This window comes from Streptomyces sp. NPDC030143 (assembly GCF_055573695.1).
Map to the genome: position 1 here is coordinate 1 of NZ_JBVIAY010000036.1, position 42304 is coordinate 42304.

The 42304-nt window shown below is 70.4% G+C and carries 39 protein-coding genes and 7 pseudogenes; 22 read left to right on the top strand and 24 right to left on the bottom strand.

The genetic code is table 11. The features are described 5' to 3' along the window. The first annotated feature begins 183 nt into the window (after positions 1-183). Both ACZ4YY_RS34915 and ACZ4YY_RS34920 read left to right on the top strand, forming a co-directional pair. Positions 184-753 carry a GNAT family N-acetyltransferase gene (locus tag ACZ4YY_RS34915; RefSeq protein ID WP_468299074.1) on the top strand — a complete coding sequence of 190 codons (570 nt, stop codon included), beginning with the start codon at positions 184-186 and terminating at the stop codon, positions 751-753. A 79-nt stretch (positions 754-832) separates the two neighbouring features. Further along, a pseudogene (locus ACZ4YY_RS34920) lies at positions 833-1967 on the top strand (IS1380 family transposase); the annotation flags it as partial. Positions 1968-2236: 269 nt separating this feature from the next. Here ACZ4YY_RS34920 and ACZ4YY_RS34925 read toward each other — a convergent pair. Together ACZ4YY_RS34925 and ACZ4YY_RS34930 are read right to left on the bottom strand one after the other, a co-directional pair. Then, positions 2237-2626: a hypothetical protein gene (locus ACZ4YY_RS34925; protein ID WP_468299076.1), complete on the bottom strand. Its 390-nt coding sequence runs from the start codon at positions 2624-2626 to the stop codon at positions 2237-2239. 228 nt (positions 2627-2854) lie between these two features. Further along, positions 2855-2947, bottom strand: a pseudogene (locus ACZ4YY_RS34930) (nitroreductase family protein); the annotation flags it as partial. A 109-nt stretch (positions 2948-3056) separates the two neighbouring features. Between ACZ4YY_RS34930 and ACZ4YY_RS34935 the strand changes: the two are divergent. Beyond that, entirely contained in the window at positions 3057-4049 is a 993-nt protein-coding gene (locus tag ACZ4YY_RS34935; protein ID WP_468299078.1) for a phosphotransferase family protein, read from the top strand. Between the two features lie 117 nt (positions 4050-4166). Here ACZ4YY_RS34935 and ACZ4YY_RS34940 read toward each other — a convergent pair whose 3' ends face one another. From ACZ4YY_RS34940 to ACZ4YY_RS34995, 12 genes are all read right to left on the bottom strand, one after another. Continuing rightward, positions 4167-4388, bottom strand: coding sequence for an IS3 family transposase (locus ACZ4YY_RS34940; protein WP_468299080.1), 222 nt, complete (start codon positions 4386-4388; stop codon positions 4167-4169). A 343-nt stretch (positions 4389-4731) separates the two neighbouring features. After that, the gene (locus ACZ4YY_RS34945) at positions 4732-6489 is read right to left on the bottom strand and encodes an ABC transporter ATP-binding protein (RefSeq protein WP_468299081.1); all 1758 of its coding nucleotides are present in this window, start codon (positions 6487-6489) and stop codon (positions 4732-4734) included. Continuing rightward, positions 6486-8225 carry an ABC transporter ATP-binding protein/permease gene (locus ACZ4YY_RS34950; RefSeq protein ID WP_468299083.1) on the bottom strand — a complete coding sequence of 580 codons (1740 nt, stop codon included), beginning with the start codon at positions 8223-8225 and terminating at the stop codon, positions 6486-6488. The genes ACZ4YY_RS34945 and ACZ4YY_RS34950 overlap by 4 nt, the downstream gene beginning before the upstream one ends. Next, positions 8222-9421 (bottom strand): nitroreductase family protein, encoded by a 1200-nt coding sequence (locus ACZ4YY_RS34955; protein ID WP_468299085.1) that lies wholly within the window; start codon positions 9419-9421, stop codon positions 8222-8224. Before ACZ4YY_RS34955 ends, ACZ4YY_RS34950 begins: the two co-directional genes overlap by 4 nt. Positions 9422-9459: 38 nt before the next feature. After that, positions 9460-10839: a YcaO-like family protein gene (locus tag ACZ4YY_RS34960; protein WP_468299087.1), complete on the bottom strand. Its 1380-nt coding sequence runs from the start codon at positions 10837-10839 to the stop codon at positions 9460-9462. Further along, positions 10836-12317 (bottom strand): CocE/NonD family hydrolase, encoded by a 1482-nt coding sequence (locus ACZ4YY_RS34965; RefSeq protein ID WP_468299089.1) that lies wholly within the window; start codon positions 12315-12317, stop codon positions 10836-10838. Before ACZ4YY_RS34965 ends, ACZ4YY_RS34960 begins: the two co-directional genes overlap by 4 nt. Further along, positions 12314-13168 carry a hypothetical protein gene (locus tag ACZ4YY_RS34970; RefSeq protein WP_468299091.1) on the bottom strand — a complete coding sequence of 285 codons (855 nt, stop codon included), beginning with the start codon at positions 13166-13168 and terminating at the stop codon, positions 12314-12316. Before ACZ4YY_RS34970 ends, ACZ4YY_RS34965 begins: the two co-directional genes overlap by 4 nt. Positions 13169-13261: 93 nt before the next feature. Continuing rightward, complete coding sequence (gene amiA / locus ACZ4YY_RS34975) at positions 13262-13375, bottom strand: streptamidine family RiPP (protein ID WP_240797855.1); 114 nt, start codon at positions 13373-13375, stop codon at positions 13262-13264. 56 nt (positions 13376-13431) lie between these two features. Beyond that, entirely contained in the window at positions 13432-14253 is an 822-nt protein-coding gene (locus tag ACZ4YY_RS34980) for an ABC transporter ATP-binding protein (RefSeq protein WP_468299093.1), read from the bottom strand. A gap of 20 nt (positions 14254-14273) precedes the next feature. Further along, positions 14274-15281, bottom strand: coding sequence for a FecCD family ABC transporter permease (locus tag ACZ4YY_RS34985; RefSeq protein WP_468299095.1), 1008 nt, complete (start codon positions 15279-15281; stop codon positions 14274-14276). Then, complete coding sequence (locus tag ACZ4YY_RS34990; RefSeq protein ID WP_468299097.1) at positions 15278-16432, bottom strand: FecCD family ABC transporter permease; 1155 nt, start codon at positions 16430-16432, stop codon at positions 15278-15280. The genes ACZ4YY_RS34985 and ACZ4YY_RS34990 overlap by 4 nt, the downstream gene beginning before the upstream one ends. Before the next feature lie 89 nt (positions 16433-16521). After that, complete coding sequence (locus ACZ4YY_RS34995) at positions 16522-17499, bottom strand: ABC transporter substrate-binding protein (RefSeq protein WP_468299099.1); 978 nt, start codon at positions 17497-17499, stop codon at positions 16522-16524. A gap of 85 nt (positions 17500-17584) precedes the next feature. On the opposite strand from ACZ4YY_RS34995, the gene ACZ4YY_RS35000 reads away from it, so the two are divergent. Then, a complete protein-coding gene (locus ACZ4YY_RS35000) occupies positions 17585-18784 on the top strand; it encodes a YncE family protein (RefSeq protein ID WP_468299101.1) in 1200 nt (399 codons plus the stop codon). Positions 18785-18975: 191 nt separating this feature from the next. Beyond that, positions 18976-19175 (top strand): annotated as a pseudogene (locus ACZ4YY_RS35005) (ATP-binding protein); the annotation flags it as partial. Between the two features lie 33 nt (positions 19176-19208). Here ACZ4YY_RS35005 and ACZ4YY_RS35010 read toward each other — a convergent pair. After that, positions 19209-19985, bottom strand: coding sequence for a class I SAM-dependent methyltransferase (locus ACZ4YY_RS35010; RefSeq protein WP_468299103.1), 777 nt, complete (start codon positions 19983-19985; stop codon positions 19209-19211). Between the two features lie 315 nt (positions 19986-20300). Here ACZ4YY_RS35010 and ACZ4YY_RS35015 point away from each other — a divergent pair, with 315 nt between their 5' ends. The 3 genes and pseudogenes from ACZ4YY_RS35015 to ACZ4YY_RS35025 form a co-directional block, all read left to right on the top strand. After that, positions 20301-20849, top strand: coding sequence for a YciI family protein (locus tag ACZ4YY_RS35015; RefSeq protein ID WP_468299145.1), 549 nt, complete (start codon positions 20301-20303; stop codon positions 20847-20849). Positions 20850-20907: 58 nt separating this feature from the next. Further along, on the top strand, positions 20908-22059 hold the full coding sequence (locus tag ACZ4YY_RS35020) for a GDSL-type esterase/lipase family protein (RefSeq protein WP_468299105.1): 1152 nt from the start codon (positions 20908-20910) through the stop codon (positions 22057-22059). Positions 22060-22170: 111 nt separating this feature from the next. Then, a pseudogene (locus ACZ4YY_RS35025) lies at positions 22171-22413 on the top strand (DUF6308 family protein); the annotation flags it as partial. A gap of 16 nt (positions 22414-22429) precedes the next feature. Here ACZ4YY_RS35025 and ACZ4YY_RS35030 read toward each other — a convergent pair. From ACZ4YY_RS35030 to ACZ4YY_RS35040, 3 genes and pseudogenes are all read right to left on the bottom strand, one after another. Then, a complete protein-coding gene (locus ACZ4YY_RS35030) occupies positions 22430-23341 on the bottom strand; it encodes a helix-turn-helix domain-containing protein (RefSeq protein WP_468299107.1) in 912 nt (303 codons plus the stop codon). Positions 23342-23624: 283 nt separating this feature from the next. Beyond that, positions 23625-24132: pseudogene (locus ACZ4YY_RS35035) on the bottom strand (transposase); the annotation flags it as partial. A gap of 279 nt (positions 24133-24411) precedes the next feature. Then, on the bottom strand, positions 24412-25257 hold the full coding sequence (locus ACZ4YY_RS35040) for an NAD(P)H-binding protein (protein ID WP_468299109.1): 846 nt from the start codon (positions 25255-25257) through the stop codon (positions 24412-24414). Positions 25258-25401: 144 nt separating this feature from the next. Here ACZ4YY_RS35040 and ACZ4YY_RS35045 point away from each other — a divergent pair, with 144 nt between their 5' ends. Continuing rightward, entirely contained in the window at positions 25402-25800 is a 399-nt protein-coding gene (locus ACZ4YY_RS35045; protein ID WP_468299110.1) for a winged helix-turn-helix transcriptional regulator, read from the top strand. 677 nt (positions 25801-26477) lie between these two features. Here ACZ4YY_RS35045 and ACZ4YY_RS35050 read toward each other — a convergent pair. Further along, positions 26478-26902, bottom strand: a pseudogene (locus ACZ4YY_RS35050) (DUF6233 domain-containing protein); the annotation flags it as partial. A gap of 189 nt (positions 26903-27091) precedes the next feature. Here ACZ4YY_RS35050 and ACZ4YY_RS35055 point away from each other — a divergent pair. Then, positions 27092-27518 (top strand): annotated as a pseudogene (locus ACZ4YY_RS35055) (transposase); the annotation flags it as partial. A gap of 167 nt (positions 27519-27685) precedes the next feature. Then, positions 27686-28945, top strand: coding sequence for an MFS transporter (locus tag ACZ4YY_RS35060; protein WP_468299112.1), 1260 nt, complete (start codon positions 27686-27688; stop codon positions 28943-28945). Positions 28946-29072: 127 nt separating this feature from the next. Here ACZ4YY_RS35060 and ACZ4YY_RS35065 read toward each other — a convergent pair whose 3' ends face one another. Next, positions 29073-29438, bottom strand: coding sequence for an STAS domain-containing protein (locus ACZ4YY_RS35065; protein WP_468299114.1), 366 nt, complete (start codon positions 29436-29438; stop codon positions 29073-29075). A 212-nt stretch (positions 29439-29650) separates the two neighbouring features. On the opposite strand from ACZ4YY_RS35065, the gene ACZ4YY_RS35070 reads away from it, so the two are divergent. From ACZ4YY_RS35070 to ACZ4YY_RS35095, 6 genes are all read left to right on the top strand, one after another. Next, positions 29651-30097, top strand: a complete 447-nt coding sequence (locus ACZ4YY_RS35070; RefSeq protein ID WP_468299116.1) for an ATP-binding protein — start codon at positions 29651-29653, stop codon at positions 30095-30097. A gap of 485 nt (positions 30098-30582) precedes the next feature. After that, the gene (locus ACZ4YY_RS35075; protein ID WP_468299118.1) at positions 30583-30810 is read left to right on the top strand and encodes a hypothetical protein; all 228 of its coding nucleotides are present in this window, start codon (positions 30583-30585) and stop codon (positions 30808-30810) included. A gap of 559 nt (positions 30811-31369) precedes the next feature. Next, positions 31370-31684 (top strand): hypothetical protein, encoded by a 315-nt coding sequence (locus ACZ4YY_RS35080; RefSeq protein WP_468299120.1) that lies wholly within the window; start codon positions 31370-31372, stop codon positions 31682-31684. A 72-nt stretch (positions 31685-31756) separates the two neighbouring features. Further along, positions 31757-32590 (top strand): transposase family protein, encoded by an 834-nt coding sequence (locus ACZ4YY_RS35085; protein WP_468299122.1) that lies wholly within the window; start codon positions 31757-31759, stop codon positions 32588-32590. A gap of 227 nt (positions 32591-32817) precedes the next feature. Further along, positions 32818-34281 (top strand): MFS transporter, encoded by a 1464-nt coding sequence (locus ACZ4YY_RS35090; protein WP_468299124.1) that lies wholly within the window; start codon positions 32818-32820, stop codon positions 34279-34281. A 486-nt stretch (positions 34282-34767) separates the two neighbouring features. Beyond that, positions 34768-35160 carry a hypothetical protein gene (locus ACZ4YY_RS35095; RefSeq protein WP_468299126.1) on the top strand — a complete coding sequence of 131 codons (393 nt, stop codon included), beginning with the start codon at positions 34768-34770 and terminating at the stop codon, positions 35158-35160. Positions 35161-35234: 74 nt separating this feature from the next. Here ACZ4YY_RS35095 and ACZ4YY_RS35100 read toward each other — a convergent pair whose 3' ends face one another. From ACZ4YY_RS35100 to ACZ4YY_RS35110, 3 genes are all read right to left on the bottom strand, one after another. After that, positions 35235-35795, bottom strand: a complete 561-nt coding sequence (locus tag ACZ4YY_RS35100) for a transposase (protein ID WP_468299127.1) — start codon at positions 35793-35795, stop codon at positions 35235-35237. Positions 35796-35867: 72 nt separating this feature from the next. After that, complete coding sequence (locus ACZ4YY_RS35105) at positions 35868-36110, bottom strand: hypothetical protein (RefSeq protein WP_468299129.1); 243 nt, start codon at positions 36108-36110, stop codon at positions 35868-35870. Between the two features lie 391 nt (positions 36111-36501). Then, positions 36502-36987 carry a WapI family immunity protein gene (locus ACZ4YY_RS35110; protein ID WP_468299131.1) on the bottom strand — a complete coding sequence of 162 codons (486 nt, stop codon included), beginning with the start codon at positions 36985-36987 and terminating at the stop codon, positions 36502-36504. 587 nt (positions 36988-37574) lie between these two features. Here ACZ4YY_RS35110 and ACZ4YY_RS35115 point away from each other — a divergent pair. From ACZ4YY_RS35115 to ACZ4YY_RS35125, 3 genes are all read left to right on the top strand, one after another. After that, positions 37575-37787, top strand: coding sequence for a hypothetical protein (locus ACZ4YY_RS35115; protein WP_468299133.1), 213 nt, complete (start codon positions 37575-37577; stop codon positions 37785-37787). Between the two features lie 555 nt (positions 37788-38342). After that, positions 38343-39248 carry a replication-relaxation family protein gene (locus ACZ4YY_RS35120; protein ID WP_468299135.1) on the top strand — a complete coding sequence of 302 codons (906 nt, stop codon included), beginning with the start codon at positions 38343-38345 and terminating at the stop codon, positions 39246-39248. After that, positions 39238-40045, top strand: a protein-coding gene (locus ACZ4YY_RS35125) for an IS5 family transposase (RefSeq protein WP_468299137.1) whose coding sequence is annotated in 2 segments (ribosomal slippage) — positions 39238-39578 and positions 39577-40045 — 810 coding nt in all. Because the reading frame shifts where the segments join, the coding sequence is not laid out codon by codon here. Before ACZ4YY_RS35120 ends, ACZ4YY_RS35125 begins: the two co-directional genes overlap by 11 nt. A 4-nt stretch (positions 40046-40049) precedes the next feature. Here ACZ4YY_RS35125 and ACZ4YY_RS35130 read toward each other — a convergent pair. After that, on the bottom strand, positions 40050-40454 hold the full coding sequence (locus tag ACZ4YY_RS35130) for a DUF6896 domain-containing protein (RefSeq protein ID WP_468299139.1): 405 nt from the start codon (positions 40452-40454) through the stop codon (positions 40050-40052). Between the two features lie 196 nt (positions 40455-40650). On the opposite strand from ACZ4YY_RS35130, the gene ACZ4YY_RS35135 reads away from it, so the two are divergent. Then, on the top strand, positions 40651-41382 hold the full coding sequence (locus tag ACZ4YY_RS35135; RefSeq protein ID WP_468299141.1) for a hypothetical protein: 732 nt from the start codon (positions 40651-40653) through the stop codon (positions 41380-41382). 338 nt (positions 41383-41720) lie between these two features. Then, positions 41721-42137 carry a nuclear transport factor 2 family protein gene (locus tag ACZ4YY_RS35140; RefSeq protein ID WP_468299143.1) on the top strand — a complete coding sequence of 139 codons (417 nt, stop codon included), beginning with the start codon at positions 41721-41723 and terminating at the stop codon, positions 42135-42137. Positions 42138-42304: the final 167 nt, after the last annotated feature.

A 42304-nucleotide genomic window follows, 5' to 3' on the forward strand; every position in this document is an offset into this window, starting at 1 on the left:
GCCACCCGCTACGACAAGACCGCCGAGTCCTACCAAGCAGCCGTCACCCTCGCATCGCTGCTGATGTGGGCGTGACATTTGACGACAACACCTAGCGCTGCTCTTGAAAAGGCGTGGCTGCCGGGCAGCCGTGATGCGAAAATCAGACCGCAACTTGATCCACATCCGCCTCCGGAGGTCCGGTTGGACATCGTCCCGCTGCTGCCGTTGGCCACGTCCCGGTTGTCGCTGCGTCTGTTCACTCCTGACGACGCCGATGACCTGTACGCCTACCAGAGCCTGTCGAGCGTGGCACGCTACTTGTACCGGCCGGCGCACACGCGGGAGCGCAGCGGGCAGGTTGCCGCCGAGCGCGCGGCGCAGACGGTCTGGCGTGCCGACGGGGACAAGCTGGCGCTCGCTGTCTGCCGACGCGATGAGCCCGGCCTCCTTGGCGAGGTGAGCCTCACCCTGGCTGATGCCCGCGCGGCCCAGGCCGAGATCGGCTGGACTCTCGACCCAGGTCACCAGGGACACGGCTACGCGACCGAGGCGGCCGCAGCGCTGGCCGGGTTTGCCTTCGACACGCTGGGCGTGCACCGGCTCTACGCACGGCTGGACGTGGAGAACACCGGATCTGTGCGGGTCTGTGAGCGTCTTGGGATGCGTCGGGAGGCACACCTGGTCGAGAACGACCTCGACGGGGATCGCTGGGGCAGCGAGTACATCTACGCGGCGCTGTCCGCTGATCTTGGCCGTCGATCAGGCGGTTGAGCCCGACGCCGCCTCCTGTTCGTGATCTTCCATGAGGCGGCGGCATTACCCTCCACAGCAACCAGCCCTTGAACCCGGGGCTGACATCGCCATGCTCCGGGCCGAGCCGGCCGTCTTCGGCCACGTGGCCTCCGACCCGACCGTCTTCCGCCTCATCGGCACCCTCGCCTCCAGCAGAGAGAAGAGCTTACGGGCCATCCGGGCCGCACGATCCCAAGTCCGCTCCCGGATGTGGTCGTTGGCCGGCTCACACGCTCCCGACCAGGAGGGCCGCGTGACGATCGTTTTGGACGGAGTGCTGGTGATCGCGCATTCGGACAAGGAGGACGCCGCCCCGACCTGGAAGAAGACCTACGGCCACCACCCCCTCATGGCCTTCGTCGACCACGGACCGGGCGGCACCGGGGAACCCGTCGCGGCCCTGCTCAGACCGGGCAACGCGGGCTCGAACACCGCCGCCGACCACATCACCACCACCCGCCAGGCCCTCGCCCAACTCCCGAAGAAGTACCGGCGTGGCGCCAGACCCTCATCCGCACCGACTCCGCGGGACTTCCTCGCCTGGCTCACCCAGCGCGGCAGATGGCTGTCCTACTCCGTCGGCATGGTGATCACCGACACGATCCACCAGCACGTGCTGAAAGTCCCAGCATCCGCCTGGACACCGGCCGTCGAAGCGGACGGCGAGATCCGTGACGGGGCCTGGGTCGCCGAACTCACCGGCAACATCCTGGACGGCTGGCCGACGGGCATGCGGCTGATCGTGAGAAAGGAACGGCCGCATCCGGGAGCCCAGTTGAGGCTCACCGACGCCGACGGCATGCGGCTCACGTGTTTCGCCACCAACACCACCAGCCGGCCCATTGCCGAGCTCGAGCTGCGACACCGACTGCGAGCCCGGGCCGAGGACCGGATCCGGGCCGCCAGGGCCACCGCCTGCGCAACCTCCCTCTGCACCACACCGCCCAGAACCAGGTCTGGCTCGAGATCGTGCAGATCGCCCTCGACCTGCTGGCCTGGATGCCCATGCTCGCCTGACCGGCAAGGCCAGGTGCTGGGAGCCCCGCCGTTTGCGACTCCGCCTGTTCACCGCGGCAGGACAACTCATCACCACTGGCCGTCGACGGATCGTCCGCCTTGCCGGGCACTGGCCGTGGACCAACCACATCACGGCCGCACTCGAACGGCTCGCCCAACTGCCGAGCCCCGACTGACCAGCGGATCCCCCCGTCCCTTCGACAGCACTTCCACACCCGGACCCGTGGAACCCGGCGCCCATCCGACACGAGAGTCGGGCCATCGGCCTGTCCATCACCCCGTAAGAATGCAAAACGGTCCGCCGACTCTGTCGGCAGACCGTTACGCAAGATCGAGGCTAGATGATCAATTCCAAGGGATGCCTGCGGAGGGTGGCGGCCGAAGCCACCGCGAGGCGGTCAGGCGGCGGGCTGCCGGCCCTCGTTGTCGAGGTGGCAGCGGGTGGTCAGGCGTCAGGGGCGACTTCGGGGTGCGTGAACCGCACGGGCTTGCCCAGCGACCGGGCGTAGGCGATTTCGGCTCGGGTGCTGTCTCCGATGTAGTCGCCGACTACGAGCACCTCATCAGCGAGCCGGATCTTCGCCCGGTGCAGATCGTCGAGTCGAACCTTCAGCGCCTCGGCCTCGGCAGGATCGGACCACAGTTCGTGCGGCGACTTCATGTCAATGCCCGGTTTGACGACGATCTTTCCGGCTTTGGTCTCTCGCAGATCGGCCTCGTTCATCTCGGCATTGAAGCGGGTGGAGCCGCAGATCACGACGATACGCGGGAGGCTCAACAGCTTCTTCGCGTCGGCGAGCTTCTCCGCGGGGGTGAGCAGATGCGGGTATGACACTGGTTCCTCCTGGTGGTGTGGTCCAAGGGGTGCCTGCGGAGACGAGAACGAGGACGTCCAAGATCGTTTTCTGACAACGACGTGGACTCCCTCGCGAGGGCGTACCGCCTGGTTGCACCCTTGCACCCTTGCACCCATCAGCCCGGCCGCCCCCGGGTGCGCTCACTCCGTCTGAGATGATCCGGATGAAGGATCTCACCCGGGCCGCTCAATGATCACGACTCGGCTGGTCATGCGGGCGATGGCCTGGCCGAGGTCGTGGTCCGCAAACTCGGAGTGGAACAGCTGCGTGTCATCGACGTGCCGGCGCGTCAGCGTGACAGCTTCCGGCCGCGAATCCCTCTGGACGGAGTCGCACCTGATCGAGATTATGGGAGCGCTCCCAGCTCTCTTGCTGTCCGACTTCGGACCATCCGAAAGTGTTGCCTCCATGCAGAGTCAGACCAAGCGCCGTGTGTCCCCGGGTGAACTCGACGCCCTGCTGCGCGCATCCACCGGAATCGGCTGCCGTCTTGAGTCCGAACTGACCGACGGCTGGTTCAACACCGCCTACCGCGTCGTTCTTGACGACGGCCGACCCGCCGTTGTCAAACTCGCCCCGCCGGCTGATGTCGCGGTCCTGCGCTACGAACGCGGCATCATGGCCACGGAAGCCATGGTCTACCGGCGTATCGAGGCTCTTCCCGAAGACAGTGTGCCGACGCCCGCCCTGCTGTACGCGGGCGAGGAGTTCCTGGCCGTGTCCGTCCTGGAGGGCACCTCGTGGGACAAGGCGGCGGACTGCCTGTCGCCCGCCGCCCAGGCGGCGCTGCGCTGCGAACTCGGTGCGATCACCGCACGACTGCACACCCTGGCCCCGGGGAACGGCCGGTTCGGCTATCCGGCGGCCGAGTCCGGGCTGTCCGCAGCCGACTGGCGTACGGCCTTCACTGCCATGGTGGACGCGCTCCTCGACGACGCCGAGCGCTGGCAGTCCCCGCTCGGTGTGCCGCCCGCCGAGATACGGACCCTGGTGGCCGAAGGGGGCTATGCGCTCGACGAGGTCACCGAGCCCCGGCTGGTCCACTTCGACCTGTGGCCCGGCAACATCTTCGTCGACGTCACCAGGGACGGGGCACGGCCCCGAATCACTGGACTCATCGACCACGAGCGGGCGTTCTGGGGCGACCCGGCCGCCGAGCTGGTCTCCCTGGCCTTCGGCGGCGACGCCGGCCCGGACAGCGACCTTGTCGCTGGCTACAGCAACGCCGGCGGCAGATTCGACTTCACGCCTGCCTTCCGGCACCGGCTCGCGCTCTACCACCTCTACTTGGGCCTGTTGCTCGTCGTCGAATGCGGCCCTCGCGGATACGGTGCCGACCACCTGGCGTTCTGCGGCCACACCCTTGCCGGCGCCATCACCCGGCTCCGGGCGCTGGAGTAGGTCCGAGGGAGAGCCAAGTGCCGCCGCAACCGGAGCACCGGAGAACTCGCCTATGAAGAACAGGTGGTGGTCCGCCGGTGCCGATGTGAGGTTCCCCCGCTGCGCGGAAGTGGCTGACTAGCAGGTCAGGACGGGTTGACGTGGTTTCAGGTTCACTTGTTCGGTCGCTGCCCGGTAGGCGTAGTGCTTCTCCTCGTATGCGATCGGGCTGAGGTGGCCGAGCCGTTTCTGGATGCGGCGGGGGTTGTGGAAACCGTCGATGTACTCGAAGAGCGCGAGGTTCGCTTCGGCCCGGGTGGCGAAGAACCGGCCGCGGATGCACTCAGTCTTGATGACCATCCACAGGTTCTCCGCGAGGGCATTGCCGAACGAGTCGCCGACCGAGCCCATGGACGCCTGAATCCCGACACTCCCTTGTGAAACTCACAACACGACTGTTCAGGGCAGGGTGCCGTGGTCCGCGTGGTGGATGAGCTCCCCGGGGGTGACTTCGCGGCTGGCCAGGCCTCGGCTTCAGCGACGGCAGCCGGCAGTGGGGCATCACGGGTTACGCGATGGCGTTCGGCAGCCTGCTGCTGCTCCCCGTACCGACCGTCGTTGCGACGTTCGTCCGGGAGGAGTCCTTCCAGGTGACGCGCCCTCAAGCCTCCCCCTGCCCGGGCCCCTGGGCGACGTCCCGTGCTCAGGAGGGGGTGGAGAGTACGCGGTTGAGCGCGCTGCCGGGGCGGCTGGTGAGGTCCTCCCACGTTCCCTCTTCCGTGATGCGGCCCTTCTCCAGGACTGCGATGCGGTCGGCACGGCGGATGGTGGCCGGCCGGTGGGCGATGACGATCGTGGTGCGGCCCTCCTCCCGCAGCGCGGTGGCGAGCTGGGCGTCGCCGGTGTTGTCCAGGTGGGCGGTGGACTCGTCGAGGACGAGGACGCGCGGGCGTACCAGCAGCGCGCGGGCGAGGGCTATGCGGGCCCGCTGTCCTCCCGAGAGCGTTGCGCCGCGCTCCCCGACGAGGGTGTCCATCGCGGCGATCCGGTCGACGCCGCACCGGCGCGCTGCCGTGGCGAGCAGGTCGTCGTCCGCTTCGGGTGCGGCGAGCCGCAGGTTCTCGGCGAGAGTGCCGTGGAAGAGGGGTGTCTCCTGTCCCACGAGGACGACCGCCCGCCGCAGTTCGGGGTCGCTCACGTCCCGGATGTCCACGGCGTCGCCGTGGGCGGACACCAGCTGGACCGCTCCCTGGGAGGGGTCCCAGAACCGGGCCAGTAGGTGGGCGCAGGTCGACTTGCCGGCTCCCGAGACGCCGACCAGGGCGAGTGTCCGACCCGGAGGGACGGTCAGGTCGACGCCGTCCAGCACGGGCTGTCCACCGTAGTCGAACCGCACGCCGTGCAGCCGGACACCCAACGGACCGGGCGGCAGGGGACGGGGAGCGGAGGGCGGCGGGGCGAGAGCGGCAGCCTTGACGGCCGCGCCGACGCGGGCGGCGGCGGCGCGCAGTGCCACGGCCTGGCTCAGGGCACGGGCCGACTCCGCGACCGGACCGAGAACGGACAGGGCCAGGGCCATCGCCGCCGGGGCCCATGCGCCGTGCAGCCGCCCGGAGGTCACGGACTGCGCCGCCGCGGTGACCACGCCGAGGACGGCGGCCACGATGAGCAGGTCGCGGACCGATGCGGCGACCGCCTCCCAGGTGGCCTCGGCGCGCTGGGCGTCGCCCAGCTGCCGTCCCCGCTTCGCCAGCAGGCGGCGGCGCTCCGCGAGCCGGCCGAAGGCGAGCAGTTCGCGCAGCCCGTCGACGGTCTCCACCGTGTCGGCAGACAGCCTCGCCGCGGCCGTCCGGGTGCGGCCGCCGCGTACCGCGCGCCCGCCCGCGTCGGCGAAGGGCGCCGCGACGAGCAGGGTCGCGACCGGGAGCACGGCCGCCAGCAGCCACGGTTCCACCACGGCGAGGACCAGGGAGCCGCCGGTGAACATCGTCCCCGACGCCAGCAGTTGGGCGGTGGTGTGGGCGTAGAGGAATTCCAGCGCCTCCACGTCGGCCATGGCGGTGGCGGCGAGGTCGCCGCTGCGCCGGCCCGCGATGCGGGCGGGCGCGCTGCGGGCGAGGCCGTCGAAGACGCGCACCCGCAGTACGGCCAGCACCCGGTAGGCCAGGTCGTGCGAGAGGTCCATCTCCCGCCAGGTCGTCAGGGCGCGGACGAGGACCAGGGCGACCAGCGCGGTGACGGTGGCGGCCGAGGGGGCGCGCCCTTCGATGACGGCGGTACCCACAGTGTGCGCGGCCAGGGTGACCAGCGCGACGAGGGAGCCCTGTTCGAGGAGGGCGGCGGCGCAGGTGCGGGCCGTCATGGCGGGGTGAGCGGCGAGGGCGGGGAGGAGGGCCCGCAGTGCGCCTCGCGCGGGTACGTCCGCTTCGGAGGGGGCGGTGGCGGCGGTGGCGGTGCTCATACGGCGAGTTCTCCTCGGTGGGCGCGGCCGGCGTCGACGAGCCGCGCGTAGACGCCGCCGGCCTCGACCAGGCCGGCGTGCTCGCCGACGGCGTCCACCCGTCCTTCGTCGAGGACGACGATGCGGTCGGCGTGCCGGACGGCGGCCAGCCGGTGAGCGACCACCAGGACGGTCCGGCCGCTCGCGGCGTTCATCAGCTCCCGGAGGATGTCCGCTTCGCGGCGCTCGTCGACCGCGCTCGTGGCCTCGTCGAGCACCAGCACCGGGGCGTCCGCGAGCAGGGCGCGCGCAAGGGCGAGACGCTGGCGCTGGCCACCCGAGAGGGTGGCGCCGCGCTCACCGAGGACGGTGGCGTAGCCGTCGGGGAGGGCGGCTATCTCGTCGTGGACTCCTGCGACGCGTGCTGCCCGGGTCAGGTCGTCGTCCGTGGCGCCGGGCAGGGCCAGGCGCAGGTTGTCGGCGATGCTGGCGTGAAAGAGGTACGTCTCCTGCGACACGACGGCGATGCCCTGCCGCAGCGAGTCGAGGGTGTACTCGGTCGTGGGGCGCCCGTCGAGCGTGATCCTGCCCTCCTGCGGGTCGTGGTGCCGCAGGAGCAGAGCCAGCAGCGTGGATTTGCCCGCGCCGGAAGGGCCGACGATCGCCGTCGTCCGTCCCGCCTGCGCGCTGAAGGAGACGCCGTCGAGGGCCGGCGCCCGTGTGCCGTCGTAGGCGAACCGGACGTTGTCGAAGCGCACTTCGGGCGGGGTCGTCCAGTGAGTGGGGGCCTCTCCGGTGTCCGGGACGGCCGGCTTGGCGGTGCGCAGGGCCGCGAGGCCGTCCGCGGCCGACACGCCCAGGTATCCGGCGTGCCATTCGCGGGCCAGGTCGCGGACCGGCCGGAAGCACTCGGAGGCCAGCAGCAGCATCAGATAGGTGCCGGTCGCCGTGGTGGATCCGGTGACGGCCGACCAGCACGCCAGGAGCGCGGCCGCGGCCGTGCCGCCCTGGATGGCGAGGTCGGTGATGGCGGTGTCGACCAGGGACACCCTCAGTTTGGCGACGGTCGCCCGGTGCAGCGCGGCGGACCGCTCCTCCAGGCGTGCGCGGGTGCGCCCGACGGCGCCGGCGGCACGGAGGGCGGGCATGCCCTGGAGCGCCTCCAGGTAGTCGGCGCCGAGCCCTTCGTAGGTGTCCCAGTGCTCCTTGCCGCGGGCAGCCAGGAGCCGGTCCCAGGCGCGCGGACCGGCCAGGGCGAGCAGCAGGGCGGGGACGAGGCCGAGGAGTGCCCACGGTTCGACCACGGCCAGGGCGGCCAGCACCAGGGGCGGCACGGTGAGGGTGATCAGCAGCTGGGGCAGGTAGCGGGAGACATAGGCGTCGACGCCCTCCACCCCGTCGACGAGGGTGGTGCGGACGGCTCCGGCCCTCGCGGTGGTCAGGTGGGCGGGCCCCAGCCGGCCCAGGTGGGTGAGGAGTTCGTCCCGCAGGGCCACCCTGACCCGGGCCCCGGCACGGGTGGCGGTGCGCCGTTGCCACAGGGCGAGCCCGGCGCGGGCGGCGACGACGGCGAGCACCGCAGCCAGCAGCCACGGAAGCAGGCCGGTGTCGCCGCGGGCCAGGTGGGCGAGCGCGAGGGCCAGCAGTGCGGCCTGCGCCAGGTGGGTCAGGGTGACGGCGCCCTGCAGGAAGGTGGACGCGAGCAGGGGGCGCCGGGCGCCCCGGGCAGCGCGGAGCAGCTCGGGGTGGACGATCACGTGGTGTTCTCCTCGTCGGCGTGGCGGGTGCCGAGGGCCAGTGCGTGGACGACCCAGTCCCGGCCCGGGGCGGCGCCGAGGGCGGCGCCGAGGTCCGCCTGCTGCCACGAGCCGACGGGCCGAGCCGCCAGCCCGTGGCGCAGGGCGGTGACATGGGCCAGGTGGACGGCGAAGCCGGCCCGCAGGTGGGCGCGGCGGATGTGCACGGCGTCGGCGTCCGCGGGGCAGCCGTGGGCGAGCAGGACGGCGCCCGCGTCCGCGATCCACGCCTGGCCCGCGGCCCAGGCCGCGAGGGTCGGGCGGGCCTCTCCCGCCGCGTGCCGCCGCAGGGTCGTGCCATCGGCGGACAGCGCCATCAGGGCGGGTCGTGGCGGGCCCACCGCCGCGCACCAGCGCAGGTCGCCGCCGCCCGGCCGAGCGGCGGTCGTGAGGACCTCCCGCGGCGCGCCGGTGCCCGCCCGTTCCGCAGTGGTGAGGACCGCCAGCAGCGCGTCCTGGGACGGGGCGCCCGGCAGAGGCGGTGGGGTACTGCGGCGCGCCAGCAGTTCGGCGGGGGTGGCCGGGCCCCCCGGCGGGTCCAGGACGCGGGCGCCGCCGTCCGGGTGCGGCTGTCCCCGCCCGCCCTCCTGGTGCACGGGGCCGCCCCGCCCGCCGGGCGGCGGGACGTGCACGGCGGCCAGTGGGCTCTCGGCGAGACCGTCCAGCCGTACCTGGGGCTCGTCCGTGCCCAGCGCGCGGGCCGCGAGGAACAGGGCCGCGGCGGCGTGCCCGGTGTCCAGCAGCAGCAGCGGCCAGGCGCGGTGGCCGTAGTGGGAGACCGTGCGCCGTGCGGTGACGGAGAGTTCGGCGGTCACGCCGGGCGGTGTGCCCTCGGGTTGCCGGCCGAGGCGGTGGACGCGGTGCCGCAGCGGGTCGTAGCCGTAGCGGCCGGGCGGCAGGGAGCAGCCCGCGCCCACGTACAGTTCGGCGTCCACCGGGTGCAGTGCACCGGCGGAGGACACGGGCCTGAGGCGTCCGGAGTCGTCCGCCGCGGACAGCGAGTGGCGCAGCAGGGCCCCCAGGTCGAGGTCGGCCGGGCCGGCCGGCGGGAGGGGGCGCGGCGGTCCGGGCCAGGCCCGGACCACTGCCCCGGCGGGTGTGTCGGGTCCGGGCGGCTCCGGGGAGCGTGCGCGAGCGAGGGCGGCGACGAGGTCCACCGGGCGGTCCTCGCAAACCTTTTTCACGGGTGCGGCCCTCACATGTGCGGCGGAGGCGCCAGCGTGAAGTCCTCCGGCGCGCTCGGCGGGCTCGTGCGCCACCCTCGGGCGACGGCGGCCTCGGCGAGCCGCGGGCAGCCGAAGTAGCCGAAGGCGGCCGGGGCGTTGGGCAGCAGCCCGGAGACGAGCACCCGGGCGACGCGCAGGGGGGTCTCGGCCACGTCCTCCGTGGTGAGGTCGAAGGTCATGACACGGTGGCCGCCCGCGTGCAGCGTGCTGTCCAGCCGCTGCCGGCTGCCGCGTTCGGCCTCGTCGAGGGACACGGTCCCGAACGCCGGCTCGGTGAACCGCCTGGCCTCGGCGGCCATCCTCTCGTCCAGCCACACCTGCACGTGGGCGCCCAGGTCCCTCACGTGCTCGAACTGCTCGCCGCACACATCGAGATAGCGGCCGTCGGCCCGGTGGTCCAGGTACAGCCCGCGGGCGAGCAGCCCGGCCTCCACGGCCTGGAACACCCAGCCGCCGGAGCCGGTCAGGCCCTGGGTGAAGACCCAGGTGTGGACGGCTTCCAGGACGGCCTTGCGGGCAGCCTCGGCCGGGTCGTACTTGCAGGCGAACCCAGCTGCGTACAGGCCGAGGCGCGGGTCGTGCACGAGCGCGGCCATGCAGGGGGCGAACTCCGAGTACATCTCGACGATGTGGACGTCGAACGCGGAACCGGCGAGGTCGTCGGCGAGGCCGGGCACGCTCGCCGGGTCGATGCCGCGGGCCGGGCCGTCCAGATGCCACCACAGTTCCAGGGCGTCGCGTTCGACGATCTCCAGCAGGCCGCGTTCGACGGCGTCGTCGAGACCCTGTCCCGTGGCGATCCCGGCGTAGTTGAGGTGGTGGGTGCGGGGCAGCTCGCGCAGTTCGCCCTGGCGCCAGTTGAGGTGGGTGAGCGCGACGGGCGCCCAGACGTCCGTCGTGCGTCCGCCGGGCAGCAGTTCGGTGCCGCGCGTCCACAGGGACGGGGTGTCGGGGGTGAGGGGGCGGTAGGGGAACTTCTCCCGGGCGTACTGCCAGTCGGCGTACGCGGGCAGGTCCCCCGGGCCGTAGAGCCGCAGGCCCTTGTCGGCCAGTTCGGCGGCCGTGGCGCGCACGGGGGCGTCGGGGTGGCCGGGCGGCGGAACGCGGTTGCCGCAGTACCGCTCCACCCCTTCGGCTATCGCGGCGACTCGGGCTTGGCCGGGGTCGCCGAAGGTGGTGCCGAGGGAGACCCGGTCGGCGGGCCACAGGCCGTGTCTGCGGGCGTCGGATATCTCGGCCGTGAGCGCGGTGTAGCGGGGCGGGGCGCCCGTGGGGTGCGCGACGGGCTCGACCTTGCGGACGATGCCGCAGACGGGGTCGACGAGTGCTTCCAGCGACAGCGTCGTCATCTCAGGATCTCCTCCGCGGGGTCGACAGGGGTGGGGCGGGACGGGAGCACGGGCAGGCTCAGCACCACGCTGTCCGGATCGATCTCGCGCCGGGAGGCGTGCAGCCGGCCGGCCGTCACCGGATCCTCCCCGGTGTGCGGGTTGCGGGCGTGGGCCGGGAAGTGGTGCCCGGCGATCTCCAGGCGCAGCCGGGTGCCGGCGTTCAGCCGACGCGCGATCCGTCCGAGGCCGACGGTGAACGCGGCCTCGCGGCCTGCCCGTTCGTCACGCCGGACGATTCCGACGGCGAGTCTCTCGGCGACCCCTTCCGGTGTGAGGGCGACGAGCCGAGCGGACCAGTCGGCGGACGGTGTGTGGGCCGTGGCCCGCAGGTGCACGCTCACGGGGCCGACCACGTCGAGCGGGCGCGGGAGCGGCGGGGTGACCAGCAGGCAGCGGTCGGGCAGGCCGTCGGTGGGGACGGTCAGGTCGTCGGAGCGGACGGGTCGGCCGGGATCGGCGGTGAACGCGGCCCCGTGCAGCAGCCGCGGCCGTCGGGTGCGCGGTTCGCCCTCCGTACCCGCGGGCAGCCACAGATCGGCCCCGCCGAGCGCCTGTGAGCCACGGCGGCCGGGGGCCAGTTCGCCGGCCAGGGCGCGGCGGGTCCAGCGCACGTACAGGTCGCCGAGGTTCACCCGGTGGGCCGGGCCGGCGTCGGGGCCTGGTGTGGAACCGAGGCCGTGGCCCCAGGGGCCCAGCAGCAGCCGCGCCGAGGGTCCGCCCCAGGCGTGCCACAGTGCGACGGTGTCCTCGGTGAAGTGGTCGTGGTGGCCGCCCACCGCGAGCAGGGGCACGGCGGCGTGCGCCGCCCGCGCGATCAGGCGCCCGCGGTCGTGGTGCCGCCACAGGCCCGCCCAGGAGGGCAGCCGGCGGCCCAGCCGTTCGGGGAGGCCGGTGAGCGGCAGATGGGTGAGGAGGCCGGGGTCCGCCGCGAGGGCCTTGTCCAGCGCGCTCTCGTCCGAGTCCGGTCGGTCACCGTGGGCGGCCCACCATCCGGCGCGGGACAGCAGCCGCTCCACGCCGGACGCCTCGCGTGCCGTCTCCGCCGGGCCGAGGGCGGGTACGGCCGCGAGGACGGCGTCGGGCCGGGCGTCCTCGGGCACGTCGAGGGCGAGGACGAGGGCGCAGTGGGCCGCGTAGGAGGCGCCGACGGCCACCAGCCGGCCGTCGCTCCACGGCTGCCGCCGGATCCAGCGGACGGCCGCCGCGCCGCCGGTGGCTTCGTTCGCGTAGGGGTGCCACTCTCCCGGTGACGCGAACCGGCCGCGCACGTCCTGGACGACGGCGGCGAATCCGCGGCGGGCCCAGCCGCGCGCCTCCGCCCGGTGCCGCGTCCGGTCGTAGGGAGTGCGCACCAGGACGGCCGGGAAGGGGCCGTCGCCGGCCGGGAGGAGCACGTCGGTGGCGAGTTCCTCCACGATCGCGTCGGACGCTGTCATCCGTCCTTCTCCGGCATCGGTGCGACGTCGGGCACCGGGAGGACGGGGTGCTCGGTGACCGTCAGCGTGCGCAGGTCCACGCGGCGGAGCCGGCGACGGGCCGGGAGACCGGCCGTGTCCGGGGCGCCGGTGGCCCACCGGCCGAGATCGTCCGCGAGCAGCGCCGCGAGCAGCGTGGCCGCGGGCGGGGCGAGCTGGACCGGCGCGCCGGAGGTACGAGGTCCGCTCCAGTACGCGGCCAGTTCGCGGTGGGCGGGGGTGGCGGCGAGGCGGCGGGATCGGACGTGCGCAGAGGTGACGTCTCCGGGAGCGGCGGCCACCGGCTCGACGTACGCCTGCCAGCCCTCGCGGTGGCAGCGCAGCCACGCGACGCCGTGGTCGGGCAGGGTGTCGGCGGCGTCCCACAGTCCGTCCGGCACGGGTCCGTCGAGGCACCACACGACCGCGGAGGGGTCTGAGTCGAGCAGGTCCTCGACGCCCACCGGTGGTCCGCCCGAGGCGGTGACGGCCTCAGTCGTGAGGGGCCGGGCGCCCAGGGCGGCCAGCTGCGCGGCGAGCGGTGCGGTCAGTACCGGGTCGCCGAGGATCCGGACGTCCCGGCGAGCGGCGGGCCACTGCGAGTCCTGCGGCCCTTCCGCCAGATAGCCTGCCTCCTCGAACGCCCGCACCACATGATCGAGTCCCTCGCCCACCGGGCCCGTTGTCACGCCGGTGAGCCGGGAGAGCAGAACGTCCTCGTCGGCACTCCCTGTCCTGACGCTGTAGAACTCCCCTTCCTGGGTCCGGACGGCGAGCCCTCGCCCGGGCACGGCGACGACCTCGACACCGGGGACGAGTCGGCTGCGGGACACGGCGATCCTCCTGACGAAAGGTGGGGGATGGGCGTGGGCCCGCCCGGAAGGCAACGGGCGGGCCCACGGTCGAGGGTGGCTGGACCCCCTCGTTTACTCCTCGTTGTCGTCGAAGGGGTTCTCGACGAGCGCGTTGGAGTGGGAGGCCGAGGCGTGGGCCAGCTGACCCTGGTCGGCGATCGGCGTGAAGATCTGCTCGTTGTCCATGAACTCTCCTTGTACATCCGGGAGTTACGGCGTTCGAGTGAGCGCCGCGACACACGTTAATGAATCTGATTTTCATATTCTAGATCTGGGAGGGGGTGATCTGGGTAACACACCGGCCAGCCTCCCTCGGGGTCCCGACCGACCCGTCCCGCCACCTTCAGCACGTCCGCCAGCAATCCCGGGGTCACCACCTCGCCCGGTGCTCCGTCGGCCACCACACGGCCGTCGCGCAGGGCGACGACGCGTTCGGCGAACCGGGACGCGTGGGCCAGGTCGTGCAGCACCATCACCACGGTGAGCCCACGTTCCTGACGCAGGCGGACCACCGTCTGCAGCACGTCGAGCTGGTGGTGCAGATCCAGGTAGGTGGTCGGCTCGTCGAGCAGCAGGACGCGCGTGTCCTGGGCGAGCGCCATCGCCAGCCGGACCCGCTGCCGCTCGCCTCCGGACAGCGCGTCGACGTCACGGTCGGCCCACCCCTCCACCCCGACGTCCCGCAGCGCCCGGTGCACGACGGGGTCGTCGCCCTCGCGCAGCATGCCCAGCGGTCCGCGCGCCGCGTACCGCCCCTGGCGCACGAGGTGACGCACCGTCATGCCCGGCACGGCCGGAGCGGACTGATGCAGCAGGGCCACCCTCCGGGCCGTGGCCCGCCGGGACAGCCGGGAGAGGTCGTCCCCTCCGAGTCGAACGCGCCCTTCGTCCGGTTGCAGCAGCCCGGCGGCCAGCCGCAGCAGGGTCGACTTGCCGCAGCCGTTCAGCCCGATGAGGGCCGTCAGTTCGCCCGGCCGCACGGTCAGGTCGACGCCCCGCAGCACAGGTCGCCCGGGATAGCCGAAGTGGACCCCCTCGACGTGGATCCCCACGGACTCGGTCATGCTCTGTCCTCGATTCGACGTCAGAACGTACGGCTCGGTGTGCGGCGCACGACGACCAGCAGCAACGCGGCGCCGAGGCAGGCGGTGAGCGCACCGACCGGCAGCGTGAGCCGTCCGGCATCCAGCGCCCCCGCCAGCAGCCGCGAGGACAGCTGCGCCGCCGCGTCCGCCCCGCACACCACCACCGCACCCACCAGGGCGGCGCCGGGCAGGCTCACCCGCAGGTCCGCACCGAAGACGGCCACGGCCAGGTGTGGAACGAGCAGTCCCACGAAGCCCAGCGCCCCGACGGCGGCCACCGCGCCCGCCGTCAGCGCCACCGCGCACAGCAGGGCCAGGGTCCGGGCCGGGCGAGCCGAGAGGCCGGCGGCCAGGGCGATGTCGTCCCCGCAGCGCAGCAGGGTCAACGGTCCGGCCGACAACCAGGCCGCGACCCCCCAGACGAGGGCCCACGGCCACAGCAGGTGCCAGTGCTGCCACACCCGGCCCTCCGTGGTGCCCACGAGCCACTGGACGACGCTGCCCAGTTCGCCCGGCTCCACGAGGAGCACCATGGCGGTGAGCCCGCCGAGCACCGCCGACACCAGCACCCCGTGCACGGCGGTCTGCGCGGGGTCACCGCGCCCGCGGCCGGCCAGCAGCCACAGCAGCGCGGCTCCGGCGCACCCGCCCGCGCACGCGGCGAGGACCACGGCCAGGGGCGAGTCCCACCCGGCGAGCCCCAGGGCGGTCGCGGTGACGGCTCCGAGCACCGCCCCCGGGGTCACGCCCGTCACCTCCGGCCCGGCGAGGGGATTGCGCAGGGCGGACTGCAGGACCAGCCCCGCGACGGCGAGACAGGCACCGGCGACGAGAGCCACCAGCAGCCTGGGCAGGCGCAGTTGGAACAGGATGTGGCGCTCCGTCGCGTCACCGCCACCGATCAGGACGTCCCAGGCCACACCCGGGGACATGCCGCGCCCGGCCACCAGTTCCACACCGGCGCACACGACGGCCAGTGCCGCGAGAGCCGTGAATCGCCGGGTCACCGGACGTCCTCCGTTCTGGTCGCCCCGGAAGGGGGCGGGCAGCCGTCGTCGAGCCCGCCGTGCCCGGTCGCGTCTGCGTTGACGCCGTGCGACGCCCCGGCGCGAGGGATGTCGTCCGCGGCACCGGAAGCCGCCTTCCTCGGCCCGGGCAGCGGCTCGCGCACCGCGGCCGAGGCGGCCGGCCGGCGCCGGGACGCCCGGCCGCGGCCGCCCGACCGCATCAGCGCGACCCCGGCCGGCACCCCCACCAGGGCCGTCCACGCACCGGCCGGTGTCTCCACGGGCGCCAGCGCCAGCCGGGCCGGGAGGTCGGCGACGACCACGACGACCGCGCCCCAGGCCGCGGACCACGGGAGCCAGCGCACCGCCCCCGCCGCGGGGTCGAACCAGCGGGCCAGGTGCGGGGCGAGGAAGCCCACCCACGCGACGGGTCCGCACACGGCCGTCACCGGAGCGATCAGCACCACCGCGATGGCCAGTGCCGCCAGCCGGGCGCGCTGCGCGCGCACACCCAGCGCCGCGGCGTCCTCGTCGCCCAGCCGCATCACCGACAGCACCGGCGCGCACAGCACGAGCGCGGGAGCCGCGACGAGCAGCCACGGCCACAGACCCGCCACGTCGTCCCAGGTCCGGGCGGACAGGGAGCCGAGCAGGTAACGGTAGATGAGCTGGAGGTCCAACTGGTCGGCCATGACCATCAGGACGAGCAGCGCGGCCTGCAACGCGGCGGCGACCGCGGCGCCGGTCAGCAGCACCGCGGACGGACTACGGCCGAGCCCGGCGGCCAGGAGCGTGAGCCCGCCGCCGAGCGCGGCACCCCCGACGGCCAGCATCGGCTGGACGGCGGCGGGCAGTGACAGGCTCAGCACCAGCGGCGCGGCCACCCCCAGCGCGGCACCGGACGACACGCCCAGCATCTCCGGCACCGCCAGGGGATTGCGCAGCGCCTCCTGGAGCACCAGCCCGGCCGCACCCAGACAGGCTCCGGCGACGAGCGCCAGCACCAGCCGGGGCACGCGGAGTTCGGTGACGACGATCCCGGCGAGCGTGGTGTCCCCGTCCAGCACCGCGGCGATCAGCCGGTGCGGTGGGACGTAGGGGGTGCCGAGGCTGAGTGCGCAGACCGAGGAGACGGCCAGCAGGACGACCACCAGGAGCGGCTGCCCCCTCCGCGTGACGCGCGACGCCCGCTGTCCGCCCGCCGTGGCGGGCGCCGGGAGAAGGGCCGAGAGGGGCGTCCTCACCGCAGGGCGGCCGTGGCCTCGTCGAGGACGATGCCCAGGGAGCGGGTGCCGCGCCCCTTGGCCCACACCTCCGAGTTCACCTCGTGGACGTCGCCGTTCTTCACCGCCGGGATCTTGCCCCAGAGGGGGTTCTCGGCCAGCTTCTCCGACAGCTTGCCGTCGGCGTCGCCGAAGCTCAGGGTCTCGACGAACAGCACATCGACGTCCCGGGCGAGAATCTCTTCGAGACTGTAACTGCCCTCCACCCCACGGGACTTCCACGGGTAGTCGGCGATCTTGGGGAAGAGGCTGGCGGCCACGTCGGACTCCGGGGTCGCGACGCCGAAGTTCTCGTCACCGCCGTAGATGATGAGAGCGGTCTTGTCGCTGGGAGCCTTCTCGGCGGCGGCGAGTTTGGTCCGGAAGGTCTTCTCGGCCTTCTCGCCCTCGGCGGTGCGCCCGGTGAGCGCGGCGAGGTCACGCAGGTACCCCACACTGTCCTCCCACGTCTCGGGCTGCATGGCCCAGAACGTCGTGGCGCCCTTGAGCGCCGGGGCGAGCTTGCCGTGCGTGTCTCCCAGGCCGATCACGAGGTCGGGCTTGTGGGAGAGGATCGCCTCCACCTCCGGGGCGATGAATCCGCCGGGGATGACGTCGACCTCCTTGGCCTTCTCCTGCCCCAGGAAGTCCGGGTGGGCGAGCAACGCGCTGTTGGTGGCCGTCGGGACGATGCCCAGCTCGGTCAGGATGTCGTCGCAGAGTGCGAACAGGCAGACGATCCGCTCGGGTTCCTTCTTCAGGGAAACCTTGACGCCGTTGGTGTCGGTCAACTCCGTGGAGGCCTTGATGGGTTCGACACCGACGTCCGTCTTCGCCGTCGGCCTGGCCTTGTCGCTCGCGGGTTCTTCGGACGACGAGCCGCAGCCGACCAGAACGGAAGCCACCACCACTGCGGCGATCCAACCACGGACGAATCTCGACGGTGCGCGCAGCATCGATGCCCTCGCTCTTTCTCAGATACCGGGAACGCATCGAAGATACATGATAATCGTTTTCACCAGGCCGGTTTCTGGAGGACACATGCCCGCTGACACACCCGTTCTGCTCGTCTCCGACCACGTGGGTGGATCCGTCCATGTGCTGACCGTGCCGGACGGCACCGTCGTGGGAAGCCTGACCGGCCGTCATCTCTCCGAGCACGCCGGGTTCCTGGCGCTGCCGGGCGGGCGGGTGGCCTGCGTCGACGACCGTCGAGGGGAGCTGCTCATACTCGATCCGTTCGCCGAGAAGCTCGTGGAACGCGCGGTCCCGGTCGCCGTGCCGGCCGAGCACCTCGCCTGCGACCCGTCCGGTCGCCGGCTGGCCGTCACCACCGGACTGGGCGAGAACGCCGAACCGTGGTCGGACCTGCTGACCGTCCTCGACCTGGCCACCGGAGACACGACGCGGGTGCGCACCCGCGCCGGCGAACCGGGCGTGACGGTGCTGGGCGGCGACGATCCGCTGGTCGTGCTGCGGCACCGAGAGCCCGGGGAGCTGGCCGTCCACCGGTTCGCCGACCTCCTCGCGGCTCCACCCGGCTGCCCCCCGGTCACACCGCACGCCGTCCTGCCGCTGCCGGACGACGGACACGGGGACGCGCATGTACCCGGCACGGGAGACGTGTTCGCGGCCACGGGCGAGGGAGTGCACCGGGCCCGGAGGAAGGGCGACGCACTCACCGCCGAGGCGGTCGTCCCCTGGGGGTCGCCCGCCCGGGGCTGGTACCTCCGGCTCGACACCCACAGGCAGGCGCTGTGGAGCACGCTGCGCGGCGGCGACCCGGACCCGCTGCGCTGGCCGGAATGGACCAACCAGGCATGGCGCCACGACCTGGGAACGGGCCGGACGCTCCACACGGAACTCGGCCCCGGACTCGTCTTCCGGCTGGCCCTCGCCCGGCGTCACACCGCTTTCACCCGCATCCACCCCGACGGCGACGAACTCGTCCTCCTGGGCCCCGGCGGCACCGTCCGCCGGTTTCCCCTGCGGGCCATGGACGGCGCTCCGCGTCGCGGCGGCACCCCCTGGGAGGGCGTCCAGCGCCGGGCGGTGGCCGCCTCACCGGGCTCCGACTGGATCGCCGTCACCCGGGGCGGTCACGGCGAGGTCCACATCGTCGACGCGGAGACGGGACACGAGGCGGCCCGTCTGCGGCTCGGCACACCGCTGCACCACGGCGGCCACCTGACACTGCGCAGCCACGACGACGGTGCCGAGGGCGATCCCGTGGGCCGGTGACGGCGTGTTCTCGGCACCGTGGCGACTGCGGGTTCCACGTGCTCGTCGCGGCACCTGGTCAGCCGGACCCGCGGTGCGGGGGTACGCAGGCGTGACCCCGCCGCCGCAGCCGGAAGACCGCAGGGGCAAGGGCACGGGGAGGAGGGCGGGGGCGGCGGCGGGGCCAGTGTCCGGCGACGACGCCCGACAGCTTGCTGACCGAACGCGAGGAGAAGAACAGCGTCGCCATGGCCTCCAACGAGTCTTTCGGCGGTTGGACCTGAACCTTCACCGACCTCCGACTCTGCGCGACCGCCTCACCTTCAACGGCACCATCATCGAGACCGGCACCGACTCATACCGCCTCGCCACCACCCGAGCACGCGCCGAGGAACCCGCCAAGGCGGGCTGACACCCGCCCTCCCACGCCGAAAGACGGAGTCACCTACTCACCGGCGCGGGCCACGAGCAGCGGCTGGAAAAAGCCCGTCTCCTGCGGCATCCGCCACTCGGGGTCGACAAACCCGGCCCCGGCTGCGAGGCCGGCCAGCCGGTCCCCGCCGAGCGCCCAGTAAGTAGTTCGGCGGACCTGGACGCGCCATTCTCCGCCTGCCGGAAGGAGCTGGAAGTGCTCCAGGTCGTAGTGCTCGCCGTCGTCGTGCCAGTGCCAGAGCTGGAAGCTGACGGTTCGTTCTTCGCCGTCGCCGCAGTCGACGTTCCTGTGGACTTGTGGAGGCGTCGAGGCCGGGCGGTCGCGCAGCAGGTCGTCGTAATGGCGTGTGCTGACCAGCAGCAGGCCGTCGGGACGCAGCACGCGGCGCATCTCGGCCAGGGCTGCGTGCACATCCTGCTCAGTCAGCAGGTGAGGCAGCGAGTTGTCGGCACAGACGACCGTGTCGAACCGGCCATCAGGAAACGGGAGGCGTCGCATATCGGCAGCGGCCGTGCGCAGGCACAGGTTCCGGCGGGCGGCCTCACGGGCAGCGCGGGCGGCGGCGCGGGGGCTGAGGTCGGTCCCGGTGACCGAGTGCCCGCGCAGCGCCAGGCCGATGGCCTGCGTGCCGATGCCGCAGGAACAGTCGAGGACCGCCGCGCACTCTTGGCCGATCAGGGCGTCCAGGGCGCCCCCCTGCCGACGGATGCTCGCATCCCAGTCTGAATAGATCAGGTGGTAGTCATCAGCCAGTTCGTCGTAGAAGTGCGCCACCGATGTCTCGGGCATGGCCCGAGATTACCGTGCCTGCTTCCCCGGTGCTGCCGGTCATCCCCGTGATCGGCACGAACGCCCTCACTGACGGCAGCACCGTCATCTCCCATCTTTGGGCGGCTGTGGGCCGTCCTGAGCCGGGGATGTCGGCGCCGGATGCGGTTTTCTGTCACTCGGCTGCGGAGCAGCTGTGTTCGCAACCCACTTGGTTGCGACCGCGCGGCCGTGACGGCTACACCGTTTCACGGGATGCTGCCTGGTTCCGAGCGCTGGTCGTCGTCGCCAAAAGCCAGTTGAGTTGGTGCCTTTGATGGGGAAGGGTCTGTGGCCATGGAGTTCTTCTGCTACCACCGTGACCGGCCCGGCTCCCTCGCGTTACGCGAGGAGTTGGTGGAGGAGCACTGGTCCTACATGGACCGGTACGCGAAGGAGCTGATCGCTCGCGGCCCGACCTTCGCCGATGACGGTGAAACACCCACCGGCAGCGTGCACATCGTCGACCTGCCCGATCCCGCCGCAGCCCGCGCGTTCGCCTTCGACGAGCCCAACTACCAGGCCGGCGCCTACCGGGATGTGCTGCTGCGCAGGTGGCGGAACGTGCTGGGGCGCACCATGTGGGATTTTCCCGGTGGCCGGACCGGTGGCAACCGGTACCTGGTGCTCGGCCTCGGCGAGGGCCCGGCCGCCGACCTTGCCCTGCCGCTCGACCGGGACGAGCTGGTCGCCTACGGGCCGCTTCTGTCCGACGACGGCGACACCTGGCTGGGTACGGCGGTGCTGCTCAGGGCCCCCGATCCGGACACGGCACGAGCCGTCCTGAATCCGGACCGGTACGCGGACATCGAGGTCCACCACTGGGAGTTCGGCGGGCGTCGATGAGCCACGAATCCACCGGGTCGATGTCATCTCCGGACCACATGGACCTGGGACAGCAGCGGTGACGGTGGCGCTGCGGGCGGTTCCGCTGGTGGGCGGGCCGGTGGAGTTACGGGGTGCGTTGGACCTGGAGACCACACAGGCAGGGGTGATGCCGCGCCGGTTGCCCGCATGGACCAAGGAGCAGTACCAGGACCCGTCGGTCTACGGGGTGACCGTGATGCCTTCGGGGGTGCGGCTGGTGTTCCGCACCGATGCGCGCGCTTTGGAGTTCGAGGTACTCACCTCCACCGGCCACCTCGACTCCGACCCCCACCCTCGCCCGACCGGGATGCTGGAGCTGCTGGTGGACGGCGCCTTGGCCGGGCGTCAGCAGGCGCCGGTGGGCAACGTGCTGCGGATGGCGGGCCCCGGGGCCGTACAGCGACTCATCCCAGGCGAGCCAGGGACCGTACGATTCACCGGGCTGCCGGCCGTCATGAAGGACGTCGAGTTGTGGCTGCCACAGCAGACCCCAACGGAACTGGTGGCACTGCGCGCTGACGGCGACGTACTGGCACCGCTGCCGGACGGGCGGCGCCGCTGGGTGCACCACGGCAGTTCCATCAGCCACTGCATCGAGGCTGACGGCCCGACAGGGACCTGGCCGGTGGTGGCAGCTGCGCTCGGAGGGGTGGAGGTGATCAACCTCAGCCAGGCGGGCAACGCGCTGCTGGATCCCTATGTCGCCCGGACGATCCGCGATACGCCCGCCGACCTGATCAGTCTCAAGGTGGGCATCAACATCGTGAGCCTGTCCGCCTTCCGGCTGCGGACGTTCGGCCCGGCGGTACACGGATTCCTGGACACGATCCGGGATGGACATCCGGACACCCCGCTGCTGTTGATCTCTCCGGTGAGCTGTCCGGCCCTGGAGGAGGCCCCCGGCCCGACCGCGACCGGCCCGGACGGGAGGCTCGCTGCCCTGGGCGATCCGGCTGATGTGGCCGGCGGGGCATTGTCGCTGGCGGTGGTCCGTGCCGAACTGGCCCGGATCGCTGCGGCACGACAGGCGTCCGATCCGCACCTGCACTATCTCGACGGACGCGAGCTGCTCGGCCCGGACGAGGCAGATGACCTGGCCGACGGCCTTCACCCCACCGCCGCCGCATACCGTCGAATGGGCAAGCGCTTTGCAGCCCACGCCTTCGCGACCGACGGTCCCTTCCGCTGAGTGAGCTGGGCTCCACACCCCGCACCAGGTGTGGAGCTTCCACGCTCCTCCGGCCGGAGATGGGCGGTGGGGGATTCAGGCCACTGCTCGCCTTATGAAGGATGGGTTCGTGTGTCTCTTCCACCTAACGTCGTTGTCGCCGTTGGGGCAGCGGTTGCGCGCGCGGGGAAGGTCCTGGCGCGTAAGCGTCCCCGACTGCTCCCGGTCTACGACCGAGTCGTCCGCTGTGCCGTCGCTCGGCCACCGTCCTTCTGGCTCGCTCTCCATGCCGCGCTGCCCGAGGACGACGCCGCGTTGCACCACCAACTGCTGGAACTGAGGCAGGCCGCGGGGCTACCCGAGACGGTGAGTGCGCTGCGGGTGAGCCCGGTCAGGCTTGGTCTGCTGCGCGCAGGGCCCGCGCCAGCCACTCCAGCTCCTCCGTCGCGTCGGGCGCCGAATCCTGCCCGCGCACGCGGGCGACAAGCCTGCGGTAGCGCTCCGCCCCCGCCTCGATCCCGGCCTCCAGGCTGCGCAGCACGGCGGTCCGATCGGCGTCACCGAACAGCTCAGGCAGCACCTCGGCCGCCTCCGGTCCCTCGGGGTCGACCCCGCGTTTCCTGACCTCCGCGACGGTCTGCACGACCTGCCTGGCCCACCAGATGGACGCCCCGGGGGGACGATGCTGCCCCGGTACGGGTGTGTTGAGCTCCATCCAGGTGCGCAACCGGGCGCGAAAGCCGGGGTCCCGCACCAGTTCAGCCAGTTGGATCCAGGCGTCGACCTGCTCGGGTGTGGGATCGTCGGGCAAATCGATGCTAAGGGTGCGCAGGCGGTCACGCAGGCGCGGCTCGACGTCGAGACCGCCGAACACCTCCTCCTTGAACTCATCGATGATCTGCTTGCGTTCGGCGGCGGAAAGCCGCGCCAACCGGTTCATCAGTGCTGTCTCCTCAGCAGTCGAACCCCGTTTCGATACGGTGGACAGGACCGCCCGGCTCACCTTGAGCGAGCGGATCTGCGCGTCGAGCGCGGCCACGTGCGCGTCGGCGACCTCGGCGACCGTGGTCCGACCGCTCAGCACCCGGCACACGTCGTCGAGCCCGAGGCCCAGCTTCCGCAGAGTGCGGACCAGCTCGACGCGGGCCACGGACTCTGCGCCGTACAGCCGGTAACCGCTCGCGGAGCGTGCCACGGGCGGCACCGCTCCCTCGTCCGACCAGAAGCGCAGGGTACGCACCGAAAGTCCGGTGCGGTGCGCGAGCTGGCCGATGGTGAGCACGTCGGGGCGTTCGTCGTCCATGGGCGAGATCCTGGACCCTCCAGTCGCTGGAGACTCAAGCGCCCGGGCACTTCGAGCCGGTGGATCTTGACGTCGAAGGGTTTTCTGCCGCTTGCCGTGGCGGTCACGCAAGTCCACAGGAGCCCGTGAGGACCGGCGGCAGCCCTGGCTCACGACGATGTGCGCGAGCGAGAATGTGAAACTGCGCGGGCAACGGTTCGCCCGCCGGCGGGCCGGTCGGTGATGCGCTGAGCACGGAGACGCTGCACACGCAGTGCTGGCACCTTCGCCTCACCGGCGACCTGGCTTGTCGCCGGTAGTGACTGGTGCGTGCCCGGGCTTGATGACGTCGTCTCCACTCGGACCAGCTGAGGTGGTGGGCCACGTTGGACAGCGGCTGGACGACGAGCGTGATGACCAGGTGCTGGATTTCGTTGCAGGTCAGCGGAGTGAGGTCGTCGGAGGCCGGGCGGGTGTGTTCGACGGCGAGGAAGGCGTGGGCGAGCATGGCGAGGGTGACCCAGCGGACCCGGTGGGCCCCCTTCTTCACATCGCCGGTCTCGTCTACGACCAGCACCGCGGCGTCGTCGTGAAGGTGCTCGACGACGTACTCGCGGACGTCATCGCGGACGGCGTCGGCATCCCAGACGGCCCGGCACAGCGGAGCTGCATGCCGTGCGGACTCGCTTCCCCGGCCCACTCCACGATCGTCCAGCAGTTCTTGCATGGCAGGTCCGACAGCAGGCCCACCACCAACCTCCCAACCCGCGACGGGGTTTGTACCGGGCGAACCGGCTCGCGATCCGGCCCATGGCCACCTCGAACGCCTCCCGTCACCGGGCGGGATCTGTGCTGTGACCTGCGGCCTCCGTCTCATCGTCAGTCCACACAACTCACGATGATCGACGGTGGCCATCTTCGTCTGCCGACCTGTTGCAGTTCTTCGAGAGTGGACTCCCCACTCTGTGCTTCGGCACTTCCCCACACCTGCTCGCCGATTCCCCGCCCAAGGTGAGCGACTGTCTGAGTGCGGCGGTCGGCAGTACTGGGTGATGGATCGACCAGGATTGCCATGGCCGGGGCCGCGGGTCTTATCGGAAGGCAGCGATGTGGCGCTGAGCCCACTCGGCGAAGGTGCGGGGCGCGCGGCCGAGGACCTGCTCGACGTCAGGGCTAATGCGCTGCTCGGCAGGGGTGGGCTCGCCGAGGATGGTCAGCGTGGTCTCGATCACGGGCTCCGGCATGAACTGCTGCATCTGCGCGCTGGCCTCGTCGCGGGTCTGCTCGATGAACCGGATGGGTTCGCCGAGTGCGTCGGCAATGGCCCCGGCTCGCTGGCGGGGAGTACTGAGGGCGGGCCCGGTCAGCTCGTAGATCCGCCCGGCGTGGCCGTCCTCCCGCAGGGCCGCAGCGGCGACCTCCGCGATGTCGTCCGGGTCGATGGTCGGCAGGCCAATGTCGGCGAACGGCGCGGCGATCTCCCGTCGGGCGCGGACCGACTCGGCCCAGGCGTAGGCGTTGGAGTCGAAGCCACCGGGCCGCAGGAGCGTCCAGTCCATGCCGGACTGCCGGACGGCGTCCTCGATGGAGCGTCCCGTGCCCCCGTGAGAGGCCGACTGCGGCCGGGTCGCGACGCCTTGAGACGACAGCAGGACGACACGTCCGACGCCGCCGGCCTGGGCGACGTCGAGGATGTCCCGTGGGCTCAGCAGGTGCGCACTGGGGCCGCCGCTTTGCAGGAACAGCGCGTCGGCGCCCTCGAAAACGGGCCGAAGGCTCTCAGGATCGATCAGGTCCGCCTGCTGATGCCGGACGCCCTCCGGCACGTCCGCGTCCGAGATGCCCCGGGAGGTTGCGGTCACCTGCTCGCCGGCTGCCGCGAGGGCCTGCACGAGCGAACGGCCGACGTTACCGGTCGCCCCCGTCACTACGATCATGAACAACTCCCGTGTCGATTCAGCATGGTTGTCGTCGCCCGAGCGGGCGAGGCCGCCGCGGAGAAGGCTGCTCTCCGAGCGACACGGGGACGCTAACACCGTCGGTATAGTAGGTACCTACAGGAAAGTGACTATGCTGAAGGGATGCGTATGCCCGGCAACGCCACCTGGACGGCCCCCACTGAGATCGATCCGGAACTCGCCTGTCCGGTCGGCCCGGTCGTGGACATCGTGTTCAGCCGGTGGACCACGCCGATCCTGTGGACCCTCAACACGCACGGCCGGCAACGGTTCGTCGAGCTGGAACGGCGGATCGCCAGGATTACACCGAAGGTGCTGACCCAGCGGCTGAGGCAACTGGAACGTGATGGCCTGGTCGTGCGCACGTACCACCCAGAGGTCCCCCCTCGGGTCGAGTACGAGATCAGCGACCTCGGACGCAGCCTCGCCCCGCTCTTCGCGCATCTCGCCGAATGGGCAGCCGGCAACCTTGACAAGGTCGAGCAGGCCCGTCACGACTACGACACCGATCCGGCCCGGTAGCGCGTCGGCGAAAGGCCGATCCTTGTTGAAACTTCTGTCACCTGGTTGATCCCGCAAGCAATGGGGCGAAGAGCAGGGCAGCGAGTTCAAGAGCCTGCCCGACCCTGCTCAAGGCCGGGTTCACGCACGACGGGAGCGCCGATGGGCGTCGCAGAATCGCTCTCCTGACGGCTGCCGCTGGTGTGGCGACGATCCGGGTCACTACGGGTCTCAGTGGGTGGCGTCGGCCGGGGCGTACAGGAAATCCCGGTGATAACGATCATGGTCGGCTAGCTGGAGGCGTCGGCCATCTGCTGTTCGTGGTGGTGCTTGAGCGCGTCACGGGCCGCGAGGACGTCGGCCGGGGCGAACTCGCTCCAGTACACGTGCGTGACGATCGCCGTGGCGAGTTCGACTTCCCGCGCCCGTAGCCGGGCGATCTCCGCCGCGTCCTGGGTAGCCGGGGGAGGCGGGGCGGGATGAGCGCCGCCAGGCGTTCTCGGGTGTCTCCCACGCGTCCCAGCGGTTCGGTCGACCACAGCACCCGCCGGTAGACCGTCTGCAGATCAGCGCGGACCTGACGGAGTTCGTCCTGGGCGTCGGTCAGGTCCTGGGGGAAGTCGTACGAAGCTGCCACGAGGCAAGGGTGCTGCTGTTCGAACCGTGCTCCGGCTCGGCGCGCAGCGACATCTCCTGCATCAACTCTTGCGCCAGCCTCGCCGACGCCGACGCCGCCGCATCCGTGTACGGAGCAGAGGCGTCAGCTCCTGGCCTGCTCCGCACAGCGTGCACAGCCGGGTCCCCGGATGCTCTGCCGCGTCCAGGGCAACGGTCCACAGCGAGCAGCGGCGCACCATGTGGCGCCTCCTCGCAGTCCGGTGCGTGCAGGACAGAGCAGGCCGGGCCCGAGCCCACCGGGCCCGCCCTCCCCGCGGCCGTCGCGCACCTTCGCCAGCACCCAGCCCGAAGGCCGACGCTTCCCGAGGATCTCTGGGACCACCGCCTGTGGTAACCGTTCCAGCTTCTCGGTGAGGACCTGGTCGTAGTCGACGCCTTCGACTGGCCGGCCGTGGTCGGGGGCGCGCACCCACCCCCCGTACTCCGCTGCCTCCACCCCGCTGTCCAACTGGTGGATGGCAGTATTCGCAGCGTGTGCTATTCGCACCGCAGGTCTTTCAGCGGATCAGTTGGCCTCGCAGCCGATGCCGTCACTGTCCCGGTCAAGGCGGTGCGGGTCGTCGGGGCCGACCCAGACGGGGCCTGACAAATCCGAGCAGTCCACGTCCGGGGCGCCAGCGGGAGGCCCGTCTGGAACCATCACCCCCTGACGGTTCCTCGACCACGGACCAGGCGGAACCGGTGAACCCTTCGCTGCCCTCCTCAGGCCGGGAAACGCGGGCTCGAACACGGCAGCCGACCACATCACCGCCGCCCAACTCGCCCTGGCTCAGCTGCCAAAGCACTACCGGCGCGGGCGGCAGACCCTGATCCGCACGGACTCCGCCGGCGGCACCCACGACTTCGTGTCCTGGCTCGCCCAGCGGGGGCGCTGGCTGTCGTACTCGGTCGGCATGACGGTCACCGAAGCGATCCACGAACACGTTCTGAAAGTCCCCGCCTCGGCTTGGACACCGGCCGTCGAGACCGACGGTGAGGCCCGTGACGGGGCCTGGGTCGCCGAACTCACCGGCAAGCTCCTGGACGGCTGGCCCAAGGGCATGCGACCGATCGTAGCTCGGCCTCCGACCAGCCATCTTCTTGGCGCGAACCTGTCTATCGCGGCCGGCGGGTGTTCCTGCGCACCTACGCTTCGTTCCATCGGGGTGAGCCACGCAGATCTCCGCACGTGGCCACGGCGCCGGGTCGATCGTGGCTCGACCAAGACCGGGCCGGGACGGTGCTGACTATGCCTGGAAACCATCCGGACCGAGCCGGCGGCCGGGACCCGGGAATCATTGCGGTACTCGGTGCGTTCGTTCTTAACGGCGCGCTGCTTGGCTCGTGGGCCCCTCGGGTGCCGGCGTTGGCCGCGCAGATCGGTGCGGGCGAGGGTGCGCTGGGGCTGTCGCTGTTCGGTGCCAGCGTAGGTATGATCGCCGCTTCGATTCTCGCCGGTCGGCTGTGCGCGGCGTTCGGTGCTCGCGTCGTGATGACGGTGGCCGGCGTTGCCGGGTCCGCGATGCTTCCGGCTCTGGGACTGGCGAGGTCGCCCGCGACGCTCGGCCTGCTGCTGATCGTTCTCGGCGCCATGGTCGGCGTGATGGACGTGGCGATGAACGTGGCCGGTGTGACAGCGACCCGGCGGACCGGCCGGTCGATTATGCCGCTGTTCCACGCGGCCTTCAGTTTCGGCACGCTGGCCGGTTCGGTCGGCGCTGCGGTCGCGGCCGGACAGGGGTTGGCGCCGAGCCGTCATTTTGTCATCGTCGCGGTGATCTGTGGCGGCGTCACCGTCGGCATCGCCCGCTGGATTCCCGTCGAGGAACTACTGAGGGTGCCCGCAGAGAGCTGGCGCGCCGGGCGGGCACCGTTCAGGCGGCCTGCGCTGTGGCTGCTCGGCGGCGTGGCCCTGTGTGCCTCGATAGCTGAAGGAGCGGCCGCGGACTGGTCGGCGCTGTTCGGTGTGCAGGAGCGGGGTCTCAGCGAGGCCACCGGTGCCCTGATCTATTCGTGCTTCTCGGTCACCATGGCGTGCACCCGCTTGTGCGGTGAGGCGATCCAGGGTCGTTGGGGCGCACCACGGATGCTCATCGGGGGTGCGGTGATCGGTGGACTGGGGCTGGTCACCGCGGTCGTGGCGCCGTCGTCGGCGCTCACCTTCGCCGGCTTCGCTGTCGCTGGTGTCGGTTTGGCGTACGCGTCACCCGTCGTCATGGAGTTGAGCGGCGCGGCCGGGCGACGGGCCGATGGGGGCGGTGGTGAGCGCGAGGTTGCGTTTGCGACAACCATTGCCTACAGCGGGTTCTTGCTCGGTCCTCCGATGGTGGGCGGGGTCGCCGAGCTGGCCAGCCTGCCGGTCGCGCTTGGCGCTGTCGCGGTGCTCGTGTTGTTGATCGGCCCGCTGACTATGGCTGCGGGTACTTTCCGGCGCCGGGAGTTGTCGTCGGCTGCGGAGTCAGCGGCGAACCCCGCCCGGGGCACAGCGATCCGGCGCAAAATGGGCTGAGCCGCCGTCACGGTCGTGCGGAACCGGTGGGGCATCAGCTGGACGCCGCCGTGAAGCGGCGCTCACGCCGACGGGATGCCCCAAACGAGGAAGCCGGGTAGAACGCCGTGACCCGGCACCGCACGGGTCAGGCGGTCAGGGCCTGTTCGACGGTGGAATGGCAGCCGATGACCTCGTCCAGGCCGACGATCTCAAGGAGCCGCAGCACCGACTCCTGGGCGCCGGCAATACGCAGCCACCCCCGAGCATCACTCATCCTCTTGTGGGCGGCGACGAAGACGTTGATACCGCTGGAATCCATGAAGGTCACGCCGCTGAGGTCCACCACCGTCCGCGGCGGCGTCGCGCCGCCGTAGGACAGCAGTGCCTCGCTGAGCATGTCCTTGACAAGGTGGTCGATCTCGCCGCGCACGGTGACCACCCGGATGCCGTCGATGGCGGTGTGGCCGATCGACAGCTGGCCGGGCCGGGCTGCTCCGTGTGTGTCTGTCACCGTTTCCTCAACTGCGCTCGCTGATGGGACCTCAAGGTCCCGGCACGATAGCGCGCCGGAAGCCTGCCTCGATGCTACGGCGAACACGCGTGCGGCCCGTTATGCGGTTCTCACGGGACATGTGAGGCAGAGTGCCGGGTACACGCAGGACGTGTGAAGGGGGAACTAGGGTGGACCCGGCTGAATCAGTCCCCGGGGGTGAGGGCAGCGTGATGCCGGACTCCCCTCAGATACAGGACACCGTCGCCCTGGACGGCGATGGGCACGTGATCGCTGAGGCACGCCACCGGGCCGTGGACTTCCTCACCCGTGTCCAGGCGGAGCACGGCCTGCCGGTGTCTACTCGCGCGATGGACCTGACCCAGCTGGTGGTCAGCGAACTCGTCACCAACGCCCGCAAGTACGCCCCTGGCCCCGTGCTGATGGAACTGCGCGTCATTGGCGCCGTGGTGGAAGTGGCCGTGTGGGACAGTGATCCCGTCCTGCCGGTGGCGCGGGCCGCCGATGCGGGCAGAGTCGGTCAGCACGGCCTGGAGATCGTCATGGCCGTCGCGCAGGGCTTCGAGGTCCAGCGAGAGCCGGTCGGCAAACGCATCACCGCCCGCATCGCCCTGCCCGACGACCCCGGAGGGGACGTCGCCGGACGCCGCCCCCAGTAGCAACCGACCTCCCCTCTTGCCCCACCTTCCCTGAAGGCCTGCCGCAAAGCGGCGCGCTGCAGGGGGCGAGGTCGGGCGGGCGCGGTGCCAGCGTGCGGGGTGCCGCCACCGGCCGGAGGCGTCGCGGGCAACAGACCTGGGCTTGTTCCCACTCGATTCTGAGTCAAGTCGAGGCGTGTTGCCTGGCTTCGTCATCGTGTGGTTGTCGGCGGGAGCGGCCTCGCCGACTCCACAACCCGCCGTGCTGTGTCGCCCGGGGCACGAGCGCGACCTTCTTTGATCCACGCGCAGTCGATCGACTGAGCCGTCGCCTTCGCAATGATCACGGCTGCCATCGAAGTCTTCGGTTTGTGGCGGCTCACTCGTATGACTCGCTGGGGTGTTGCGTTCTGATCAGGGCGCCAAGCAAGTAGGGGGAAATCCAGCAGATCGTCGGCCCGAACGTAAAGGTCGTCAAAGCGTTCAACACCACCCTCGCCGGTCCGTTGACGACAGGCGAGGGCCATGACTCCCCACTCGACGTCCTGATCGCCGGAGACGACTCGGCCGCCAAGGACAAGATCGCGGAATTGGTCCGCTCCGGCGCGATGCGCCCGTTCGACGTTGGACCCCTGCGAAGAGCTCGGGAGCTGGAGGCCATGGGATTTCTTCATATCGCCATCCAGCAGCCCCTCGGGCTGAACTGGCAAAGCGCGATCAAGATCCTGCCCTGACTGTCCAGGGTGTGGGTGAGGAGGTGGCGGGCCATGCGCCACCCCAGGGCGCAGTGGTGCCTCACCGATCGCTGCGACTGTCGTGGCCGACAGCCCCGGTTGGGCTGCCGAGCACGGCGCCGGCGTGTGCCCGGGCTGTCGGATCACGTCGGGACCTGATCACACTCGCCACGGTCGTGACCGTGAGCACTGCGCCGATGACGGCCAAGGAGACGGCCGTGCTGATCTCGGGGATGCTCGATTCGATGCCGTGACCCCAGTGCAGGACGCCAACTTGAAGTTGCAGGTCAAAGGCCTGGTGTGACCGGTTCTCGGGGTACTCGCGCTGGTCATGGGGGGCTGTCTGAGGAGTAGATCGTTTGTCAGGGGTCGGTTTGCAGGTTCCTGCTCGCTGTGTCCGGGTGGCCTTCTACGATCCGGTGCATGGATCCCGAGTTGTTGGAACGGATCACCGCGCGGCGCGCGGAACTCGATGAACGCGAAGAGCGACTGGCCAAGGACTGACGGAAGTAAGGGCCGAGCGGGACGAACTCGCCGTCGCGAACGCGTCCTTGAGCGCGTGAGCGAGCAGCTAGCCGACGAGCACGCATCGGCCGCGCCGGTATCCGGCCAGGTGGGTGGTCGGTCGGTCACGCTGATCCCGCATCGCGCGCCGGACGTGGAGGAGAGCACGCTCCCGTCGGACTACCAGCGCATCCTCGCCGCCGTGCGGCAGGCTGCCGGACCGGTCATGGCTCGGCAGGTCGGTGAAGTGGTGGGCGTGGACGTCAGCGTGCGGGCCAAGCTGGAACCGCTGCGCGGGAAGCTGGTCAGACTCGTTGATCGCGGCTGGCTGCGCAAGCTTCCCGACGGCCGGTTCACCACCCGACTGTGACCTGGGACGCCGCCACCCGCAGCCGTGCGGCACGGGCGTAACCGGGCTGCCCTCGGCGGCCGGTGAAGCTGTGTGACGAGAACCGAAGCACGCACCGAAGACAGCTGCCCGCTTGTCTACCAATGCCGTCTGTCACTGTCCACGAGCACCGTCAACCACCTCGCCGACGTGCTGCGCCGCCACCTGAAGGCGATACGGTCCCGGTGGCGGATCCTGCCGCCAGGGAAGATCGCGGTGATCGTCCTGGCAGTGCTGCGCCATGACCAGCGCTTGGCCGACATGGCTGGCGGCAACAACGTCTCCGAGTCCACCGTCCGCCGCTGGCGCGACGAGCTGATCGGACTGCTCGCCGCACAGGCCCCTCGCTTGGACCGCGCCCTGAGGAAGATCGCGAAACGGGGCGGTGAGGTGGTCCTGATCGACGGCACCCTCATTCCCACCCAGCGCCGCACCGGAAGAGCCGACCGACGGAACTACTCCGGTAAACACCGCCGCCACGGCCTGCACTTCCTCGCCCTGACCGACGAGAGAGGCCGCCTGATCTGGATATCCGCCGCCCGGCCCGGCCGCACCCACGACATCACCGCCGCCCGCCACGACCACGTCGTGACTCACCTGCGCGCCGTCGGCCTCGGGGCCCTCGCGGACCTCGGCTTCCGCGGCCTGGACAACGACATACGCGACCCTGTGATCGTTACCGGCTTCACCGCGACCCGCGCCCACAAGCTCACCACCGGTCAGAGGGTCGCCAACCGCGTCCTCGCCACCGGCCGCGTACCGGTTGAGCATGGTTTCGCCCACCTCGAGAACTGGCGGACTCTCACCAAGCTCCGCGCGAACCCCGTCCGCGCCACCCACCTCCTGCGCGCCCTGCTCGCCCTGACGAACCTTGAAGTCAACCGGTGAGCTTCTTCATTAACGTCTGCACTGACCACCCACGACAAAAGGTGTGGCCTCGGTTGCTTGTTGCTCGGTACGGTCGCGGCCATGGCGACCGTGGAGGCTCCGGGATGGGTGGTTCAACGGGCGGGCACGGGTGACGTGGCCGGGCTCGCGCAGGTTCCGCGACGGACAGTGTCCGTCGCTGACGAACCGGAAATGACCAAGCGACTCAGCAGGTGAAGAGCGGATCCGTGTCCACCATCCCGACGGCCCGCAAGAGCGGACGAGCCTGGGCCCTGCTACTCGTCCTGTGCGGAACGATCTTCCTCGAGGGCAGCGACGTCGCCATGCTGGCCGTTGCCGTGCCCACCATCCGCGCCGATCTCGGTCTGAGCACCAGCACCGCGGCGTGGGTGATGAGTGGCTACGTGCTCGGCTACGCCGGTTTCACCCTGCTCGGCGGCCGCGCCGCCGATCTGCTGGGCAGGCGGCGGATGTTCCTCACCTGGCTGGGCGTTTTCCTGGTCTTCTCCATGCTGGGCGGCTTCGCGACCGACGGCTGGATGCTGGTCGTGGCCCGGTTCATCACCGGCGTGGCGGCGGCCTTCATGACTCCCGCCGCCATGTCGATCATCACGACCTCGTATCCGGAGGGGCCGCAGCGCGACAAGGCCCTGCTGGTCTTCGCCGGAGTCGGCGCCGGCGGCTTCTCGCTGGGCCTTGTCATCGGCGGGCTGCTGACCGAACTCGGCTGGCGCTGGGTGTTCTTCGCCCCGATGTTCCTGGCCGGCGCCATCCTGCTCGCGGCGCTCAGGCTGCTGCCGGCCGAGGCCCGCCCCGAGCCCGCACAACAGGGCTACGACCTGGTCGGCGCGGCCACCGCCGCCGCCGCGATGCTGCTGCTCGCCTACGGCATCGTCCGGCTCGAGCACCGCGGCGAAGGGCTCGGGCTGACCCTCGGCGCGCTCGCCGCCGGGCTGGCGCTGGTGGGGGCGTTCATCGTGATCGAACGGCGCGCCAAAGCGCCGCTCGTCCGGCTGGAGATCTTCCGCAAAGCCGCGATGGTACGGGCCGACCTCGGCGCCCTGCTCTTCCTGGGCGCGTTCTTCGGCTTCCAGTTCATCGTCACGCTCTACCTGCAGGAGCTGCGCGGCTGGTCCTCCCTGCAGGCCGCGATCGCGCTGATCGTCATGGGCTGCGACGCCGTGCTGGCGCCCACCCTCACCCCGCGCCTGGTGAACCGCTACGGCAACAGCCGGGTGATCTTTGGAGGCTTCCTGCTGGCGATCGTGGCCTACGGGCTCTTCCTGTTGGTCGAGATGGACTGGTCCTACGCGACGATGTTCCCGAGCCTGATCATCGCGGGCACCGCCTTCGCCCTCGCCTACGGTCCGCTCACCATCGCGGCGACCGACAGCGTGGCCAAGGAGGAGCAGGGCCTGGCCGGCGGGCTGCTGTACACGTTCACCCAGTTCGGCTCAGCGGTCGGGATCTCCGCAGTGACCGCAGTGCACGGGATCGCTGCGGCCGGCACCGATGGCTCACCGGACGCGGTGCTGGACGCCTACCGCACCGCCCTCGTAGTCCCGGTGGTCATGGTGCTGCTGGGAACGGCGGTCTCCGCCTTCGGTCTCCGCAGCACCAGGACCGCCAGCCAGCAGAAGAGCGCGGCGCCCGCGGCTCGCGACGAGGTCAACGACGGCGTTCCAGGGTAAGGCCGACGACGCCCCACACCGAGTCCATCACGCCTCCCCCGTACCAACCACCGCTTCCGTACTGCCGCCTAGTTTGCCTGACGGCCACGCCGCCCCCAGGCATCCCATGGCACGGTGATCAGCGGAAAGGGAATGCGATACAGCTTTGGCAGATGATCTACTTCACAGTCTCCAGTCCACGACCAGCGCGAGCACCCCGGAATACCGTCACACCAGCCTTTTGACCAGCGACTTCAAGTTGGCGGAGGCTCAGTGCAGGACATCCCGGCATCCGGTGCGCGCACCCGATATCGGCGGTGCGCTGCATCGCCCGCCGCGCGGCGGGCGATGCAGTTCATGGTGCGCACCGTGCGCGGACCGACGATGTTGTGCACTCGCCACCTGGCGCGGTGCACACCAAGATGGCGCGCGTTGGCCGCCGCAGCCACCCGGACGATCCGAGTGTCAGCGGACGTGAACGTTCCTGGCCTCCTGCACAATCCCCTCATGGAGCCGCTGCCTGTTCCGTGCCCCGCCCACCTCATCCCCGTCGCCAGTGGCACCGGGGCCTTCCACAAGGCATACAGGCAGGCCATGGCGCACAACGCCGTGTTCATCGCCATCGAATCCGAGGGTCCACGGTGGACCGTGAAGGCAGACACACTCACCGCCGGGTCTGGACACGTTGTCGACGACACCGTGAACGACGCCATCCGGGCCGCGATCGTCCGCCTGGTCCACAACCGTGAGGCCGGGACGGACGCCTACACAGGACCGGTTTACTTCATGATGCACGACGTGCCGAGCGAGGGACGAGCCCGCGAACTCGCGGCCGCGCTCCACGCTGCCCTGTACGGAGACCTGGAACCTCTCAACAGCGCCGTCCCTCCCACCTCCTGACCCGAACAACAGAGGCCGCACACACAACCGCGAGCCTGCGGCAGAGGAACACAACTCAGCGGCCGAGTTCGCAATCAGCGAGTGACTCGCCTGCCAGCCACCCCGTGTGCGGCAGGCGGGCAGTGGACGCCACGGGTGCTGCCGGGCCGGGCGGCGGTATCCGGATCAGGCGGCCTTTCTCGTCGGTTCAGGGCGAGGAAGTGCAGGCCGTGGCTGCGGTGCGTTCCAGAGCAGTTCCGCCGGTCAGCCTTGCCGGTGCGGCGTTGGGCGCGGATGAGGGTGCCATCGATCAGGACCACTTCGCCGCCCTGCTTGGTGACCTTCTTCAGGGCACGGTCCAGACGCGGCGCCTGGGCGGCGAGCAGCCCGATCAGCTCGTCGCGCCAGCGGCGGACGGTGGACTCGGACACATCGTTGCCGCCGGCCATGTCGGCCAGGCGCTGGTCGTGACGCAGCACGGCTAGGACGATCACCGCGATCTTCCCCGGCGGCAGAGTCCGCCACCGGAACCCACTCGCCTTCAGATGGCGCCTGAGCGGATCGGCGAGGTGGTTGACGGTGTGCGCGGACAGCGGAAGACGGCACTGGTAGATAAGCGGGCGGGTGTCCTCGGCGTGCTCCTTGGTGTTCGTCACACGATTCCAACGGCCGCCGATTGCACTCTGGTTACGGTCGTGCCGCAGCGCTCCGAGTGGCGGTGTTGCTGGTCACAGGCGGGTGGTGAACCGGCCGTCGGGCAGTTTGCGGAGCCAGCCGCGATCGGTGAGTTTGATCAGCTTGCTGCGCAGCGGTTCCAGCTTGGCCTTCACGCTGACATCCACCCCCACCACCTCGCCGACCTCGCGGGCCATGACCGGCCCGGCGGCCTGTCGCACGGCGGCGATGATGCGCTGGTAGTCCCATGGCAGGGCATCCTCCTCCACGCCCGGCTCGCGATGCGGGACTAGCATCACTGCCCGGCCACCCACCTGCCCCGGCATCGGCCAAGGGATGGCAGGCTGGTTTCGCTGTGGCCTCACAGACCGACGCAAGGAGGGCTGAGGAACGCTCCTCAGCCAGCTGCTCGGTCACCCGTTCAAGAACGCGTTCGGCGACGCCGAGTTCATCCCGCTCGGTCCGTACTTCCGCCAGCTGGTCAACCAGCTGCCCTTCGAGTTCATCCAGCTCCGCTTGCCGCGCGGTAATCCGTTCCAGCAGCTCGGGATCCAGCATGCACCGGATCGTAGAAGACTCCCCGGGCACTGCGCGCAGGAATCAGCGGTACGGGGAGTGTCTGGTGGCCACCCCGGCTGAGGTGGATCTTCCGTAAATGCACGTCGGGTTATCGCGCATGAACGGTGATCAGCGGGGCGGGAGGGAAGTCAGAGCGAGGTCCCACTGCTCAGCCGCGTGAAGCAGCGCCGCAGCGTCCATCCTGACCTCCACGACGTACTGGTGGATGCCAGCCCGGTCGTCACCCTGCTGCCATGGGGGCGCTGCCTGCAAGGACAGATGAATGCGAATCACCGCGGCCTCACCCTCGCTCCGGCCGGCGAGACTGAGGGCCACGAGCGGCTCAATGAACGAAACGTCCGGTGACAGCTCGCCTTCGGCATCAGGTGCGGTTACGGCCACCGCCCCCGCAGCCACCGCGCGCAGCCACACGGCCACCTCGCGTGCCTCACGGGTGAGCAAAAACGGATCGACGAACGACCAGCTGCCCTCCGGAGTCGTCACTGTGCCAGCAATGACCAGCCAGTTGTCGTCGAACGAGTCACCCCGGACCGCGGCGAACTGATAGCGCACGGGGCGGAAATCGACACTGCTTGCGGGATCACTCAGGAACACCGAGCCAGAATGTCATGTGCTGAACAGGCACAGTCAGTGAGTTACGTCCTTGGCCAGCAGGACGGACTGCCTCCCAGCCCAGGTGCACCGGTCAGAGCACCCGCCTGGACTGCCTTCCGTTTCAGAGACAAGCCCGGCGCCGTCAGATGAACTCGTCCGTGGACTCCCGCCCACGACCAGCGTGAGCACCCCGAGGGTCAGCCACAAGCCCTTTGACCTGCGGCTTCAGGTTGGCGAAGCCTCACTGGGTGAGCACCGGTCGGGTTCGGGAGTGCGGTGCATCGTGCACGACGTATCGCGCCGCGCGCGTCCGAGCCGTGCACTGGTGCGGCGGCGGGGGATTTGAGTACATCGCCGGGCTGGGACGCACCGCACCGCCGGGCAGTGCGCCGCATCAGGTGCGCACCGCCCCGCGCGGTGCGTTCGACGATGCGGTCCGGTGCGCGACGGTATGGGCTGGTCAAGGCCGTGAATTCAGCCGGACAGAAGCGTTATGCCGCCAACGATCAGGGATCGGGTCACCGCCTGGAGTGGGTCGGGCTACACAGGTCGGCGGACGTTCGTGCCTGATGGGGAGGGCTGGCCGGGTGGTTCTGACGATCAATGTGGCGGTTCTGCTGGCCGTCATCATCATCTTGAGGCTGCGTCGGCGTACACAGGCCCGAAGCCGGAACGACGAGAAGCTGACTGTCGTCATCGTGCTGGTCTTCGGCGTGCTGATCGCTCCTACGGCGTTCGGCCAGGGAATCCTGGACGTCGTCGTCCAGCTGGTGCAGGGCGTTTCCCAGTCAGGTCGCTGAACCCTTGCGGCCGGGTTGCCTCATGTGGTCCTGGTCACGGACGAACCGTTTGGACAAGAGGATGGTCAAGGGTCAAAACGGACACCGTGCGGGCGGCATGGACAGACCGCAGACAAGGGGCGCTTTCTCACGGTGGCTTCGGCCCGTACGCCTGGCGCGTGCGGGCCGGACCCTGTCACCGATTCTGGCCGCGTCCGGCCGTGAGAGACGGAGGACGCGATGACCACCGCCCCCAACCCGCCAACCCTGCCGACCGGGTCGGACGGCGCTGCGACGCCGGCCCCGCTGTGAGCCACACGGCAAGCCCCGTTCCCAGCCCCACAGCCCCGAGCCGCCGTCTGACCGTTGTCACTGATCAGACCCCCGATTCGCCCGCTCCGGATGGTTGCAACTCCTCTTCTCCCCGTACCGATGTACCTGGAGAAGCGTCCCGGGCCCGCAAGGCCGCGGCGACGAAGGCCGGAGCGGATATCCGAGGCGAGGTCCTGCTCACCCTCGCCCAGCTACGCCTTGCCACACCCCGCCAGCTCAAGGCACTGCTGCTGCCGCACCAGCATGCCACCGACCACGTCCGTCGCGCGCTGCGCAACCCTGCTGGACGAATCCCCGGCTCTGGTCGGCAGGACCCACCGCGCCCAGCAGAGCTACTGGTACTGCACCCCGGCGGGCCTCGCAGAAGCCGCAGCCTCCGGTGAGCTCGCGCCGACGGCCGGCCGGACCACCGGCAAGCGCATCGCCTCCAGCAAGACGGGCCTGCGTGAGCACGGCCTCGCCCTTGTCGACACCGTCGTCGCCTTCCACCAGGCGGAGGTGGCCGACTATGCGGACTGGCAGGTGGAAGTCCCCCACCCCACCCCAGCCGGGAACCTGGTGCCCGACGGAGTGGTGTTCCTGGCACGCGGCTCCAGCGCGTTCGTGGAGATCGACCGCACCATGTCCTACGCCCGCCTGGTCGCCAAGCTGGAGCGCTACGACGCCTACCGCAACGCGCCGCCGTCCGGGCGCGGGAACGCCGCCCGCGCCCCGCGCAGCCACTGGCAGGAGACCTACGCCGGGCCCTCCATGGACCGGCCCTTCCCGCCGGTGCTGTTCGTCTTCGCCCCCGCCCCGCGCCGGGCGGCCCCGGCAACGGGGGAGGCCGCCTTCCACGATCGCGCCTGCCGTCTGTCGATCGAACGTGAAATACCGGATGATCGTGGCGACCACGACCCTGCCCCTGCTGACCCGGGAAGGGGCCGATGGGCCGGTGTGGTGGGTCGTCGGCAACGGCTGCGGCGAGAGCCGCTGTTCCCCGGCCGCGCTGCCGAAGGCACGGTGAGCATGGTGGGCCCGGCTTCCGGCCGGGCCCACCATCCGCAGCCGGGGATCGGAACGCCCTGGAGGGCGGACACCTTCACCGCGGCGGCGGCCGCCCACCTGCTCGGTGATCTTGGTCGGCAGGGTGTCCGGGATGCGTGCTGATCTTCTTCCTGACGATCTATGGGAGCGGGTGGCCCCGCTATTGACGCCCGCTCCCGAACGGCGGCGACGCCACCCCGGGCGGTTGCGTGTTCCCGACCGAGTGGCACTCGCGGGCGTTCTGTACGTGCTGCGGACCGGTGTCGCCTGGCGCGATGTCCCTGCGGAGACAGTGGGATGCTCCGGGGTGACGGCCTGGCGCCGGCTGCGTGACTGGACCGAGGCCGGCGTCTGGCCCCGCCTGCACGCCTCCCTGCTGGCCGAGCTTCGCCGCGCCGCTCTGCTGGACCTGGACGACTGCTCTGTGGATGCATCGCACGTCCGGGCCCTCAAAGGGGGACCATGTCGGCCTCTCGCCCGTCGACCGTGCCCGCCCCGGCTCAAAGCACCATCTGATCGTCGACCGTCACGGAACACCGCTCGCCGTTACGCTCACCGGCGGCAACCGGCACGACATCACCCAGCTCCTGCCGTTGCTGGACGCAGTCCCACCGATTCGGGGTCTGCGGGGACGTCCCCGCCTCAAGCCACGGCGTCTGTATGCCGACCGGGGCTACGATTTTGACAAGTACCGCCGCCTGCTGTGGAAGCGGGGCATCAAGCCGATGATCGCGCGACGCGGCGTCGCCCACGGTTCCGGATTGGGCCAGGTGCGCTGGGTGGTCGAGCGCGCATTCGCCTGGCTGCACCAGTTCAAACGGCTCCGCACCCGCTACGAACGACGCGCCGATCTCCACCAGGGCCTGCTTGAACTGGCCTGCAGCCTCATATGCCTCCGCCGCCTACGAACCTCTTCCTGAGCGATCAGCTGGCTACGCCGAACCACCCCGGCCGCACCTCGGCCAGGAGCGGTTGCAGCGACTGCACTGCGGATCGCAGTTCGTCGTCCGTGACGTCAAGAGGCTCCGGCAGGCTCAGCCCATACCCGCGCAGCCGCCAGAGATCGAAGATTTCCCTTCCGCCGGCTTCGAAGTCCACATCGACCTCAGTGTCGTTGTCGCTCACGAAGCGGCACCCTGCCCCATGAACCTTGTAGGAGTATGCGCCAGCGTGCCCACTCCGGCTGATGATGCGGCTTGAACGGACCAGACCGAGGACATCTGACAGCCGTTGAAGCGAGGGGATTTCTGCTCTCATGGCCTCGTTGATCGTGTTCAGAGCGCGGACATAACCGAGCACGAGGTCTCGTGCAGCCTCAACCCGTTCCATACGGCGTCACCCCCTGAGTCTGTGGCTGACGGGATTGTTCCATGGGGCGCCAGCGTCGCCGAAGGAACGGCATTCTGAAACGATCAGTAAATGACTGGTCACCATGGCTCTCTGTGTCTCCTCGAGCCCGAGGTGGCGAAGGCTTGGAGGGCAGCACATCGTGGAAGAGGGGCCAGATCAGCGAGGGGAGACGATGATGGCTGAGGGCAAGCTCCTCGCGAGGCGGGCTGGGGTTGTCATGGCGGTGGTGGCGTTTGGCGGACTTACGGTCGGTACGACTGCGCAGGACATCGAGGCCCTCCCCGCGAAGGAGATCGCAGAGAAAGCGATCGATGCCAGCAGGAACGCGGATTCCTTCCGGATCAACGCCAAAGGCGTGAGCGATCTGGGCGACTACCGAATGGACGTGTCCATAGAGAAGCAAGGCGATTGCCGAGGCACGGACGAGACCGACGACAGATCCGCCCAGTTCATCAAGATCGGTGATACCACCTACACGATGGGTAACGACGCCTTCTGGCGTAACTACGCAAAGTGGTGGGATAGCGACGATCAGGCGGAGCAGCGCATGGTCGAGACCATGCAGGACCACTGGTTGAAGGCCCCTGCGGGAGCCGACGCACTTGGTCTTGTTCGGTGGTGCGATGTGGACTACTGGCACCACGGCCTGAAGACGGGTGGCCTGAAGAAAGCTGGCACCGCTGAGGTCGATGGTCAGTCGGCGATCACCCTGACCAGGGAACAGGCTGGGGTCACCGACAGGTGGTACGTCGCAGCCGAGGGTCAGCCGTACATTCTGAAATACACCAGCAGCGGTGGCGACTACCCCTTCGAGTCGACGGTGAAGGACTACAACAAGCCGATCGCCGTCAAGGCGCCGCCCGCTGATGACGTCATCGATCTCAACAGGCTCCGGGAGCTGTTCTGACCTTGCCGCTTCGTCGAGGCCAAGGCCGCCCAGTGCGATGCCTCCCCGGGCAGCAAAAGACCCCAGGCCACACAGCACGCCCGGGGCCATGCCCACCAGCCGTAAGCTATTTGTTCTTCCTGTTCGAGGGCCCGTGACCGGGGTGTTCGCCTCATCGGGGCGCTCTACGTCGGACACAAGCCCGCGGTCCGCTACGAGGCAACAGTTCTCGTCGCAGCCATCAACGAGTGGCTGTGACCTGCACATTCTCAACTCGCCCTTGCTGCCTTCGCTCTCCGTGGATCTGCCGAGAGCAGAACGTGAACTTGCCTCGGCGGTCGGGCCGCCATAGTGGGCAGATGTCGAACGACGATCACACCGAAAGTCTCCGCGCAGCCGAACGGCGCCTGCAAGCCGCCCAGCTCACCTCCAATGTCGATGCACTGACCGAGCTGATCGACGACACGGGACAGTTCACCGGTCCGGACGGAAACCTCTACTCGAAGCGCGACGACCTACGCGCTCACGAGACAGGCCACCAGGTGCTGACCCGCCTCGAGGAGGAGGACCTCCGGGTGTTTGCTACGGCGCACACCGGAGTCACCTGGTTCCTCGGCACGCTGGAGGGCTCCATCGGCGGGCAGCCACTGGTCGCACGGATGCGTTATACCCGAACCTGGACCCGTGACCAGGCAGGCTGGAAGATCATTGCGGCTCACGCCACGTTCGTTACCGAAGGGCTCCTCGACACCGGCGACGGCACTCACGGCGGCTGAGCCAGCGGTTAAGAGCTGGGCAGATGGACCATGGTGTTCCTCGCGGCCAACGGCATCACACTTTGATACGCGCCCTAGGGGGTGTCGTCAAATGATCTTCGGTCGGGGATCATGGTCGGGTGATACGTCGCCATGAACTGTCCGATGCCGAGTGGGCCTTCGTGCAG

Bases quoted from the DNA above. Each gene is read 5' to 3' on its own strand.
- ACZ4YY_RS34935 (WP_468299078.1), top strand. From the start codon at position 3,057: ATGCAGAGTCAGACCAAGCGCCGTGTGTCCCCGGGTGAACTCGACGCC.
- ACZ4YY_RS34940 (WP_468299080.1), bottom strand. From the start codon at position 4,388: ATGGTCATCAAGACTGAGTGCATCCGCGGCCGGTTCTTCGCCACCCGG.
- ACZ4YY_RS34945 (WP_468299081.1), bottom strand. From the start codon at position 6,489: ATGAGCACCGCCACCGCCGCCACCGCCCCCTCCGAAGCGGACGTACCC.
- ACZ4YY_RS34960 (WP_468299087.1), bottom strand. From the start codon at position 10,839: ATGACGACGCTGTCGCTGGAAGCACTCGTCGACCCCGTCTGCGGCATC.
- ACZ4YY_RS34965 (WP_468299089.1), bottom strand. From the start codon at position 12,317: ATGACAGCGTCCGACGCGATCGTGGAGGAACTCGCCACCGACGTGCTC.
- amiA (WP_240797855.1), bottom strand. From the start codon at position 13,375: ATGGACAACGAGCAGATCTTCACGCCGATCGCCGACCAGGGTCAGCTG.
- ACZ4YY_RS34980 (WP_468299093.1), bottom strand. From the start codon at position 14,253: ATGACCGAGTCCGTGGGGATCCACGTCGAGGGGGTCCACTTCGGCTAT.
- ACZ4YY_RS34995 (WP_468299099.1), bottom strand. From the start codon at position 17,499: ATGCTGCGCGCACCGTCGAGATTCGTCCGTGGTTGGATCGCCGCAGTG.
- ACZ4YY_RS35000 (WP_468299101.1), top strand. From the start codon at position 17,585: ATGCCCGCTGACACACCCGTTCTGCTCGTCTCCGACCACGTGGGTGGA.
- ACZ4YY_RS35010 (WP_468299103.1), bottom strand. From the start codon at position 19,985: ATGCCCGAGACATCGGTGGCGCACTTCTACGACGAACTGGCTGATGAC.
- ACZ4YY_RS35015 (WP_468299145.1), top strand. From the start codon at position 20,301: ATGGAGTTCTTCTGCTACCACCGTGACCGGCCCGGCTCCCTCGCGTTA.
- ACZ4YY_RS35030 (WP_468299107.1), bottom strand. From the start codon at position 23,341: ATGGACGACGAACGCCCCGACGTGCTCACCATCGGCCAGCTCGCGCAC.
- ACZ4YY_RS35040 (WP_468299109.1), bottom strand. From the start codon at position 25,257: ATGATCGTAGTGACGGGGGCGACCGGTAACGTCGGCCGTTCGCTCGTG.
- ACZ4YY_RS35045 (WP_468299110.1), top strand. From the start codon at position 25,402: ATGCGTATGCCCGGCAACGCCACCTGGACGGCCCCCACTGAGATCGAT.
- ACZ4YY_RS35060 (WP_468299112.1), top strand. From the start codon at position 27,686: ATGCCTGGAAACCATCCGGACCGAGCCGGCGGCCGGGACCCGGGAATC.
- ACZ4YY_RS35070 (WP_468299116.1), top strand. From the start codon at position 29,651: ATGCCGGACTCCCCTCAGATACAGGACACCGTCGCCCTGGACGGCGAT.
- ACZ4YY_RS35095 (WP_468299126.1), top strand. From the start codon at position 34,768: ATGGAGCCGCTGCCTGTTCCGTGCCCCGCCCACCTCATCCCCGTCGCC.
- ACZ4YY_RS35105 (WP_468299129.1), bottom strand. From the start codon at position 36,110: ATGCTAGTCCCGCATCGCGAGCCGGGCGTGGAGGAGGATGCCCTGCCA.
- ACZ4YY_RS35120 (WP_468299135.1), top strand. From the start codon at position 38,343: ATGCCACCGACCACGTCCGTCGCGCGCTGCGCAACCCTGCTGGACGAA.
- ACZ4YY_RS35130 (WP_468299139.1), bottom strand. From the start codon at position 40,454: ATGGAACGGGTTGAGGCTGCACGAGACCTCGTGCTCGGTTATGTCCGC.
- ACZ4YY_RS35135 (WP_468299141.1), top strand. From the start codon at position 40,651: ATGGCTGAGGGCAAGCTCCTCGCGAGGCGGGCTGGGGTTGTCATGGCG.
- ACZ4YY_RS35140 (WP_468299143.1), top strand. From the start codon at position 41,721: ATGTCGAACGACGATCACACCGAAAGTCTCCGCGCAGCCGAACGGCGC.